Source organism: Mesorhizobium sp. M0040 (assembly GCF_040323505.1).
Lineage (GTDB): Bacteria > Pseudomonadota > Alphaproteobacteria > Rhizobiales > Rhizobiaceae > Mesorhizobium.
Map to the genome: position 1 here is coordinate 1 of NZ_JAMYVA010000047.1, position 44,232 is coordinate 44,232.

The 44,232-nt window shown below is 59.6% G+C and carries 28 protein-coding genes and 6 pseudogenes; 21 read left to right on the forward strand and 13 right to left on the reverse strand.

From position 1 onward, the window contains the following. The coding region (gene tnpC / locus NKJ91_RS27175; RefSeq protein ID WP_352457972.1) for an IS66 family transposase at window positions 1-731 on the forward strand (731 nt) is incomplete at its 5' end. A 201-nt stretch (window positions 732-932) separates the two neighbouring features. Here the strand turns inward: tnpC and NKJ91_RS27180 are convergent. The 4 genes from NKJ91_RS27180 to NKJ91_RS27195 form a co-directional block, all read right to left on the reverse strand. Continuing rightward, complete coding sequence (locus NKJ91_RS27180) at window positions 933-2,702, reverse strand: phospholipase D-like domain-containing protein (RefSeq protein WP_352457973.1); 1,770 nt, start codon at window positions 2,700-2,702, stop codon at window positions 933-935. A 2-nt stretch (window positions 2,703-2,704) separates the two neighbouring features. Beyond that, complete coding sequence (locus NKJ91_RS27185) at window positions 2,705-6,301, reverse strand: DEAD/DEAH box helicase (protein ID WP_352457974.1); 3,597 nt, start codon at window positions 6,299-6,301, stop codon at window positions 2,705-2,707. A 1,885-nt stretch (window positions 6,302-8,186) separates the two neighbouring features. Next, window positions 8,187-8,885: a thermonuclease family protein gene (locus tag NKJ91_RS27190; protein ID WP_352457975.1), complete on the reverse strand. Its 699-nt coding sequence runs from the start codon at window positions 8,883-8,885 to the stop codon at window positions 8,187-8,189. 123 nt (window positions 8,886-9,008) lie between these two features. Further along, window positions 9,009-9,281: a hypothetical protein gene (locus NKJ91_RS27195; RefSeq protein ID WP_023680062.1), complete on the reverse strand. Its 273-nt coding sequence runs from the start codon at window positions 9,279-9,281 to the stop codon at window positions 9,009-9,011. A gap of 922 nt (window positions 9,282-10,203) precedes the next feature. Here NKJ91_RS27195 and NKJ91_RS27200 point away from each other — a divergent pair. Beyond that, window positions 10,204-10,482 (forward strand): annotated as a pseudogene (locus NKJ91_RS27200) (integrase core domain-containing protein); the annotation flags it as partial. Window positions 10,483-10,605: 123 nt separating this feature from the next. On the opposite strand, the gene gmd reads toward NKJ91_RS27200, so the two are convergent. From gmd to NKJ91_RS27215, 3 genes and pseudogenes are all read right to left on the reverse strand, one after another. After that, window positions 10,606-11,676, reverse strand: a complete 1,071-nt coding sequence (gene gmd, locus NKJ91_RS27205; RefSeq protein ID WP_352457976.1) for a GDP-mannose 4,6-dehydratase — start codon at window positions 11,674-11,676, stop codon at window positions 10,606-10,608. A gap of 192 nt (window positions 11,677-11,868) precedes the next feature. Continuing rightward, a pseudogene (locus NKJ91_RS27210) lies at window positions 11,869-12,134 on the reverse strand (nodulation factor ABC transporter ATP-binding protein NodI); the annotation flags it as partial. Window positions 12,135-12,620: 486 nt separating this feature from the next. After that, a complete protein-coding gene (locus NKJ91_RS27215; protein WP_352457977.1) occupies window positions 12,621-12,983 on the reverse strand; it encodes a hypothetical protein in 363 nt (120 codons plus the stop codon). A gap of 244 nt (window positions 12,984-13,227) precedes the next feature. On the opposite strand from NKJ91_RS27215, the gene NKJ91_RS27220 reads away from it, so the two are divergent. From NKJ91_RS27220 to NKJ91_RS27260, 9 genes and pseudogenes are all read left to right on the forward strand, one after another. Beyond that, window positions 13,228-13,383 (forward strand): hypothetical protein, encoded by a 156-nt coding sequence (locus tag NKJ91_RS27220; protein ID WP_352457978.1) that lies wholly within the window; start codon window positions 13,228-13,230, stop codon window positions 13,381-13,383. 395 nt (window positions 13,384-13,778) lie between these two features. After that, window positions 13,779-14,768 (forward strand): nodulation protein NodZ, encoded by a 990-nt coding sequence (locus NKJ91_RS27225; protein ID WP_352457979.1) that lies wholly within the window; start codon window positions 13,779-13,781, stop codon window positions 14,766-14,768. A 242-nt stretch (window positions 14,769-15,010) separates the two neighbouring features. Further along, entirely contained in the window at window positions 15,011-16,426 is a 1,416-nt protein-coding gene (locus tag NKJ91_RS27230; RefSeq protein ID WP_352457980.1) for a mannose-1-phosphate guanylyltransferase/mannose-6-phosphate isomerase, read from the forward strand. A gap of 651 nt (window positions 16,427-17,077) precedes the next feature. Further along, window positions 17,078-17,404: pseudogene (locus NKJ91_RS27235) on the forward strand (DUF4917 family protein); the annotation flags it as partial. Between the two features lie 236 nt (window positions 17,405-17,640). Next, the gene (locus tag NKJ91_RS27240; RefSeq protein WP_352457981.1) at window positions 17,641-18,099 is read left to right on the forward strand and encodes a (2Fe-2S)-binding protein; all 459 of its coding nucleotides are present in this window, start codon (window positions 17,641-17,643) and stop codon (window positions 18,097-18,099) included. Continuing rightward, window positions 18,096-20,303, forward strand: coding sequence for a xanthine dehydrogenase family protein molybdopterin-binding subunit (locus NKJ91_RS27245; RefSeq protein WP_352457982.1), 2,208 nt, complete (start codon window positions 18,096-18,098; stop codon window positions 20,301-20,303). The genes NKJ91_RS27240 and NKJ91_RS27245 overlap by 4 nt, the downstream gene beginning before the upstream one ends. Before the next feature lie 1,074 nt (window positions 20,304-21,377). Continuing rightward, window positions 21,378-21,922: pseudogene (locus NKJ91_RS27250) on the forward strand (IS91 family transposase); the annotation flags it as partial. A 489-nt stretch (window positions 21,923-22,411) separates the two neighbouring features. Further along, window positions 22,412-23,428 carry an AMP-binding protein gene (locus tag NKJ91_RS27255; RefSeq protein ID WP_352457983.1) on the forward strand — a complete coding sequence of 339 codons (1,017 nt, stop codon included), beginning with the start codon at window positions 22,412-22,414 and terminating at the stop codon, window positions 23,426-23,428. Next, window positions 23,353-25,017, forward strand: a complete 1,665-nt coding sequence (locus NKJ91_RS27260) for a phosphopantetheine-binding protein (RefSeq protein WP_352457984.1) — start codon at window positions 23,353-23,355, stop codon at window positions 25,015-25,017. The genes NKJ91_RS27255 and NKJ91_RS27260 overlap by 76 nt, the downstream gene beginning before the upstream one ends. 204 nt (window positions 25,018-25,221) lie before the next feature. Here the strand turns inward: NKJ91_RS27260 and NKJ91_RS27265 are convergent, their stop codons facing one another. The 3 genes from NKJ91_RS27265 to NKJ91_RS27275 all read right to left on the reverse strand — a co-directional run bounded on the left by NKJ91_RS27265 (window position 25,222) and on the right by NKJ91_RS27275 (window position 27,586). Then, on the reverse strand, window positions 25,222-25,770 hold the full coding sequence (locus tag NKJ91_RS27265) for a hypothetical protein (RefSeq protein WP_352457985.1): 549 nt from the start codon (window positions 25,768-25,770) through the stop codon (window positions 25,222-25,224). A 235-nt stretch (window positions 25,771-26,005) separates the two neighbouring features. Next, a complete protein-coding gene (locus NKJ91_RS27270) occupies window positions 26,006-27,289 on the reverse strand; it encodes a hypothetical protein (protein WP_352457986.1) in 1,284 nt (427 codons plus the stop codon). A gap of 150 nt (window positions 27,290-27,439) precedes the next feature. Continuing rightward, window positions 27,440-27,586, reverse strand: a complete 147-nt coding sequence (locus NKJ91_RS27275; protein WP_352457987.1) for a hypothetical protein — start codon at window positions 27,584-27,586, stop codon at window positions 27,440-27,442. A 340-nt stretch (window positions 27,587-27,926) separates the two neighbouring features. Between NKJ91_RS27275 and NKJ91_RS27280 the strand changes: the two genes are divergently transcribed. The 7 genes and pseudogenes from NKJ91_RS27280 to NKJ91_RS27310 all read left to right on the forward strand — a co-directional run bounded on the left by NKJ91_RS27280 (window position 27,927) and on the right by NKJ91_RS27310 (window position 38,745). After that, on the forward strand, window positions 27,927-29,486 hold the full coding sequence (locus NKJ91_RS27280) for a Wadjet anti-phage system protein JetA family protein (protein WP_352457988.1): 1,560 nt from the start codon (window positions 27,927-27,929) through the stop codon (window positions 29,484-29,486). Further along, window positions 29,476-30,126 (forward strand): DUF4194 domain-containing protein, encoded by a 651-nt coding sequence (locus NKJ91_RS27285; RefSeq protein ID WP_352457989.1) that lies wholly within the window; start codon window positions 29,476-29,478, stop codon window positions 30,124-30,126. Before NKJ91_RS27280 ends, NKJ91_RS27285 begins: the two co-directional genes overlap by 11 nt. Continuing rightward, a complete protein-coding gene (locus NKJ91_RS27290; RefSeq protein WP_352457990.1) occupies window positions 30,123-33,557 on the forward strand; it encodes an SbcC/MukB-like Walker B domain-containing protein in 3,435 nt (1,144 codons plus the stop codon). The genes NKJ91_RS27285 and NKJ91_RS27290 overlap by 4 nt, the downstream gene beginning before the upstream one ends. Further along, window positions 33,554-34,810 carry a Wadjet anti-phage system protein JetD domain-containing protein gene (locus NKJ91_RS27295; protein ID WP_352457991.1) on the forward strand — a complete coding sequence of 419 codons (1,257 nt, stop codon included), beginning with the start codon at window positions 33,554-33,556 and terminating at the stop codon, window positions 34,808-34,810. Before NKJ91_RS27290 ends, NKJ91_RS27295 begins: the two co-directional genes overlap by 4 nt. A gap of 269 nt (window positions 34,811-35,079) precedes the next feature. Beyond that, a complete protein-coding gene (locus NKJ91_RS27300; RefSeq protein WP_352457992.1) occupies window positions 35,080-36,090 on the forward strand; it encodes a nucleoid-associated protein in 1,011 nt (336 codons plus the stop codon). Further along, window positions 36,059-37,447, forward strand: coding sequence for a hypothetical protein (locus NKJ91_RS27305; RefSeq protein ID WP_352457993.1), 1,389 nt, complete (start codon window positions 36,059-36,061; stop codon window positions 37,445-37,447). The genes NKJ91_RS27300 and NKJ91_RS27305 overlap by 32 nt, the downstream gene beginning before the upstream one ends. Window positions 37,448-37,720: 273 nt before the next feature. Beyond that, window positions 37,721-38,745, forward strand: a pseudogene (locus NKJ91_RS27310) (IS110 family RNA-guided transposase). Between the two features lie 660 nt (window positions 38,746-39,405). Here NKJ91_RS27310 and NKJ91_RS27315 read toward each other — a convergent pair. The 3 genes from NKJ91_RS27315 to NKJ91_RS27325 all read right to left on the reverse strand — a co-directional run bounded on the left by NKJ91_RS27315 (window position 39,406) and on the right by NKJ91_RS27325 (window position 41,159). Then, window positions 39,406-40,590, reverse strand: a complete 1,185-nt coding sequence (locus NKJ91_RS27315; RefSeq protein WP_352457994.1) for a tyrosine-type recombinase/integrase — start codon at window positions 40,588-40,590, stop codon at window positions 39,406-39,408. Then, window positions 40,590-40,841 (reverse strand): helix-turn-helix domain-containing protein, encoded by a 252-nt coding sequence (locus NKJ91_RS27320; RefSeq protein WP_352457995.1) that lies wholly within the window; start codon window positions 40,839-40,841, stop codon window positions 40,590-40,592. Before NKJ91_RS27320 ends, NKJ91_RS27315 begins: the two co-directional genes overlap by 1 nt. Window positions 40,842-40,907: 66 nt before the next feature. Continuing rightward, entirely contained in the window at window positions 40,908-41,159 is a 252-nt protein-coding gene (locus tag NKJ91_RS27325; protein WP_031212899.1) for a hypothetical protein, read from the reverse strand. A gap of 293 nt (window positions 41,160-41,452) precedes the next feature. Between NKJ91_RS27325 and NKJ91_RS27330 the strand changes: the two are divergent. From NKJ91_RS27330 to NKJ91_RS27340, 3 genes and pseudogenes are all read left to right on the forward strand, one after another. Continuing rightward, window positions 41,453-41,908, forward strand: a pseudogene (locus NKJ91_RS27330) (IS1 family transposase); the annotation flags it as partial. Window positions 41,909-41,963: 55 nt separating this feature from the next. Then, window positions 41,964-42,443: a c-type cytochrome gene (locus NKJ91_RS27335; RefSeq protein WP_352457996.1), complete on the forward strand. Its 480-nt coding sequence runs from the start codon at window positions 41,964-41,966 to the stop codon at window positions 42,441-42,443. Between the two features lie 147 nt (window positions 42,444-42,590). Continuing rightward, window positions 42,591-44,192: an AAA family ATPase gene (locus NKJ91_RS27340; RefSeq protein WP_352457997.1), complete on the forward strand. Its 1,602-nt coding sequence runs from the start codon at window positions 42,591-42,593 to the stop codon at window positions 44,190-44,192. Window positions 44,193-44,232 lie beyond the last annotated feature (40 nt).

Here is a 44,232-nt window from a genome sequence, read left to right on the forward strand (position 1 = left end):
ATGATCGGCCCTTTGGCGGCAGTGGACCGCCCATTGTTGTCTATCGCTTCGAGGACAGCCGCGCCGGCGAATGTGTTGCCCGTCATCTGGACGGCTATCGCGGCATCCTGCAAGTCGACGGATACGCCGCCTATAACCGGCTGGCCCGATCCGATCGGGGCAATGACGGCGTGATGCTGGCGGCGTGCTGGTCGCACGTGCGGCGCAAGTTCTACGAACTGCATGCCGCAGGCTCCTCCGTTATCGCCTCGCAGACGGTGGCGCAGATGGCCCCACTGTGGGCCGCCGAGGAGGCCGTACGCGGCCAGGACCCGGCAGTACGGATTACTGCGCGTCAGGAGAAATCCGCCGCCATCGTTGCCGCTCTCTTTGCGCTGTGGGAAAAGGAGCTGCCCAAGCTGTCGGGAAAATCGAAGCCGGCCGAGGCGATCCGCTATGCACTCGGCCGGCGTGCCGCGCTCGAGGGCTTCCTCACCGACGGCCGCATCGAAATCGACTCCAACACCGTCGAGCGCGCCATCCGGCCGCAGACAATTACCCGAAAGAACAGCCTCTTCGCGGGCAGCGACGGCGGCGGACGGACATGGGCCACCATCGCAACCCTGCTGACCACCGCCAAGATGAACCAGGTCGATCCGCACGCCTGGCTCACCCTGACCCTCGAGCGCATTGCCAATGGCTGGCCAAACAGCGATATCGACGCCCTCATGCCATGGAATTACCAGCGCTGAACGGCCTCAGCTGCCCGCTTACTTTCGACCGTGGGGGGTGGTTTGTCAAACGGCAGCTATCCGCACCGCGGAACCCGAAAGCGGACCGCCGCAAACGACCACGAGGCTGTCTTTCCGCTTTGCGCCGCATATCGGTCGTTTATACCTACGCGGATATTCGGACATCACGATGTGAGCTCGCGCACCATCGTTTTCTTTAGTTTAAAGGGAGCTTCCACTCGCGGCGTTTGGGAAGATACTCTCGATGCGGCGCATCAGATCGGTGGCAATGCCGGAACCATTTATGTGCACTCCGATCTCCGACTGTGGAAAATCGTCGGCGGTCCGAGCGGAACCCCAGTTTAGACTGGTTACTGCGATGTCATCGTCGTCCCACGCGAGAAACTTGCCGTGCAAAGGCGGCTTATCTAACCGAACCAGCCGAAACCCGTTTTCAGCGGCCTCTTCCGCGAGAGTGCGGGCGTGCCGCTTCTTCAGTGGGCCAGAAGCGATGCTGTAAAGAAGAGTGATGTCAAGCTCAGACGCTCGTGCCATTGCAGCTTCTGCCTGAATGATGAAGCCAGGTCTTGCGGTCGATCCTAAGCGATTGCTGCCAGCGAGTACCTTCCGAACTGCCATCCCGCTTCCCGTCCGCATAATGACATCATGATGGTCGCCCAGGATCAAGGTCGCTATCGCGTTCCCCTCGACGCTTGGGAGGCGTCTCAGGTTGCGCGCCAGGAATGACATTTCCGTCGCAATGTCGTCCGAAAGGCCGCGTCTACCGGCCATACGCTGCAGCGCGACTGCCACGTCCGCAACCACCGATTGTGTCCGGAGTACGACGGTCAGTTCGACTGCCCCGAAGGGTGAGGAGAACCAGTTGCATGAGCCGATCGCGGCCAGCCAGTCGCCGTCCTCGTTATCAGCCAAAAGCAGTTTGGAATGCGAGCCGGTGCTTCTCATATGAACGCGGAAGCGGCGTCCGATGTCGGGATCTTCGCGCACCATGCGCGCAATCTCAACGGCAGATAGGGCATTCTTGCTTTCCTCGTCTTCACCGAGCTTCTCGGCACCCCACAGCAGATCGAAATCGACTCCGCGGACACAAGCCATACGGATCTCGGGCATCAGGTCCCGGAACTTCCTGTGGTCCAGAAACGTGGAGTGAATGATCATTCGGGAATTAGCAGAAGCCATCAGCTGAACTAGCAGCTCCCTATGAGCGCTTCCGCCGACGATGAGATCCTGCGGCCTGAAATCAATGCGGTGGCTGGTTGGTGCCTCTTCGATCTCGGCAATGGGTCCCTCGTAGGCTACCGGGATCGTGGCATTTGCACCGGGCAGCGAAGCCACTCGCTCGACGATCCTTCGCAGCTTGCTCGAGGCGCTATCGGGAAGATTCCGGATGACTCCGTCTATCACCCTGATGAGCATGTATTCGGATCGCATTGAGGCGGTTCGACCGTCGACGCCCGCGAGCTGTTCATCGAACCCCTTTACGGCAATTTGCGATAAACGTGCGAGATTAGCCTCGTGCGAGACCACGGGTCCTCCTCCTTCCACAACGATTACCCGTTTGTCGGGGTCGCTATCGGATTCGAGCCCGGTTCGTGACGCGACTCGAACTTGGCCTTGAGGAAAGTAATCTCCAGTGACCCTTTCGATGACGAAGCCGACGCGCTTGGTCTCCCTCTTGGGAAAGAAAGGTAATGGTTTTCCATCAAGAATCGCATCGCGGCCATATTGGCTTGAGACGAACTTGGCGGCTCCGCCAACGATAGAGAGCTCAACGAGGCGGAAACGCATAAGGCGAGATAGGGCCGCCACGATCACCTGTTTCTTGAGCCCCGATTCAGCAACCAAATCGGCAACGCTCGCAGCGTTTTGGTTCACGGCCCAAAGAACGGCCTCTTCCACTACGCTCCAGGCGCGTCCTTTGTCGATCGTAACTCCACAGGATAGGCGGAATACCGGAATGGCTATCAGCATCGCTAAGAAATCCCAACGTCTTTGGGAAGCATGCGCGCAGCTGGAATCGGACGATCGGGTTCACTGACCGATCGTTCGAGCAACTCCTTGATGACTTCGTCGATTGTTGTGAGAAAGGAAAGGTCGTGGTCCAGTGCGTCGGGATTGACACCCCTCACTGCTTCCCGCAAAAACGCCAAACTGCCGACAACCACAAGTTTCGATTTTGCGCGGCTCAGAGCAACGTTCCATCGACGACGGTCACGTAAAAAGCCTAATGCACTTGCTCCGCTTCCGGAGTTGTTTCTGACCAGCGAGAGGATGACGATATCCGCCTCGTTTCCTTGGAAGCCGTCGACAGTGTTCGCCCAGGATCCGTCTGCGGCCGCTGGCACAAAGCCAGCGAGATGCGCCAAAGCCCCCGCCTTGATCGCCCCGTCGATCTTCTCGTTCAGTTTTTCCACCTGCACTTTGTAAAAGGACAGAACCGCTAGTGACGGGCTATTTTCGTGCCTATCCGGACGGTCTGGGTGGAGACGCCGCAGGACTTCTATGACCGCCCTGACTTCCGCCGGATTGTGGAAGCGCGGGCGATAATGTTCGTAGCGGGATCCGGAGCCGGTCGTACTGACATGGGGGAAATCTATCAAGGTCACCGGTGAACCAGGCAGGTTTTTGCAGCTGAACCCCACAGGCGCTCCCTTGGCTTCCTCTTCCCGACTTGCCTCCGTCAATAGGTCGCCATCGTAGAAGGCTCGTGAGACAATTTCAGCGATTGCTGGATCCATGCGCCGTTGTTGTGTCAACGTGGAGGAGATCGATCGGTGCCCCGCATTCACAATTGCGCGCCGTTTGTCTTCTACGACTACAGCACGGAACGGCTCGAGGAGCCGTAATCCAATGTCTGCGATTTCCCGCAAGTGTCCTTCGTCAGCCGCAATCTCGTTTAGTTCGGCCAGTTCTCCGTCGCGCATGAGAGGGCCGACAAACTGTTCTGCGATTTTAACGACTTCGGCCACTCGACCATGATCGATCAAAATTTTAGTGAGACGATCCGCTTCAAAAGGCGGCAACTGATGATGGTCGCCTATAAGTAACCGTCTCCCGGAAAGGGACAATGCACCGACAAGTTCGGGTCCGATAGCTTTGGCGGCCTCTTCCACCACTACCCAATCGAACTGGTCCCGCGCCTCCACGAGGCGTTCGACGTCCGCTGAGTTCAATGTGGAAACGACGATGTTGGCAGCATCGAGAACCAAGCTCGATACGGCGTTGAGTCCAGCTCGTTCATCTCTGTCTGAGGCATCGGCCGACTGGACAATCCGGCCAGCGGCCTCCGCAAGCGTGATGATCCTGTCCCGCGTCGACACTGGCAAGTGCTGGGCGAGCCGACTTTCGGACAGGAGACGCAAGATCGTCTGTCCCGTGTTCTGAACGTCGGCGGCGCCGGCCTTTCGGTCTGGAGTGGACGAGCGTGCAACGATGAGGTCGAGCCTAGCTTCGGTGAGAGTCTCCTGAATCTTCTCCTGCAGGTGATCCAGAGCATCGTGTCCTTGAGCGGTGACCAGCATTCGGGTCGATGCGTCTTCTGCAAAACGGCGTCGCACCACCTCCGTCGCCAACTTAGTTTTACCGACACCCGGGGGGCCGACCACGAAATAGGACGGCAACGTCTCCCATAACGCAGCAAGACTCGAACGTTTTGGCTCGTCTAAATCCATCAGGTGAATGTCATCAGCGTCTTCGATGTCTATGGTGTCGCGACTGGATCGGCGAACGCGCCATGCGTCGTCAAGCATCTCGGCTAGGTCCACACGGGTGGAAAGGCTCTTGATAATTTTTAGCCTTCGGATGATCTGGTTTTCGGTGCCCGCGTCACGCTCGGTCCTCAAAAAGAAGGCCTGCCCGTTAGTCAGATCTTCATCGGTTTCGAAACGGTATGCGTGTTTGCCGTTTACCTCTTCGACCTGCGTGAATGTTGCGGCGACGTCTTCCCTTCGGCTAGCTCCAAGGCTGACGGCCTGCGAGAGACGCCACTTTCCTTCCCCTTCACGTTGATCATCCTCAAACAGGCGCTTGAGGGAGGTGTGCGTGTCGATAAGGCCGATACGTTTCGCGACTTGGTCACGATCATTCTCGCGCGCCCCACGCAACAGGACAGAATGTCGGCCTGCATGAGACTTTTCTTCTAGAATCTCAACTGGGTAGACTTCCAGCGCCTTAACCACCGATTCAATGACTTGGACAAGCAGTAGCGCGCGTCGGATCAAGTCCACTCGAGTTCCTGTGCCGCTCACAGCCCGACTTGACGCAAAGGCACTCCAATCGAGGGCGTCTGGTCCGAGCCTAGCACGGGTTTCCTGGGCGTGACGTGCAGCGCCTACGACTTCGATGGGCTGCAGCAGTTCATGCTCCTCTTGTTCGTGAAACGACAGCCCTTCAGGGCGTCGTTCGGCTGTGACGCATGCGCCGATGTCCCAGGTAGCCGATCCGTCTTGCCGAAAAGGGACTACGACATACCGCATGGTCGCGGTGATCAACTGAATTTTGCCTGTGCCCGGTTCGAATTCTCGCGGGGCCAGCAAAGTCACGCCTCCATCAAGGTCAGCTCGAACCCATTCGAGCTGCCGGCGATACTCATCGACTGCGATCTGCCCTTCTGATAGATCGTAAACTGCCTCGCCCAATTTCGACGCAGGGGTGAACATTAGCACTAGAGTGCCCGCACGCGCAGTTCCCGATCGCCCCACTTCCGCGATGACATCGTCGATGGCGCGCGAGATCGATTGGGAGTCGAGGTGGTCGGTTCGCGACGGCGCCGCTAGCCGCTTCAGCAAAACGCGTTCGCTGCTACTTAACGATATTGGCGCGGGTAGTTTGCCAAGACTATAGAGCTCGCCGGATGGGCGTATACCAGTGTCGAGCATCTGACCAATTAGCCGCCCTAGCGCTTTCCAATCCTCCTCAAATGAGTATTTCATCGGTCGTGTAGATGCCGGCTTCCCAGACACTTTGGCGTGTTTAATACCTGGAGTGTCCTCAGCTACGCGCAAGCTCCATTCAAACCCGGTTAGCTGAAAGTCGGGTTCTTCGGCACCTTCGGTCATAATGGCGTTCGGGTCGATGTTGCCGTGGACCAGACCTTGCGCGTGGACGATACCAAGCGCCCAGACCACCCGCCTAAAGTTCTGCCAAAACAGTGATCTTGCTCGTACCGCGCCAAGGTTTTTCAGCCAGTGCTGGTTCGAAACACGATCCCTCTTGAACAAAAGGGGCTGACCGGCATGCTCCAACAGGACGGCAAAATGCTCTTCGTCTTCGACGAACTCAATAACATCGACGATAACGTCCCTTGCGCCGGAGTAGGACATAACTCGCTGCACCTGACGCATTTCATGGACCCATAGGTCTCTCAGATCAGTGTCGGCCTCTGTACCCGTTTTTCGCCATAGCTTCAGATTGCGTTCGTAGCCCGTCGCTTCGTCGAATACGGCGAACTGAGCCGGTCGCAATGCCTTACTATCGCCGGCAGCCATAGCTTGGTCTTCGAATGTGAACCGCGACTCAAGAGGCGGTAGGCGCTTTTTCTTCGTTATCTTTTTCTTGGCAGGTTTTGCCATGCGTCCCCCCAAACCTCCTTAGGCTACGATAAAAGCCACCGCGACCGTGGTGGCCGAAGTAGAAACATCATGGGACTTTCACAATACCATCCTGCGGCGCGAGAGTGACGTGCTTGCAATACTGGTACGAAGGTCGGTGCAAATCGTGCGCAAAAACGGCGACAGATTTGGGCGATCCGCTTCTTCCTGGATCGCGAAGGCCGTTTGCGGGACCCGCGTTGTTCGATCTTGCAATCGATAGCAAGGTGCGTGGCTGCGATCTTGCGAAGATCAAAATCCGCACTTTGGTTGTCGGTCCTGAAGTCCGAACTCGTGCGATGGTAGCGCAGTAGAAGGCTGGGCGGGCCGTCCAGTTCCAGTTGATGACCGATGCGCGAGTAAGTCTACTAGCCTGGCTAGAGCGGCCGCAACGGATCGGTGGACGACTACGCCTTAGGTTCGGCAGATTTGGATTCTCAAGTGCTAGTTGGCTCCAAATCCGCAGCGTCTTCCAAAGGTCGGGGGAGATATCACCTAGATCTGCATGTTTGGTTTGAGCGAGCGCTCGGGCCTCCCCGTCAGTCTCGAGCGAGACGTCATCCAGGCGCTCAACTGCAACTTCAATGCCCGCTTTACCATAGGCGTGGCGGAGACATAAGGCGAGCGCAAGACGCGACTGGGATAAATACCCAGCAGCAGATGAGGCCGCGGAAAACACTGATTCAGAAGTGGTCAACTAAATTTTCCCCGAATCAAAAAATAACCATTCCTTCCGCTGAAGCAATAGCTGGCATTGGTTCCCCTCAATTGTTTTCGGCGTTCAGGGTGGGCGAAAGATGTCGGGCGCGGCAGGGCTTGTGTCCTCTCACTGCCAGCGTCACTCGGATCTCTCACTAAGGATAACGGTGCAACTTTGTTTCGACGGCGTTCGCAAGAATTCTACGAAATTGTCGAGCCTGTCTTCACATGTGCGATCACAAGAGGGCGACCATGAGGAACGCTCGCGGTATCTTTTCGCGGCCGCGATCACAAGTGCCCATTGGTCGAGAGGCGGCAGGTTAGGAGGCGTACAGACGCTGGTCGAGGAGAGCCGGTTACACCGCTTGCGCATCCAATGCAGGACGCCGAGTGCCACACGAAAGGTGCGTTCGTCCCGGCAGTAGATCAGCGGAGGGCGCCCGTCGAGTTTGCCATCTACTGATTGCCTCACGACACGCGCGGCGCGATCTCCGAAGAGCTCCCTGGCTTCACTATCCAATTTCGACCGCCATTCTGTCGCGACGCGTTCCGCATGCCGCGACTCTGCGAATTGCCTCAGGGCCTCTTGAGCCAGCCCAAGGCCAGTGGAGTTCCCCTCGGCGAGGTCGAGCGGAAGGATTCCACCCAGATCGGCAAGCGGCGTGCGGAGGAAATCGGCAAGATCCGGCCCGTCCAGGGCCTGTTCCGCACGCCTGATCATCGATTGCCGGCGTCCGCCAATTCAGCCGCCCGTTTGGCATTGGCCTTCGCCTCGGTCTCGGTTTTCCGGGAGATCGCTTCCTCGATGGCGCGTGCCGCCTGCTACACCTGTCGTAGACCAATCGCTGCGGCCGCAATCTCTAGGGCCCAGGCACCACGGTAGGTCCACTGGCCATAGCTTGCCAGCTTTTGACTCATCACAGTCTGCATTTTACTCGCCCCCCCGACAGGGCAACATCACGCCTTGATCGCCTGTCAGCATACACTGAAAAATAACTATGTTAACGATTTTGAAAGTCTTGGTTAAGGCTTTTTCTGCCCTTCAGATATAGAATACCTCGTCAAAACATGGGGTTAGCAGACCGCGCCGCCCATGCATGGTCTTCGTTGGATCGGTGTAAGCGGAAAGCCGAACAGGCCGTAGCGCGCTTACTCCGTTACATTTCAGCTAGCAGAGTGTTTCGCAGGGGATCCCATCCTTGTCGCGATCGAGTTTTCCGCCCCATGAGCAGTTTTGCAGGTACCAGTTGGCGTCGTCGCAGGAACCGATCTGCTTGCACGTTCTCCGCGGCTCGCAAGAATAGCCGCTCTGCGCGACCAGCTTACGGCTGATGATGCCCAGCGGGCGACTCGACGGCGCCGCGCCGTCGGCGTGCGCAGCGCGCCATTCCCAGGGTGCCTGAAACGTCCCGGCCCACAGGCCGATCTTTGAGGCTTGGGCTTGCGCCTGCTGCCCCGCATAGGCGCCCTGGCTGTAGTGAGGCCAATCCAGCGCCTGGCCGTGCTCGACCATCCAGGCGGCCACGCCCGCGCCGTCGGCGCGCCGACAATCGCCGACAAAGCGGTGGTAGCGGTCCCACGTTACGAATGTGCATTCGAGTGGCCTCGACGCGGCCAGGAAAGTGTCCAGCGCTTCGGCCGATCGCCGGCCGCAAGGATACTCGGCGCCATTCGCATCGCGGCACAGCTGCCGGCTCTCTGGCGCGTCGATGCCGTTGAAACGGACGCGCTGGCCGTGGATTTCGATCGTATCGCCGTCAATGACGGAAGCGACACCGGTAAGCGAGACGGGCGCCGCCCTTCGTGGGCTGGCCTTTGATGCATCGTCGCTACGTTGCGCGCCCGACGGCGCCAGGAAGGCGGCCACTGCCGCCGCTGCCGTAAGACCGAGCATTGCCGGCACGCTCGCAAGTTGGCGCCGCCACAGCTTGGCACCGGTGGGTCTCTGCCACCGATTGGATCGATATTTGCGGTATGGCCTGCTCATCCGCTACGCCGACCAGCCCGGCCATGCGCTGTCGACCATGGGCAGGCCGGCGCAATAGTAATCGTCAAGGAACCGCCCGGTGGACCGGTCGCGGCAGCGCCAGATAACGCTGTAGTTCTGGCCATAGAATTGGTCCCACGCGACGCCATAGGTTTGTGGTGGCGGTGGCCGGTAATATGTTCCGCCTCCATAGCCGTTGTTGGCAGCGACACCCACAGCTGCGCCGCCGACAGCCGCGATCGCTATGCCTGTCGCGACAGCATTGTCGGTTTGCACAAGCCTGGTGCACTTCTCTGCTGTTGCGCCCCTGCGCACTAGAAGGGCCGCTACCCGACCACGATACTGTTCGTCCGTGCTGCTGGCGAGAACGTGACATAGCGCAACGGTATTCATTGCCGTGAGATCGCTGTCCGACACGACAGTGCTCGTAGAGCAGCCGCTGACGCACAGGGCTGCACTTGCGATGAGTGCTCCAATTTTCATGTGAATTCCCCCAAACAAATATTGGGGCGAGTCCGACCTAGAAGTCCAGAGTTTTGTTTTTCACATTGCTACGATTCACAGCATGCTGCGGCCAGCTGGCATCCACTGCAGCCAACCCTTCCGCCGGTCGTTGACTGATGCTGGGTTGATCTCAGCCACTCCAGAACTTGCCCGCTGGCTCAAAACCGGCGGGCTTTTTTCCGCGACGCCGGAATGCTCTATCTCGACGCATGTTGTGGTACATCGGCACGCCGTCATCGGGCCGTGCCGTTGACCAAGGTGGTCCCTCCGCCATGGTCGGCCGGCGCAGCCTTGACCGTCCGCGCGGGCCATCCTAATCAAGCCCGCTGGCTTCGGTCGGCGGCTTTTTATTTGATCCCCGGCGCCGTCGGCTTGGATCTAGATCCTCGCCAGTGCCGGATTTGAAGGTAAGCTGCGGCGGTATGATCGCACTTCGCGCGGGACGGACCATTGGCGTGCAGCAAGAGCGCCGAGTTCATTCGGCCGAGATTCTGCACTAGGCCGAGGTAGGTGAAGGCAGATAGCTATCCGGTAATCGCTGAGATATTGGAGATAATGTTCCGCCATGGAGGTGTGTACCAGTATTATAAGTTTCCAAACTTCATGTACGAACGCCGTGGACGAGCTGCTGTGTGCGCTTGCCGTAAATCGCTTCCGCGAATTCACAGTCAGAGGTTGGCTAGGACCCTAACGCAAGAGCTTCAACGGCCCCCTTCGCGATGAACTCCTCAACGAGACGCGGTTCACGTCCCTGGCCCAGGCCCGCGCGAGGCTCAATGTATGGCGCGCCGATTACAACGGCGCGCGTCCGCACTCGCACATCGGATGGCAGACACCCAACGAATTTGCATCGACCTTCAACCCGCGACGGTCGCTCGGGCTGCGCAACGTGAAACGCTCCGCGCCAGCACCCGTCGCTTCCACCGCCCATCAGGGCAAATCCACTCCCGGAACCGAACTCACGACTGGATAAAATTTGGGGAACCGTCAGGGCGGCCATAACTTTGCAGTCTTCAGACGCGAGGCGGCCTACAACAGCGCTGCCCACCATGCTTGTGGCCCGCGACCCACACGGCTTTTCCCTTCAGATCGTACATTATGCTTCCTTCATTATTACCGATGTCTGCATGACCTTGAGGTCTTCCCGCACCATTTCCGCGGCGAGCTCGCGCACGGATGTCTCATGCACCCAGCCGAGCTTCTCCTTCGCCTTGGTGGCATCGCCCAGGAGAAGATCGACTTCCGTGGGGCGGAAGTAGCGTGGGTCTACCTGGACTAGGCATCTGCCGGTCTCGACATCATAGCCCTTTTCGTCGACTCCCTCACCACGCCATTCGAGCTCGACCCCGACATCTTCGAAAACCCATTCGACGAATTGGCGGACAGGGGTCGTCTTGCCCGTCGCCAGCACGTAATCATCCGATTGATCCTGCTGCATCATCATCCACATACCACGCACGTACTCACGCGCATGGCCCCAATCGCGTTGAGCATCGAGATTGCCGAGATAAAGCTTGTCCTGCTTGCCGAGGTAGATAGCAGCGGCGGCGCGGGTGATCTTGCGCGTCACAAAAGTTTCGCCGCGCAGTGGGCTTTCATGATTAAAGAGAATGCCGTTGGAAGCGTGGATACCATAGCCCTCTCGATAGTTGACCACGATCCAGTAGGCGTAGAGCTTGGCGGCGGCGTAAGGGCTGCGCGGATAAAAGGGCGTTGTTTCGTTCTGCGGTACGGATTGCACGAGGCCGTAGAGCTCTGAAGTCGAGGCCTGATAGAAGCGGGTCTTGTCCTTCAGACCGAGGAGGCGGATCGCCTCAAGAAGTCGCAATGTTCCGATACCGTCGGCGTTTGCTGTGTATTCCGGCGTTTCGAACGACACCTGGACATGGCTCTGAGCGGCCAGGTTGTAAATCTCGTCTGGCTGGGATTCCTGAACTACTCGGATGAGATTGGTCGCATCAGTGAGGTCACCGTAATGCAAAATTAGGCGCGGATCGGGATCGTGCGGGTCTTGGTAGATGTCTTCGATGCGACCCGTGTTGAAGGAAGAGGAACGTCGCTTAATCCCATGAACGATGTAGCCTTTTTCCAGCAGAAGACGGGTAAGATAGGCACCATCCTGTCCCGTTATGCCCGTAACCAGAGCAACTTTCCTGTTCTCGCCCATTTTCTTCCTGCTCTATGGTAGTTGAAGTTTCGAATCTGGCTCGCCACACCGCCAGCAAACTGCGGCCCGCCTCATACCCTATGGTAGGATTTCGACAGATGCGGCGCGGAGCTCGTCATTGACAGTGTCAGCCAGCAAGCACACCTGCTCCTGCTTCGAGGCATAGCAAAACAGAGTCTCGCCGCTAACCTACCTAAGTCGCACATGCGGCCTGAGTGCCGAACTCGGCTCACGGGGTGAGCGACATAGATTTCAATCACGTCCCACCCGATTTGCTCATCAATCAGCGAGTGAGGACGCCCTTCTGGGATTCTACGTCCGTTCTCAAGCACGCACAGTCGGTTGCATAGCCGCTCCGCTTCTTCCACGAAGTGGGTGGCCAGTAGAATCGTCTTGCCCTGCGCCAACAGCGCACGTAGCTGTTCCCAGATAAAATGGCGAGCATGTGGGTCCAAGCCACACTAGAACTCCACCTTCCCTCTTTTGCGCTGACCAAGTAATCTTTGCCTGCTTCAACGTCTTCTAATGGAAATTGTTTTGATCAGTGAAATCGATTGTTTGGATGAGGTGCATCCATAAAATGGATTGTTTGACAGGGCAGCGCGGCACCATCGGCGGCACAAAGTCGTGGGCGCGAGGTTTCGCTCCGCGCGAAGACAAAGTTCGTGTCAGTCGGGGGCTTCGGGCGAACCGCACATCTGAGACGGCGGCGAAAAGCGCGGGTAGGGCATTGCGTATTGACCTGCATGAATTTCGGGAGGCGAGCCCGAAAACGGTGGCTGGGCTTCAACGATGGGCGGGACGAAGCGACCATCAAACTGTGTTTCGTACTGTAGGCGATCGCAGTGCGGCGAATTTGAACGACTGCCTTTGCCAGCCCTCGCCATCGCATCGGGCGAAGGTCGTAGCCTCGTTTCCCGGTACCGAAGATCTTCTCGATCCGACTACAAATTCTGTGGATCGGTTGGTTCCAGGCGTCGAGCTTTCGGCCTCGTCGCGCCCCCACATAGCGGTTGCGACGATGCGCGGCCTTCCACCCTTGGCGCGCACCGCGTTGCCTCGGCAGGCGCTGTCGGCAAACACTTCGCCGGGATTGTCGGGCAGAGCATCAGGAACGGCGTTGCCGTCCTCGGTGTGGGCGCCGTGACGGCGATCTCCTCGACAAGGGCCGTATCGGCGTAGGCACCGAATTGGGCTTTGAAGGAATGAAACGCTGGTCGGCCCTTGTGCTTGACCCAATGGCCCTCTTCATCATCTTCGCTGGCCGAGGCGATGATCGCCGCATCGATAGGCGTGCCGATCTTCACCTGGATCGCTGAACTGCCGGGCGATCTCGGCGAACAACAGGGTCATGAACCTCAAGGGCCTGTCGAAAACGGACGAGAGCGGGTTCGCACAGGTGTCGGCTCTGACACCGACCCGCAGAACCGTCGCAACGATCCTCCACATGGCTGCAGACGCCAAAATTCCTCTCTCGGCCATCGTCGCACAGCATCGCGTGCCAGTCGCTCAGTCCAGCCGGCTCGAAAGCTATCCGGCAGGAGTTGCGCCATGTTGGCGCACCTGAAAGCGTCAGAGGGCGCCGTGTCGCATCTTTCGATGGGACCGGACGCTATGATGGCCATAAATGACGTGGATGGCCTGCGCCTGACATTCGACGGCTGGCGGGTCCTGCACATCCGTCCTTCAGGAAACGACCGCAAATGACATGTTGCGTTGAGGCAGTTAAGAATTGGACTTGAAACAGGGACTTTGTGGACTGCCTCGACCGGCTGTTTCGCTTAGCAAAGCGCGGCCCCACGTCAGCAGAGGCTCATGGTCAAGGAACGCCTGAGTATCCATCACATGGATGGGCCACATCCACGCAATCAATTTTACACATGTCGCCGCGCGCATTAGAGAATGTTGAATTTAAACCGGAAGCGAGTGCACCCGGCGTCAAGATTTGCGAGCGTCACAGAGATAAGGATGGGCAGTGCTGAGGGAGCTCTTCTGCCCCACGGCGCAGCCTCTACCAAATCGTCCGGCGTCACGGTCGACTAGTGTCGATTAAGGGATCCCAAGCCAGATGCAACCTCGTCTCTGAAACGAGATTTCCGAAAATGCAGGTCAGTGGATTGGTAAAGCGCAGGTTCGTCGTCTCTCAGAGGCGTACGGGGTTCGGTGATTGTCTGTGGTCGCTGGCGGCCGCTTGGCGCTACGCTCAGCGGTCGGGACGAACGCTAGCCGTCGACTGGCGCGGGTCCTGCTATCTCGACCAACCCTTCACAAATGCCTTTCCGGTGTTCTTCCAACCGATCAATGACATCGCTGGCGTACCGGCTATTTGCGACGACCGGATCAACGACTTTTCCTTCCCGGGTCCATTCTTCCCGGAGTGGTGGAATAGGCCAGCGATCGACTGCCTTTACCGCCCAGATGAGCAGATTTTCCAAGAGCGCGACGAGTTGGGCGAGCTCTTTCAGGCCGAACACGATGTCGAAGCGAACACAGTAGTGTGTGACGCTTGTTTGATGTGGCGCTGCGATGAGGATGCCGAGCGGCAGGTCTTCCAGAGTGTCAAGCCTCGGTCTGAAATTCAAACACGCATAGATGCCATTTACCAAGAATGTTTTGAGGGGCACAGCATCATCGGGGTTCATGTTCGACATGGTAACGGTGAAGACATCATGGACCATGCGCCCTACTGGGCCGATCCGGAGTTCGCCGTTCGACAAGTGTGCACTGCGGTTGATAAGGCTAAAGCGTTACCGCACCCCAAGCCTGTGCGGCTGTTCTTGTGCACGGACAGCGCGCAAATCCTGGATCACCTGTCGGCCAGGTTTCCCGATCTTCTCACCGTCCCCAAGCATTTCCGATCCGATCAAGACGGCCCCTTACACACTGCAGCACTTGGGATTGACGGCGCAATTTCCGCCCTCGTTGAGATGTATCTTCTCGGGCGCTGCGATACCGTAATTCGGTTTCCTCCGACGAGCGCCTTTACACGATATGCACGCCTTTTCGTACCACGCGTAATTGAGTTCGATCTGAAGGAGCCAAGTCGTTTGATTTTGATAGAAGACAGCCAAAGAATCTCTGGTCTCAGTTAAGACCCGCCACCTGCACAATTCGGCGGATGCAACCAACAGGCATAGTTGAATGTCCATTTCTCATCGAGGCCATGGAAGCGTCGTACGATACCGATAGCGTCGTCATCTGAGGCCGTTCGGCAACGCGCCAGAACTTCGCTGTTACTCGGAGCCCGCAGACCAAGCCAGAGCGACGGCGATCGTGACGCTAACGCTCGAAAGGGCGCGGGCAATCACTCCAGAGACGAAATCGAGGTTGTTATATGAAAGTGGTTCCCGTCATCATCAGCGGCGGAGCCGGATCGCGGCTATGGCCCGCCTCAAGGCAATCGCACCCTAAACCTTTCCTCAAAGTGGCAGACGGGCATTCACTGATGCAGCACACTGTGTTGCGCGTCGGTTCGATAAAGGGCGTAGTGGAACTCGTCGCCGTGACATCTGGGGAACACCTCTTCCTTACTAAGGACGAGTTCGACGAACTAGATTCCGTGGTCCTGCCACGCACCTTTCTGCTCGAGCCTGAAGGCCGGGATACGGCCGCAGCCGTTGCGGCAGCCGCCATCCATGCCAAGGCAACGCAAGGCCCTGACGCGATTCTATGCGTCTTCCCAGCCGATCACATGGTTGGCAACCTGCCTGCATTTTTAGACGTCATGTGCCGGGCCATCGAACATGCGAAGCTCGGGCGGATCGCCACATTGGGCATCACCCCAACCAGACCGGACACGGCATTCGGCTATATCGAAGCGGATGGTGAGAAAGTCGTCCGTTTCGTTGAAAAACCGGATCTGGACACAGCCAAAGCCTATGTCGCGTCCAAGCGCTTCTTCTGGAACGCCGGCATTTTCTGCTTTAGCGCACAAACCATGCTCGACGAGATGGCATCGCATTGCCCCGCGGTGATCCAGGCCGTCTCCGACAGCTACGAGAACGGCCGCTTCAGTCAAGGCGAAGGCTTTGCCAAAATCGAACTCGCGCCTGAGCATTTCGGCTCCGCCCCGCGAATCTCCCTCGACCACGCTGTCATGGAGAAGACGAACAAACTTGCCGTGGTTGCCTGCGACATGGATTGGAACGACATCGGATCCTGGAACGCAATGGCCGATTTGATCGCCCCCGACGAAAGCGGGAACAGGATACGCGGCGATGTGCATATGGTCGACACGACCGGCAGCTATGTGAGCTCCGACAAGCGCGTCATCGGCACGGTCGGTGTCAGCGATCTGGTGATCGTCGATTCCCCGGACGCTTTGCTTGTCGCATCCCGCGACCGCGTTCAGGACGTCAAGAAGCTGTTCGAGGGCCTCAAGGCTTCAGGACATGAAGCTCACCTGGTCCATAGCACGGTACACCGGCCGTGGGGTACCTACACGGTTCTTGAGGAAGGCGAGCGCTTCAAGATCAAACGCATCGAGGTGAAGCCCGGTCGCAGGCTGAGCCTGCAGATGCACTATCATCGTTCGGAGCACTGGGTCGTGGTCAGCGGCTCCGCGAAAATCGTCAATGGCGAGCAGGAGTTGTTCCTGGCGACAAACGAATCAGCCTACATCCCCTGCGGCCATAAGCATCGGCTGGAGAACCCAGGCAGAATTGACCTGGTGATCATTGAAGTGCAGAGCGGCGATTATCTCGCCGAGGATGATATCGTTCGCTTCGACGACGTATATGGTCGAACGTAGATTTCACCCGCGCATGACGAGAACGGTCAACGTGTCGCTGGCTAATTACAGCTAGGAAGGCCGTCTGCCCACTCAGGACCGGATGCTTGTGGAATCGGGAATTGACCAAGGCAGCGGCGAATGACCGCAATCGGCATCAGGGTGGAACAAATCAACCGGAAAAGACCGGAGAGCATAGTAACGCAACACAGTACCACTGTCGAATAAGCCTTTGATATTTCTGACTTTCCAAGCACGCTCAGGGCCCACCAAAATTATATCAATGGCTTATGGCCGACTTCGCTCTGAAGTGGGCCAAATCGACCTCGCTATCCCCGCAGCACTCAGTTTGATTGTTTTCGCATGAAAACGAGCAAGGACAGGGGGAGGGCGATCTTGTGCTGGCTTCTATGTCCAATCTTGCTCCTGTTCGTCGTCAGGTTGTGTGCAGCCACACATAGCGCGGCTATCGCGAGGCTGGAAGGCCTCCGATCGATAGGTGCGGCGAACGGCGGCAACGACGTGCGAATAGGATGGCTGAGCGTATGATCGAGAATACCGCAGCTGCGGTCTAGCGCGAAATGCAGCGTCTGTGACTCATCGGTCATTGCAGCGGCGATGAACCGGAAATCATGACCCTAAGCCGCCCTTCATCAGCCCACCAGCGCCCAGAAGAAGGCGAAGATCCGTCACAATGCCTACCTGTACCAAGGCTTCAAGCAGTTCACCGCGAATGTGAAGACCGCCAGCCATTGCTTCTTCATTTTCGGCCATTCGCTCGCTGCGAATGACGACCACATCCTTAACCGCATAGCGCGTGGCAAGTTTCGCAAGCTCTGTGTTGGCATCTATGGTGAACCAGCATCCGCGGATAACCAGCGGATCATCAACCGCGCGAACGAGCTAGCGGTGCAGCGCAACGAAAAATCGCCGCTTGATGTCGTCTTTTATGATGCTGCTACAGTTCATGGCTGGGCTTTAGGCTTAGAAGCGGAATGACTGCAACCAGGTCATCGAGCCGGAAACTGACCGGCCGGTCGGCCCAAAAATGACATTCAGTTGCCTCCAGCCTTTCGACACGAGCCACTTCACGATCTCGCGATTGCCAGCTAGCGGCTTGTGGCTCGAGCTGCGCGATCCTAGTGTGTGGTCGCTATGCCTCAGCAAGAAGAGCCCGGTTCCCAGCCGGGCGGAGGCGCAACGAGATAGCCAGCTCAGGACAAGGAGAGCAAGCCATGGTCGCTTTTACCCTCAATGGCGAGGCGCGAACACTCGACGTCGATCCAGAGATGCCGCTGCTCTGGGCGATCCGTGACGGCATCGGACTCACAGGAACGAAATTCGGTTGCGGCCTTGCCCAGTGCGGCGCTTGCACGGTTCACGTTAACGGCATGCCGACGCGCTCGTGCCAGACCGCAGTCGGCGACATCGAAGGAGCCTCGATCACCACCATTGAGGGCCTGTCGGGCAAGATCGGCGAAACGGTCCAGGCCGTGTGGACCGAGTTCGACGTACCTCAATGCGGCTATTGCCAGTCTGGCCAGATCATGTCGGCCGTGGCCCTCCTGACAGAGACGCCGAAGCCGACGGACGATGATATTGATTCGGCGATGAGCGGCAATCTCTGCCGCTGCGCCACCTATCATCGCATCCGCGCGGCCATCCACGAGACCGCCAACCGGCTGGAGACTTGAGGCAGTTGCAGTTTCTCCCGAAGCACAATGCCGTGCGGCCCACGCGCCGCCAGTTCCTCCTCGGCACGGCCGTCACCACCGCGGGCCTCGCCGTGGGCTACCGGCTAATGATGGCCGCGCCCGCCAACGCACAAACGACGCCTGCAACGGTCCAGGCGAACCCCTTCCATACCTATGTCGAGATCACACCGGAGAACCGAATCGTCATCCACTCCTCGCAGTTCGAGATGGGACAAGGCTCCTATTTCGGCATCGCCACCCTGGTTATGGAAGAGCTCGACGGGGCCTGGGCGCATGTGGACGTGGTCGGCGGATATGGCAATACCGCGCTCTACGGCAATCTCGCCTGGGGCGGGGCCGCGCAGGGAACCGGTGGCTCCACTTCGATGAGCTCGTCGTGGGAGCGCTACCGCAAGGCGGGTGCTGCCGCACGGGCCATGCTGGTGGCGGCCGCGGCGCAGCGGTGGGACGTGCCAGCCGGCGAGATCACAGTCGCTTCCGGGATCGTGTCGCACGCCTCAGGGATGCAGGCGCGCTTCGGTGACCTGGCTGAAGCCGCAGCGGGAATGCCGGTTCCCGACGACGTGCCGCTAAAGCCGCGCGACAAGTGGGCCCAGATCGGATCGGACAGCCTCAAGCGCTACGATTCCGCCGGCAAGACCAATGGCGCGCAGACCTACACGATCGACCTCAAGATGGATGGATTCAATACGGCCGTTATGATCCATCCGCCGAAGTTCGGCGCTGAGATCGAGAGCTTCGACGCCTCCAAGGCCAAGGCACTCGACGGCATTGTCGATGTCGTCCAGACGCCGCGCGGCATTGCCGTGGTCGGCAGGGACATGTGGACGGCGCTCAAGGGCCGCGATCTCGTGGAGGTGACCTGGAACGAAGAGAAGGCCGAAAGGCGCGGCACGGCCGAGATCATGGCCGAATACACTAAGGCAGCAGACGATCCGGGCGCGGCCACCGCGCGCGACGACGGTAACACTCCCGCAGCGTTGGCCAGTGCTGAGAAAGTCATCCAAGGGCACTACGAATTCCCCTATCTTGTCCATGCTTCGATCGAGCCACTCAACGCGGCCGCCCGAATCAACGAAGACGGCACCATCGACGTCTGGGGCGGACACCAGATGCCCGACCTTTATCAGGCGGCTGCCGCTCAAGTAGGCGGCACCACGCCGGACAAGGTGAGGCTGCACGTGATGAAGACCGGCGGCAGCTTCGGCCGCCGAGCGGTCTCGGACGCAGATCTCATTATCGAAGCTGTTTCCACAGCGCGTGCACTGGGACCCGGCAAGCCTGTGAAGGTGCAGTGGACCCGCGAGAACGACATGCGGGGTGGGCGGTACCGGCCGGCCTATGTGCACGCAGTCAAGGCGGGGCTCGACAAGGAAGGCAACGTCGTCGCTCTCCATGACCACATCGTGGGCCAATCGATCGCGGGCGGTTCCCCCTTTGCGGCGATGATCGAGAACGGCATCGATCCGACCTCCGTGGAGGGCGCCACCAACCTGCCCTATGCGATCCCGAACCTGAAGGTCGAGCTGACCACCACGGACGTGAACATCCCAGTGCTGTGGTGGCGTTCGGTAGGCTCCACCCACACCGCTTACGCAATGGAAACCCTGATCGATGAGCTCGCCGCCGCTGCGAACCGTGATCCGGTCGACTTCCGCTTGTCGATGCTCGGTCACCATCCACGGCATGCCGGCGTGCTGAAATTGGCTGCTGAGAAGGCAGGCTGGGACAAGCCTCTGCCGGAAGGCCGTTTCCGCGGCGTGGCCCTGCATGAAAGCCTCTCGACCTATGTCGCCGAGGTGGTGGAGATCACCTTCAACGATGGAAATGATTTCAAAGTCGACCGCGTCGTCTGCGCGGTAGATTGCGGCACCGCGATAAATCCTGACCAGATCCGCGCTCAGATGGAGGGCGGTATCGGCTTCGGCCTAGGCGCGATCCTCCAGGAGGAGCTGACCCTGACGGGCGGTGTCGTAGACCAAGAGAACTACGACACCTATACACCGCTCAGGATCGAGCAGATGCCGCGCGTCGAGGTGCACATTGTGCCGTCCGACGAGCCGCCCACGGGCGTTGGCGAGCCGGGTGTGCCGCCGATCGGCCCGGCCGTCGCCAACGCGCTACGGGCGGCGACGGGCAAGACGATCCGCAAGCTGCCGATCATAAAGAACTTGTCAGCATAGCCGGGAATGACACCATGAAAACGGCCGCGATGAAGATCGCGGTCGTAGGTCGTTTTTGAACGCCTCCTGACAGGCGATCACCTCCATTCGATCAATTTCCGGCGGCTGCCCGGTCCAATATCCGGTTTAGAGACGGTAACCCGTGTTCTGAACGACCGCAGACGGTCGTTGGTGCTGGTACCACTGAAGAACCGCTTTCGAGACGCAAATGCCGCACGCAAATGTCTCGAAAGGGTCACGCTAGAGACTTTGTACCGCCTGGTTGCATGTCTGCTATCGCTTTCTGGGCGCGAGAAGCGGCCGGTCCTCTGACGTCCCCATAACAGGAATGTCTTCGCGCTGAGCGTCAGCAGTTGGCGCTACCGCGACCTTTCTCAGGAAGGCTGCACACCGACGCGATCTTCCTTTCGCCTTGCGCAAACCTCCCTTCCGAGTGAGGCGTTCAGTGCGTCGGTTGAAGTCCCACTGATCTCTCACCAATTGATTTTTATGGCTTTCTGAATACCCTCCGGGCCCACCAAAATCTCAAATCAATGGGTTATGGCCGACTTCGCTCTGAAGTGGGCCAAATCGGCCTCGCTATCCCGCAGCACTCAGTTTGATTGTTTTCGCATGAAAACGACCCAAGGACAGGGGGAGGGCGATCTTGTGCTGGCTTCTATGTCTAATCTTGCTCCTGTTCGTCGTCAGGTTGTGTGCAGTCACACATAGCGCGGCTATCGCGAGGCTGGAAGGCCTCCGATCGATAGGTGCGGCGACCGGCGGCAACGTCCTGCGAATAGGATGGCTGAGCGTATGATCGAGAATACCGCAGCTGCGGTCTAGCGCGAAATGCAGCGTCTCTGACCCATCGGTCATTGCAGCGGCGATAAACCGGAAATCATGACCCGAAGCCGCTCTTCATCAGCCCATTTCGCCGCCGGATAGCCGACGTTCACCGCAACCAGCGTTCCTGACCCACCCTAGGCAAACATTCCCAGCCTGATTTTGCTCCCGAATAGCGGACGTTCGCCGGAACCGGTATTCATGACCCGCAGCGGACCTATGTTCCGCGTGTCGCCAATTGTCGCGCTGCACGACGCCGGTCGGCTCGCCTTCTTCGGATCGGCGGCACACCTGGCCGACCGTCGGCCTTCCTGCGTCATCTGAAGCCTGTTCGCAGCAAGCGCTGGGTGGTGTATGCCAAGCCGCCCTTCGCCGGACCCCAAGCGGTGCTCGCCTACCTGTCGCGCTACACGCACCGGGTCGCCATCTCGAACCGCCGCCTGATCGCCTTCGATTAGGCTGGAGTCACCTTCCGCTACAAGGACTATCGCCGCGACGGTGCCGAGCGCCAGCGCGCCATGACGCTTGCCGCCGACGAGTTCATCCGCCGTTTCCTGCTCCATGTCCTGCCGCGTGGGTTCCACCGCATCCGTCACTATGGGCTGCTCGCCGGCTCCGCCCGCAAGGCCAGCCTCGCACTCGCGCGCAAACTGCTGAGCGTTGCTCCGCCGCTCGAAGCCGACATTCCAGAAGAACCGGCTGACGTCCGCCCGCCTTGCCCTTACTGCGGCGGACGCATGGTCGTCATCGAGAGGTTCGAACGGTGGTGCCAGCCTCGTGCACCGCCTGCCTCAAGAGCGCCGAACCGGGAGAACGCCCATGAGCCGGCATGGCCAAGTTGCTCGTACGACCGCGCCACGCCGGCGCCGGTCAACGGGATGTCATGTGCACGGCGCCGTGGCGCCGGTCGTCACGCACACCAATCCCGTCGGAATCAACGCTACAGCCTCTGCGACCTGGCCCGGAAGCCGCTTCCCGACATGCCCATCCCATCCTATGCGGAAGTTCGCGACAGGCGCTGGCACACCCCGAGGCACAAATCCCCAAGGCAATCGTCTGCGGCCCGCGGGTTCCTGCATGAGAGACTTTCGTACGCCTGACGTCACCCTAAACCCTTCAGCAAGTCGGTCATTGAGGTGATCTTTGCTGTTGCCCGATAGCAGACGTTGCCGGCGACCACGCTGGACATCGTAGTTTCGCCCTCCGCTCGCGCGCGAACACATCCGGTAAAAGTTGATGCAATCACTCAACAAACGTGATTGCCGCCGTCCCCGACTGCACTGATGGCTGCAATAAGCCTCTTCAAATTGACGGAGATCAGGGGAATGGGGTTAACCCGGCGCTTGGAAGAATACGGCGATCGTCCGGCGCTGATCTTTCCCGGCCGCACTCCGATCACCTACCGCGATCTTGCGCTGCGTGTCACAGCGTTGGCAGCCGAGTTCGGACCGGAGAAAAAGCTGGTCGCGGTAGCAGCCGAGCCGACGGAACACGCGGTCATCTCCTATCTGGCAGCCGTGCACGGCAAGCAGGCCGTCGGATTGATCCCGCCCTGCAACGCATCGGCTCTGGACGACTTCGTCGCCGACTATTCGCCCGAAATCATCTGCAGACGAGTAGACGCCCGCTGGCGCTGCCGCGCGGAAGCCGGGAAGTCCAATGGCGCACTGCATCCCGATCTCGCCGTGCTGCTCGGTACTTCCGGCAGCACCGGCAAGAGCCGGTATGTTCGCCTGTCAGCCGCCGCAATCGAGGCCAATGCGGGAGCCATAGTCAGCTATCTGGAACTCGGCCATCGGGACCGGGCGGCGCTTATCCTGCCATTCCACTATTCTTACGGCCTCTCGGTCCTGAACTCTCATCTAGAGGCAGGTGCCAGCATTTATTTCCCGAAACACGGTGCCTCCCACGCCGCCTTTGCTCAAGAGATGCGCGAAGCGCGCTGCACCAATATCAGTGGCGTTCCCTACTCATTCGAAATGATGGACCACGCCGGCTTCCGGAGGCACAACTTGCCTGAGTTGCGTTTCATGACGGTAGCCGGCGGACGCATGCAACAAGCTCTGGCCGAGACCTTTCGGCGTCATCTCGCGGACAACTCTGGCTGCTTCTTCATGATGTATGGGCAGACCGAGGCAACCGCTCGCATCGCCTATGTTCCCCCGGCGAGCTCAAGGGCAATCTGGGCAGCATCGGCATTGCCATCCCGGGCGGCAAAATCCGGTTGGCTGATGAAGACGGCCGGCCAATCGAACAAAATGGCGAGCCGGGCGAACTCATCTACAGCGGTCCCAATGTGATGATGGGCTATGCCCATCGACGGGCGGATCTGGCAATGGCGCACGAAGTCGCCGATTTGCGTACAGGCGACATCGCAAAGCGTGATGATCGCGGGTTCTATTCGATAGTCGGTCGCCGCAAACGGATGTCGAAGATCGCGGGCCTACGCCTGAGCCACGACGCGATCGAAACGGCGCTTGAGAAAGCTGGGATCGCCGCAGCAGTCGTCGGAGACGATGAGCGCATTCTGGCGATGGTGACGACACCCAACGTCGACGACAACGAGGTGCTCCAGGTCATGATGGCTGCAAGCGGACTGCCAAGGCCGCACCTTGAAGTCGGCAGGGCGACGTCGTTGCGGAAACTCGCCTCGGGGAAGATCGACTATGCTTCACTCCAGGCTCGCCTGCGAGCCCCGCGTCAGGAGATGGCCATGAATGTCCTGGACGCCTTCAGGAATGCCTTCTATCCGCGTCAAGTTGGTCCCAGCGACACTTTCGAAAAGCTCGGCGGCGACTCGCTGCTCTATGTGCAGCTCTCGCTGACCTTGGAACGTGAACTCGGGAGCCTGCCGGAGGGATGGGAAACCATGCCCCTTGGCGACCTTACCCGAACCGCCGAACCCAGCAACCATAATCGGTCCATCGATAGTCAACTGGTCCTGCGTGCTGCCGCGATCCTGCTGGTTGTTATCCATCACGCAACGCTCTGGCCCATTCCGGGCGGAGCCGCCACACTCGTGATACTGGTCGGGTTCAGCCTGGCTCGCTTTCAGCGCCATCGGCTGTTCGCCGGCGATGGTCTGGCGGTGTTGCGGCCGCTGGCAGCCAACCTCGCGCTCTATGCGCCCATCGTCGCGGGTTTCTCCCTGGCGCGTGGCGAGGTGCTATGGCCATCGGTCTTCCTGAGTGGCAATCTCGGCTTTGCCGCACCGCCGCACATGATGCCGTATCTATACTGGTTCGTTGAGGCGTATGCGCAGACCATTCTTCTATGGGTGATCCTGTTTTCCATTCCGCAGGCGCGGCGCATCGCACATGCAATGCCGCTCGCTTCTGGCATTTTCGTGCTGGCAATTGCTGTAGCAGCCAAGTTCCTCACGCCACTCGTCTGGTACATCGGCGGGCCGCAAATATTCACACTGCCTGACATCCTTTATTTGGCCATCCTAGGCTGGTGCCTGTACTTCCTCGACACGCCGCCGAAACGGAAGGCGTTCTTTGCCGTCGCCACTGTTCTTTGCCTGGTGCTGGCCTGGTGGGGCGGCAATTGGACAGGTTCCTGGGTCAAGTTCATGCTGGTGCTCGGCGCGGTCTTCGTCCTGCTTTTCATTCCGCGCATTACATTGCCCGGTTGGGCGGCGCCCCTCATCCTGCCGGTCTCTGCCGCCAGCTATCACATCTATCTTTTTCACCGCGTAATCCCCGACTGGCTGCTTCCCCAACTCGACCTGGGCACGCAGCAGCCTTCCGGGCCGGCAGCGGCCATTTCGATTGGTCTCGCGTCAGGCTTGGCAGTATTCTGGTTGCAAAAACAATTTATTGGCTGGCTTGCGTATCGGCGAGCCTCCCGCCTCGGTTGGCGGAGCCATGTCGTCGGTGGCGATTGAAAGCAGCCGAATAAGACAGATTGGCCGGAGAACGGGGACGCCACTTCGACAAAGTCGGCATCTCGACCGGCGCAGCGGCGAGCGGTGCCCTCAGATAGTTGAGCGCATGCGGCAGGTCCTCGTACCGGAAATCGCCGGTCTCGCGCTCACGCAAGAAGCGCTGGCCAATTAGATCGATCACGGCCTGGACGTGCTCGTGCGCAATCACAGCCAGTAGCGCTTCGCCATTGGTGCGCCGAGGCGGGGCATGTCGATTATGAGCGCGAGCAGCGGCTCGACCTGTTCAGCCGACAACCCCTTGAGCAGCCCCAGCTGATCCCAGTTGAACATGCCGCCGACCCAGCCGAACAATCCGCGGGACGACAGCGACTGAACCGCCGGCAGGAAGATCGCGTCGAACAGTCCGTCCGGATGCTTGGTGGACTGCCGCGCAGCGGCCACCGCTACATTTTGGAGGACCTGATCGTCTTTCGCCGCCAGGCCTTTGGCGGTGATGGTCGCGAGCAGGTCGAACCGGAACGCCTCGGCGAACTGAAGATCCAGGTGATCGACGAGAGATGCCTGTCTTCGCCCCCAAGTTTCGATCCGCGGATTGACCGCAGCACCATGACCCGCGTCCGACAGGCCTTGCAGCATGCCGGGCAGCCAGTTGGCGAGTCGGTCGTTCAGTCGCGGCATCCAGTCAAGCAATATGTCCGGCTGAGCTGCGGCGAGCTTTTTGATGAACTCCTGCAACCCGAGGAACGTCGCCATATCCTCGCTACGGTTTCGACGAACCGCTCGAGCCGCGCGAGCCACTCGTCGGCGCTCGCCGCATCGACGCTCGCCACCAAGGTGTCGATCCCGGCGGAGCGCTCCTTCGCCGCACCTCATAATCGACCCGGGCTTCGCCCACATGAATGGGGTCACGCTGTCGTGCCCGACGAGCAACCGGTAGCGGTCGAAATCGGGATCGCCTTCCAGCGCTGCGCGGCACGCCGTGATCGCGTCAACCAACCCCCTGTGCGGCGACCAGTCCGGGCTTGTCCGCCATCCCCGGCGGCAGTGCGTGATACGCGTAGAATTTATGGTGTAGATCGACCTCGAGCTGTCTCTTTGCTTCTAGGCCGAGATCGGGCACCACCGCAGTGAAAAACCGGACGACATGCGCCAGATCCTCCATGATGACCTCGCCAAGCAGGTCGGTATAGCCGGCGTTGTTCGGCGTATTGCCTGCAGCGAGCATGGCGTGGCGGACGTCCTCGCGCGCGGCGTCCTTGCCCAGCAGGCCGTGCAGGCGCTCGAGCTGGTGCAGTGCGTCGCGCCGCATCGCCTTGAGGTCCTCGGTCACCGCGACCGACCTGGTATGCAACGTCACGGATTCAGCCTGCCAGCTAGTGCCGGTCACCGTACTCGACAGCGCCTCGCGCAGCATGATGGCAGCGCTGGGCGCCGCTGCGACGAACGCCGCATCGTCAAAGCATGCGATGCGGTCGACCAGCAGTCGCTGGAGCCCCGGTCCGACCTGCTGCCAAGTCCCCGCCGGTCCGTGCTTCGCGAAATGCCGGGTGAAATCGTCGATCGGCTTGCGCTCGTCCTCGGTGGCCGTCGTCCAGCGCATCGCTATCAGCGCATCGAGCATTCGCTCGGGGCTCGCATAAAGGAGACAGCCAGTCTCGAGAATGCGGCAAATCTTGGTGATCACCGCGCGCTCTTGATCCCGGGATATTCGCCGAAATACCTTTTGTGCGGCACGTCGGGCATCGCCGGTGCGCGGATTACTGCATCCGACAGCGTGTTCGATAATCTCGGGAGCGGCCGCGATATAGTCGTCATAGTTGGGCAGCACATAGTTAGAAAATTTCTCGACGGCATCGTCGAGAGAATTGCGATCAGTGCAGGCGCGGATCACGCCAAGCGCGTCGCTGTCGAACATCGCCTTGCCGTCGCGCAATTGCGCATAATCACTCGCAATCTTATCGAACGCATAACCCGCCGGCAGGAGAAACTCCTGCATCACCTTGCGCAGCCGCTTGCGCATCGCCTCGACCTTGGCGGCGCCGAACCCGACATCGGCCATCGGCTTGTAGATTGTGTCGTGCGCCATCTCCGCCCAGGCCTGGTCCAGGACCGTCTGGACCTGGATCTCGCAGCGCAGCCCGGCGAACCGGCGATATTCGGGAAGCGCACAGCGAGCATCGCTGAGTGTCACCACCCAGTTTTCGGAGATGAAGAACTCGGCGCCGTCTTCCTTGCTGTCGGGGTAGTGGATTTTCGAGCGATCATAATCCACTGTGAAATTCTCCCGCAGGATGCCGCTCTGCCCAAAGCGGTGTACATCGCCATTGGTGTAGAAGATGAGACGGCAGCCCGAGACGTCCTTGGCGATATCACCGATTGCCGCATCCGCTGCCGCGTCGGCCTTGACGAGCTTGGCGCGCAGCTAGTCCACCTCCTTGGTGCGATGCTGGATGTTCTGCAGCCGCAGGTCCTTGTGCTCGGCGGCCGCCGCCTGGAGGATCGCCGCCACCGCCTCCGCGAAGTCGGCGTAGAGCGCGCGGCCGCCATTCTCGTATTCGTCAATATTCATGCGGCGCTCCTTTCTTCTTTGCCTTGGCTGGTGGCGTGCGAGCTTGCTGCGCAAAATACGCACCGGTGCCGGTCCAAGGCTCGCGTCGACCTGAGTAGGTCGTCAGCGGAAGGTCCGCTTGCTGATGACTTCAGCCTCCGCTCGCGCGCCAAAGCTGCCGGACCGCAAAGCGCCGCATTCTGGAGCCAACGCTGATGTCCAATATCACAAAAACAGCCGTTTGTTCATCATTGCCCGAAGCCGGTTTGAACCATTTTTTGTGTCTTACCGGTAGGCATCATCCTTAAGCACTTGACCTTCAGACGGGCTCCCGTCAACTTCGTCTTCAGGGGTGGGATTCTTGGCAAAGTCTGCAGTATCTTCAGTATCGGATGCATCGCGTCCGCAACTCTTCGGCCAACTCGGCCCGGACGTCTTTACGGTGTTCTCTGGCGGGAACCGGCTGCTCTATGAGCGGGCGATCCTTGCCGTCTACGACGGCCTCTACCGGTCGGACCTGCTGTTCCCGACCGAGGCGGAGGTGGTCGGCGTGATCTACGACTGTGTCACGCGGGAGCCCGGCCTTTGGGCTGAGGACGAAGCTGCCGTCGACCTAGACCGTCTCATCACGCGAACCGGCCGACGGGTTAGACGTCGCCGCGTCGCAGGCGTTGATGATGAGGCCACCGGGAGCGCGATTAGCCGCTCCCGGCATATCTATAACCGCATGTTGCAGACGGGCTGGCTGGACGAGGCGAGCTATGGGCTTAAGACGACCGTAGAGATGCCGTCCGGCGCGATGCGTCTCGCCGAATTCCTGTGCTCCCTGAAGGAGGGCGCCGCCGAGCAACTCGGCGGCCTAGTGGTGGAGGTGAGGAACGCGATCCGCGCGGTACGCGAGAAGCCAGCCGAGAACGCTCTGGGCCTCAACAAGGCCGCCCAAGACTCGGCACGTTTCGGACGGTACCTAAGAAGCGTGCTCGCGGCCCTGCGGGAAGTTGACCGGCGGGTGCTCTCCTCGGACACGCTTGCCGAGCGGCTGCGGCACTACTTCGAGGACTTCGTCGAGCGGGTGCTACTGCGCGACTACACGTCCATCTCGACCACGGCTCATCCCTACCGGCATCGGCGGACCATTATCGCCTCCCTCGACGAGTTGGAGGATTCCGAGATTGATCTGGCAGCAATCGCAGACGCGTACCTTGAGGCCAGGCTGGTTCCTGATGGGCAAGCGGCGCGCGACCTCGTGCAGGAGGACGTGTTCCAGATCCGCCGCGTGTTCGAGCGCATCGAGGAATCCTTCGAGGCGATCCAGCAACACCGGTCCAGGCTCGAGACGCGGCTGCGCAACGTGGTCAGATATGCCGGGCGCCGAACCAACTTCGTTCAGCGCAGCGAGCATGTGATCCAGGGCCTCGATGACGCTCTTTCGCGGGGCGTTGACGATCTTACGGTCCGAGGATTGATTGAGCCTCGGTTGACTGTGGTCGCTCCCGAGCTCCTCGCGAAGCCGCGCGGGGCGCGGCCAGAGATCGCCGACGCAGACCTAGCTCTTCCGGCGCCCGATCCGATACGCGAATTCAGACGTCAACTCGAGCGGGCATACTTGGATCGCCTGACCATCACGCCGGCAAAGGTTAGCCGTTTCCTCGAAAGGCGGGTCCCGCCCTTTGGCGAAACTACGGCCGCCGCCATGTGGATCGAGACCGTAGACGACTTCCTCGCCTTCGAAGCCATCCGAATGATGGTTGCAGGTGGCCTCGGTGCCGACGCCGACTCGCGACTCGCGAAAGTGCTCGAGGGCAGGTTCGAGCTCGCGGCGTTCGACGAGGGGGTGTCAAACGAGTGGCTAGACTGCGGCGGCTTTCATGTGAAGCGCCTCGATGACAGCATCACTTTCGAGGTCGGGTATGCTGCTTGAGTTCAACGCCCTCGAAAATTCGAACCCCCGTGCCTTCCTAAGGGTCACGCAGTTCATTGCTCATCTAATGCGGAACCAGTTCGTCCACGTGGAGGACCGTGGGGCCGCAACGTTGCTCGAAACGCTTTACCGTCCAGAGCTCGCGAAGCTCGTCGAGGCTTATTTTGACGTCGCCGGCTATCGTCTCGTCCACCGGGAGACTGAAGGCTGGGCGGGGATCCTACCCGATCCGGAGCGCACGTCGCTGCCGAGGATGCGCATTGATGAGACGATTGCCCTACTCCTCATGCGACGGCTCTGGGAAGAGGCGCTCCAACTCGGCGAAATCTACACCAACGGCACCGTCCGCACGACGCTTAACGAGGCGTATGTGGCCTATCAGGGCATAGTCGCCGGAAGTCGGCGCGCGGCCCTTGCGCCAAACGAGTTCCGGGATGTGCTTCGGATGCTCGAACGGAAGGCGATTGTTTGCCTCGGTGAGTTCGACCCAGACGCGCAGGATATGAATCTCGACATTCGCGCGCTCGTTACGAGCATCGCCGGCGACGACTTCGTCGCGTCGCTCGAGCAGATCCTGTCGCGCCCGACTGCCCCGAACCCCGACGCGGACGATCAGGCCACGGTGAGGGGCGAGGCATGATAGAACTGCGGCGCATCGTCCTCGTTAACTGGCACATGATGGTAAGGGCCGACCTCGATCTGGCCGGCGATGCGGCCATCCTCGGCCAGAACCGATCCGGCAAGTCTACGATCATCGATCTGATACAGGCGATCATGGCGGGCGGTTCGTCTCGTCTGTACCGGTTCAACCGATCGGCGGGCGAGAGCAGTGGCCGTTCAGACCGCACCCTCGGGGGCTACTGCCTCGGCCAACTCAACGAGGACACGTTCCTCAGGAATCAGGCAAGGAGCTACATCGCGCTTGTCTTCGAGGATTCGGAAAGGCGGCGGATGCCTGTGAGCCTCGGGCTGTCTGTTGAGGCCGCACGCGGACAACAGACAGAGGTAGTGGGACGGTTTGTAGCCGAGGGGATCAGCGTCGACACCTCAATGCTGCTGGATATCGGCCAAGACGGATCCCGGCCAACCGTCTGGCCCGTAGTGCGCCGTCGACTCGATCAGGCCTGCGACGAAGCGGGCGGTCAGTTGCTCACGCCGGACGACGCCAAGACATTCATCCGTGAGTACATGCGCGCATTGTTCACGGGGCGCCGGGCGTCAGATCCCGAGCGGTTCGTTCGCACTTTCGTGGCCGCGCTCTCCTTCACAGACATCTCGTCTGTCGAACAGTTCGTGCACCGCTACCTGCTCGAGCCCAAGCCGATCGACATCGCCGAGCTACGCGATTCTATCCGCCGCTACCGTGAGATCCAAAAAACCATTGCCGACCTCAACCGAAGACTAGAAGCACTTCGCGCAATCCGCGCCCAAATAGTGGAGTTCGACAGACTTCTCGCCGAGGAGCTCACCTGCCGCGCGATCGAGAAGACCGCCATACTGATTGAAGGATTCGCCAGGCTGTTGACGAACATTCGTGAACAAAGGTCGAAGTCGCACGAGTTGCATGTAGTCATGGAGGAGTTCGCGCGGGTGGAGGAGGAGATTGAGCGCGAGACCGAGGCGCTCGCGTCCGTTCAGCGACAGCTTGCCGCGACCGGCGCGCAGGGACAGCGCGCCATCGTCGAGCAGGAGATTAGGGGGCTGGAGCGAGACCGTGCTGACGTCATGGAGCGTCTGTCAGCTCGACACCTCCGCGCTGCGCGCGCGATCCAGCTCCTGGGGCTGCGCGACAAGCTGAGCATCATAAACCCGGGCGAACTGCTCCGCGCGCTCGAACGCGTCGAGGAGGACAGCCGCGGGCTCGCACCGCCCGATTGGCCACGCGATCCGGCGAAGATGGATGAGCTGCTGGACGCGGTTTCTGAAGCGGCGATCGCCCGGACAGAAAAGGCGACCGACCAACGAGACGACGCCATCGTATGGGTCAAGCAGCTTGAGGCCGAGACAGCCGAGGACAGCAAACAGCTCGCCAACGCCAAACGGGGACAGATTACCCTTAGTACCGCAACCTCGAAACTTATGGAGGCTCTGCGCCGCGAAGGCATGACGCCGCGCACACTCTGCGAGGTCGCCGACGTAATCGACGAACGTTGGCGCAATGCACTTGAGGCGCTACTCACCCGCGACCGCGAGGCCATTATTGTCGATCCGGAGCACGCCTACCGTGCAACCGAAATCCTGCGGCATGGACGGGACACCTATCCGGGATGCCGCGTAGCAAATACCCGCAAGCTCCAGTCGAGGCCGACCGTGGCCGAGGGCGGCACGCTAGCTTCGATGATCGGCAGTGACGACAAGCTGGCCATGGCGTTCGTAGTCTTCAGAATAGGCAATGTACGGCTTGCGGAGAACCAAGATGAGCTTCTATCCAGCGGCCGCGCCGTTATGGCTGACGGTGCATATTACGACGGCCTGATTACTGAGATACGCCGGCCGGATGGCCTCAAGATTGGGCGGGCTGCGGCACCACTAATGGAGGCCACACTACGGGAGCGGATAGAACAGCGGGCGCAGCTTTTGAGGATTCATCTTGAGAAGAAGCGCTTCTTTGAGGACGCGATCCGACGCCTCGAAGATTGCAGTAGACCGGTGGGCGAAAAGGAAAAGTTGGAAGCGCTCGCATTCGCGCAGGGGGATTTGGCCGACAGGCTGGCCGATGCGCGGCGACGACTTGATCGGATATCGGCCCAGGTCGACCCTGAACTACTCGACGCAGAGAAGCGGTCGCAGACCTTATTGAGCAGTCTCAGGGCAGATCGCGATGAACTAATCGACAATCGCGCGTCGCTCAGATCGAAGATTGAGGAGGTCAAGACAAGACTAGGCGCGGGCGAGCAGAGTGTCGGCTCTTATCTGTGCCTCGGCCATCGCCGTCGACAATTCCGTAGTGTCGTGACCTCCGCAGCACAAATTCGATCGCTCCGCGAGCGATATAAAGGCCATCCCGCTAGAATCCCGGCTCGGATTGCTTCCGATATGGAGAAGGCAGCGGACGACGCGAAGGAGGGATATCGGGAGCTCGGTCACGAGATCAGGGCGGCTCTAGGAAGGTATGCGATCGACTTCCCCGACGCACTCGAGGGCTACGCGGACGTGCCGATCATCGGCACGGTGAAGCCATGGGTGTCGACTGGCATTGCGATGCTCGAAGAAAACGAGCTCATTCGGTACCGCGAGCACGCGGACGAGGCGGCAGATCGGATTTCGCGTCTCTTCAAGACGACCTTCATTCATGAGCTGAACAGCCGTTTCGGGCAGCTTCGTTCAGAGATGGAGAAGCTATCCGCGGCGCTCCGTACACGTCCCCTTCACGGCGAGATCTATCGTCTGGCGGAGCTCGTCAAACCGGAGTTCGACGACCTCTATCATCTCGCCAAGGACAGCGAGACCGACGAGCGCGTGCTGGATGCCCTGTTCGGCCGGGCCGCGCCTCGCGACGAGCGGCACGCGCGAGCGCTGAGACAGATAGAGCAGCTCCTCGCCGACGAATCCTTCGACTTTACAGTCTTTCAAGATTACCGCAGCTATTTCACCTATGATCTCAGGATGCGCGACGTCGCGACCGGACGGACGACCAGCTTCGACCGCCGACGCGGCGTGGCCAGCGGTGCTGAACGCCAGGTGCCATTCTACGTCGTCATAGGAGCGGCCCTCGCCAGCTCCTATCATGGCGTCCGCCAGGCGACTTCTCCAAGTGATCTCGGAATGGGCCTCGCCGTATTCGACGAGGCCTTCAGCAAGATGGATGGCCCCAACCAGCGGACACTGCTCGACTTCTACCGCGCGATCGGCCTCCAGGTAGTCATCGCCGCGCCGACCGAGAAACGTGCGGTCGTCTACGAGAATCTAGACTATATCATCGACGTATTCCGCAGCGGGGACATTTCCCTGGCCGAATCCATCCAAATCAAGGATCGTGTCCGCGAGGAGATGCGCGCTGCCAATCCGCAGCACGCGACGGATGAAGAACTCGCGGAACGCCTCGGCCTCAAGGCGAGCGCCGCCGAATGAGCCGGCACGGGTATTCCACCATCAGTTCACTCGTCGACGATCTGCTGACGCGGCACGAACGCAATCCGGCCGCGCGAAACCTGATTGCCTCGATCGATAATGACGGGTTCGCCAACATGGACCGGCGGGACACCTTCGACGAGGAACTCGCAGCGCTGGAGCGAGCAGGCGGGATCGAGCTGGTCCAAACCGGTCCAAAGACGGAACGTCGGGTAACAGGTGCAAGGCTGAAGGATGCCGGGGTACTCTACCGGAAGCTCCAACGGCGGCCGGCTGGCGAGCTAGCATACCAAGCCGCTGCAGAACTCCGGTCGCAACCGGGGCTACCGGTCGGCGCCGCCAGCTTGATCGACGACGCCGTCGCGGCCTGGACGCGGGGCGTGTCCCACATCGGAGTCCGGAATGGGGACGGGCGAACGCTTGCAAACGTGATCGGCCTCGCCATCGCAGTACGCAGTCGCATGTTGGGCGATCCGCAGGAGGAGCAGGACTTCCGGACGTTCTCGCGGCTGACGGTCGGCGACAGTAAGGCGCTGGAGAAGAATGTCCGGCAAGTCGCCGCAGCAATGGCGAAGATCTTCGCGAGCATGGACGAGCAGACTCGCCTCGATCCGGAGGAACTGCTTGCCAGCGCCGGTATCAGGCGCCTGCCGCAACCAATCCTCATGCACGGTGACGTATCGCTGGACGGGCGGTCGTTTCCGGCGATTCCCTATGTCGGAATACCGACCGACTGCGTTGGCGGGATCAGTCTCCTGACGAAGCCCGACTACGTCCTGACGATCGAGAACTTCACGTCATTCGTCCGGCACATCCGGGAGGTCGCACGGTCCGAACGGGCCCTCGTCATCTATTCCGGTGGCTTCCCCTCGCGGCCGACGCTCGCTACAATCACAAGGCTGGCGGCCCAGGCGCAAGCGCCGACGTTTCACTGGGGAGATATGGACGCCGGAGGCGTCCGCATATTCCGGCACCTCGAAAGACATCTTGCCGACGTCAACATTCCGTTGCGCCCTCATATGATGGACGCCGATCTGCTCCGCCGCTTCGGGAGACCCACGCGGGGCGTGGCCGGTCCTATCGGCGACATGCACGCGAGCGTGATCGCTGGCTTGGCGGATCTCCTCGCCGCTAGTGGTCTCGTGCACGAGCAAGAGGAACTCGATCCGAGAAGTCCGCTTACGCTCACAACTGCTACTCCGGAGCTCGGAAAAACTTCTGACGCTTTGGGTGGAGGAGGAACTCCGCGATAGGCTGGAACTACCGAACGGCGGTTCTTCGGCAAAAGTGCCGACAAACCTCAGGTGGCGGAATGGACGATCTCCCATGACAACGCCCTCGGCATTCCGCAATCGGGATAGGCTTGATCATAATGTTCTTGATTTGTTCTTACCAGCAGATTAGTAATTAGAACTATTGGCATTTCGTCCTGAGGTAGTGCACAACGCCTCCACATCGAATGTAGGGGATGACTGTGGGAATACTAGGCGATGACGAGCTGACAACGCGGTGGATAAGTAGGATGATTCTGCACGTCGTCGGCGATCCGGATGCCGAATTCAAAGAGCAGCCCGAGTTCGAAGTGGTGGAGCACTCCGAGTTCTTTTTGGCGCGGCTTCAGGATGTTGATGTCGCACCGGTCCATGAGTTCGCCGAGGCTTCCGAAACCAAACAGCTCATTGAGAGCATCGCGAAGGGCGACATCGCCTTTGAGAAGGGCGCGCAGCGCCTTTCTCGCCTCTTTGCCAAACAGCACCGAGGCAACAGCAGCGACGGCGCCTTCTTCGTATTCGAGCTGGTGGGCGGGGTCGAGGACGACCGAGTCTATGCCTTGGCCAAATACGACTACAGCCAGGCCATCGAGAGATTTGACAATCATGGTAAGAGCGGGCTGCGCCAGATCGTTCAAGCTTTCATCGCCGATCGGAAGGCGATCCAGAAGTCCTGCTTCGTTCGAGTTGTCGACGGTGTCGCGAGGCTTGGGGTATCCGCCCGCGACAGAACCAAGCAGGCGCCGGACTTGACCGAGTACTTCGCCGGATTCCTTGACGTCTCGCGCTCACGTTCCGACAACGAGTTGACCAAGGCGCTAGACGCAGCCGTGCTCAAAGTCTTGAAGGATTGCAAGGACGTACTACCGAATAAAAACGTCACAGCCGCGTACAGGATCGCTCGAGAAGCCCTCAGGCAGCGCGACAACCTTGACAATGAGGCCGTCGTCGAGGCGGTCCTCGTCGCGGCCGGCAGCCCGGAGGACGAGCATATTAGGACCCGACTCGACAAGACCGTCAGGCGCGTGCTGAAGACGAACAAACTGGACGGAGTGAATTTCAAGCCGGATCGAACGGTCTTCGCCGTCTCTAAGCGACAGAAAGTGCAGACTGCCGAGGGCGTCAATCTCGACTATCCTGGCTCGCTCGAGAACAACGGCGTCACCCGGCAGGCTATTGCTGGTGGCGGCACGCGCTTCATCATCGAAACTGCCAAGGATCTGGTCCTCGATGTCCCTATCGCTGAAAAAGTTCGGGCGTAGGCTGGATGCACTGAGCACGGAGAATCGGGTTCTCGTTAATGAGGGCGCCGACTCTGCCGTGCTGTCCGGGCTGTCAGCCGCGGACGCGACCGAGGTGGCGGCTCTTGTCGGTGATGCTGGCTTGGTCTGGAGCGCCGAGCATGCAGCCGATGGGGCCCTTGATTCCAGCGCGGACTTCGACCCAGCGCTTGAACCGTTCAGGTTGACGGTGGAGAAGCCAGCGATGGAGCCGGCGGTAGTTCTGTTCACGCTGGCCGGACTTCGGCAATGGCTGGAGAGAGATGCCTCATCACCGGCTTGGAAGCACGCTCAAACGGACAAGCCGTTCACTACACTGGCCAGACGCTTCCTCGCATGGGACGAACGATTGCAGCCGGACGCGCAGAGCGTTCGACGGCCTGCGCCGCGCGATCTAGTCCGCGAATCTGGTGATCCGAGCGTGCCTGCCAGAGTAGAGCCGTGGCTGCTGGACATGCCGTTGCCGCTCATGCCGTTTGGCGATCCGGTGTTCGACGAGTGGGCGCATTACAGCATTCGAATGGCGCGACGCTGCCTGGCTAACGAGATTTTGGCGGACGGTATGATCGTCTATTCCGGCCCGCCAAAACTGAAGGTCAACGGCAAGGTCGACATGCAGGTGTCTAAGGAACTGCTGTTTCAGTTTCAACGTGCGTTACGGTGGGTTTACGAGACCGATCATCAGTCCGAGATCCGCCACGGGCTTATGGGAGCGGAGCTGTCGCGACACTCTATCGACGGCGACATCACACCTGCGACGCTGGAGGCGGCCATCGAGGGCGCCAAAATCGCCTACCAATTGTCGCTCTCTGACATCAGCAAGGACTCTCTTAAGGCGATCGCCGATGTGCGTAAGGCGGTGACCGAGGAAATCAACAAGACTGCCGACATCGCCAGACAGCTTGCCACTGCCGTGGCCGGCGCGGTTTTCCTCGGACTTGGCGTAGTGGCAGCAAGGGTTACATCGAGCGCGCCACCAACGATATTGATAGCTCTTTCGGTCGTCCTCGGAGCCTATGTTGGAGCCATCATCTTCACCAGCGCCCACTACATGGGCCTGCAGGAAGACCTGAGGTCCGACTGGAAGCAGCGGTTTTTCAGCTTCCTTGGAACCGAAGACTACAGGAAGCTGGTAACCGATCCCCTGACCGCCGCCAAGAAAGGATTCGTGATCGTTTCATGGATTGCCGGCGGAATCTCCGTGGCGATGGTCATTGGTGTGATCATACTGATGATGATCGACTTCGGCCCGCCAACGCAGAAGAACACGCCGGGAGCCACGCTTACCGCCCCGACATCCGCGACGCCTGCACCCAACGCAGGAGCGCCTGCGCCGTAAGCGCATGGCGTAGGTAAGGCAATGAACCACTTTGGTGAGCCGTTAGTTCGAAGAGGCGGCTCGCGCATGTCTCCACTCTCTTGCTAGTCGCTCGAGACTCCCAGTAATCTCGAGAATTCCGTTGGGACTTTCAACGCCATAGCCCTACCAGTTTTCTACGTCCGCTAATCGCGAGTTGGATGCCCGGAACCGCCAGTCTGCTTCTGATGCGGTGGACGGCTCTCCTCCCTTCCTGCGGTATGATCGCGGGATTAGAGCTGGAGGAGCGCTATGATAAGCAACGTTACGACAATCGGTCTGGATATTGCGAAGTCCGTGTTTCAAGTCCACGGCGTGGATGCGGCTGGTGAGGTTGCAAGTTCGCAGGAAGTTGACGCGTGGGCGTGTGCTGCCGTTCTTTGAGAGTTTGCAGCGATGCCTTGTCGGGATCGATGCGTGCAGTTCGTCGCATTATTGGGCTCGCGAGCTAATCGCGCGTGGCCACGATGTGCGGCTGCTGCCGGCACAGTATGTGAAGCCGTATCTGAAGCGGCAGAAGAATGATGCTGCAGATGCAGAGGCGATCTGCGAGGCCGCGACACGACCGACGATGCGCTTCGTGCCGGTGAAGTCGCCTGAGCAACAGAGTGTGATGATGCTGCACCGGGTTCGATTGATGCTCAACCGCCAGCGCACACAGATATCGAACGCGTTGCGGGCGCACCTATCCGAGTTCGGGGTCGTGGCGCCGATCGGGCGTAATGGGATTGAGCAACTTCTCGTGGTCATCAACGACGAGAACGATGCCAGGATACCGGCCGACGCACGGCTTTGCCTGAGGATGCTTGAAGCACAGCTTCGTGTCGTGAAGGAACAGATCCTCGAAAACGATCGCCGGGTCCGTGCGAGTGCGCGAGAGACCGAACTGGGTCGCAGGTTGATGGGAGATTCCGGGCGTTGGCCCGCTGCTGGCGAGTGCGTTCGTTGCGACCGTCGCCGATCCGCACGCATTCAAGTCGGGGCGATGCCTCTCGGCTTGGATCGGGCTCGTGCCGAAGCAAAACTCGAGCGAGGGTAAGGAGAAGCTCGGCAGCATCTCCAAGGCAGGTAATCGCTACCTGCGCCAGCTGCTCGTCGTCGGGGCGATGGCAGTCATCCGCTATGCCGAGCGGAACGGGACCAGGCGCCCATGGCTCGTGCAGTTGATGGCACGACGAACGACCAAGGTCGCGGCGGTTGCGCTGGCTAACAAGACAGCCCGCATGGTCTGGGCATTGATGACCGGCGGCGAGCGCTACAGGGAACCGGTAATCGCATAACTCAGACAAGGCGAGCGGTCGCCGACGAGGTTGGAAAGGGCGGACAGGAGCTAATGCACAAAGCCGGTTGAAACCGCCGGATCGGAAAAACCCACTGGGGCCGTGCACTATAAGTGCGAGCTTTCGATCGGGACCTGAGACGCGCGAATGGCATTATGGCCAGCGGCACATGAAAGGCCGCACCTACAGGTCGGATACATGGCCGCACCAACCAGCAACTGCAAAAGCTCACAAATCCCTTGCCAACGGAGAGCCGTCCATACACGGCCCCAACACACGCCATTCGATGGTTGCCTCAGCGATGACCGCTCCTGGCGCAACCGCGACCTTTCTCAGGAAGGCTGCACACCGACGCGATCCTCCTTTCGCCTTGCGCAAACCTTTCCGAGTGAGGCGTTCAGTGCGTCGGCTTGGTGGACTGAGGCACTTCTGAGTGGGACAACAACATCGAAAAACATTGGAAAAGATTTGAATACTCTGAAGTCCCACTGATCTCTAAGAAATTGATTTTTATCGCTTTCTGAACACCCTCCGGGCCCACCATGACCATTGATTTTGTTTATAAAAAGTGGCCTCGGCCCAAAACGTTTTGGGCCCGTTATGGGCCCAACAAAAAGGGCGGCCGATAGGCCACCCTGCATGTGGTCGGTTTGAAACCGCTCATTTGATGACGCGCAGCGGTGTCCGTTGCTTCATGGCGTCGCGTTTGGCCTCCCGCTCGTTAATGGCGCGGGCGATATCGACAGCCATCCGTTTCTTATTGGCCTCTCGCACATACTCGTCTGTTACCGTCATTGAAGAATGCCCCATCGCCTCCATGATAGCGCGCGCTTGGATGTTGCATTCGGCGAGATACGCACCGAAGGTACGGCGCAGCCCGTGCAGGGTGTAGCCCTCCGGGATGCCGGCTTGCTTGTTCCAATGTGCCATCATGTCGGTGAGGCTCTTTTCGGAGAACGGACGCCCATAGCCGTTCTTCAATACCGTGCCACCCTTAGAGCGATCTAGTGGCACTAAAGCTTGCGCCAGCTTGTCCACAACAGGGATGAACATCTCGCGCCCGCCATGACGATTTTTCTGCTGTCGGAAGTCGAAGGCTTCGATTGTTTCCAAGGAGCCATCGAACAATTCGATCTCCTCGAAGACCAAATCGTCCCACTCCAGTGAGGCGATATCGCCGCGTCGGTTGCCGAGCCAGAAACCGAGCGCATAGCAGGTGCGCGGCGCTGAGCCGATTGGATGGTGCGCCTCGAACTTTTCACGAATGGCGATCGGCCAGGCGGGATTGGCAGTCGATTTTGGAATGCGGACGCGGATCGACAGCGAGGGATCGTCCTGCGGTTTGATCCATTTCTCAACTTCGATCGCCACCCACAGGAGCTTCTTGATTGCCACCAGCAGGTGCTTGGCAACCGTCCGGTTGGTGGCAAAGACACTTTCGATAATCGCACGCAGATGGTCGGCATCGAGATGTTCCACCGGCGTGTTGCGCCAAGTCAGCGGATAGGCAGGATCGACCTGCATCTGAAGGAAGCGCTCAATAAGCCGAGCATTCTTCTGCTGCGTCGCTTCGTCGAAGTCCAGCCATTCCATCGTCGCTTCAAGTCGGCGCGCAGCATGACCAAATGTCTTTGGCAACGCCCGACCGGGCAAGTCAATGATGACGGCCTTTTGACCTTGGCCTTGCGTTGCCTGTTCATAGGCGGCTTCGAACTCAGGATCGCCTGGTCCGCCAGGAAGCCGAATTTCGGGCATTCCTTTGCCGCGATAGCGATAGACGAGCTTTCCGTTCTTGATGCGCGACGAAACGCCGGGGTAGCGGATATCTTTGAATGGCCTGGCCATCAAATCTCCCTTTGAGTTTTCCGCTGCCGTTGCTCAACAGGCGGGGAATCCTCCAGCATTGCCTGAAGCGAAAGGGTCTTGCTTTCTATAGCAACGCGCAGGAGTACCGGGTAAGGGAAGCCCCGACCTTGCTCTATGCCTTCAAAAGTGCGTCTCGGTATTCCCAAGACCTTGGCTGCACTCTCGGCGGTGAATCCTCCCTTCGCCCGCCAGGCTTTCACTTCTCGCGCGAGCTTTTCATTGTCGTTCACGTCATCTCATCCGCTCAGGCGATGACTGTACTACGCCTGCAGCGTATACGCAATGTGCGTAGTTGCTTATCTCCTTGTCGGCTCTCGTTTGCTCCGCTCCAATAGTTGTTGGAGACCATTGTCTTTGTCTGGCAGGGCGGAGAAAGCGATATCGAGCGCCACACGATCCCAGATCGCGCGACTGTTGACGTGCTTAGGCCTCGGCATGCGGCCGTCAGCAACCATGTCGTCGAATAGTGTCGATCCGACGCCGACATAGCGCGCTGCTTCCTCACGAGAGAGGCCGCGGGGCGGGTACGAAAGCGCGTCACTCTTCATAGACGCGGCCTCGAGAACGTCGGTACTGAAACAGCACAACGATATCAAATCCAGGCGGTTGACTGTTTCGACAAGCCTCGGTCCCGGTAAACGGGGCCATATTGCACTCGGCACAACAAATCCACATCCCGCACATCCGGTAATGAAGAGACCGTGTTGCCCAAGATAAGAGATGTTGCGTGGTGCGGAAGCTGCTTGGCCGGCTCGTTCGGGAAAGGCGAGTAGCGACGTGCAAATCGGACAGGGTAAGATGCGGCAGAATGTTTCGGTGCTGACGTCGGGGGTTCAAGTCGCTAGAGGCTGTTGAAGGTGCGTTCGGCGGCGATATCGACTATGCCATGCTGATCAAGCTCTATGGCACTTCGCCTGACAGCGCCAAGGGCCGCTATAGCCCCGCCGAATGCACTGGCGCGCGGAAAGAACGGATCGAAGGAAATCCTGACATCAAGCATGTCAGCACGTCATTTGCGGAACGCCAGAACCTGACCATGCGGATGCACATGCGCCGCTTCACTCGCCTGACCAATGGCTTTTCCAAGAAGGTGGAGGCTCACGCCAATGCGGTGGCGTTGCATTTCATGTACTACAATTTTGTTCGCATCCATGCCACGTTGCGCATGACGCCTGCGATGGCCACTGGCGTCACTGACAAGCTTTGGGAGATTGGTGACATCGTTGCGCTGATCGAAGCGAGAGAAGCCGAGAAACCGGCTATTCGCGGCCCTTACAAAAAGAGCCTTTCAAGCTAGCCGTCGCCTTCGGACGTTGGCTCATACTGCTTAGCGGAACGCATGGGAGGGAAGGATGCGTGTCACAAGCCTGTTTTTCCTATTAGCCGGTCTCACGATGCCAATTGCAGCCTTCGCTCAAGGCGAAGTATCGGTCGAACGAGGGTTGCAGGTATCAATCATCGGCGGGTGTCACGATTGCCATACCGAAGGCTACCGGGAAACAGAAGGCAAGATTGATCCTGAAAAGGCTTTAATGGGCAACTCGGTCGGTTGGCGCGGTCCTTGGGGCACGACCTATGCGACCAATCTTCGGATAGATGCTTCGGTAATGACCGAGCGTGGATTTGTAGGGATGCTGAAGCGCATTAGAACGTCTCCACCGATGCCTTGGTACAATCTTCGAGCGATGGACGAGAGCGATATGCAATCGCTCTATCAATACATTAGGTCGCTCGGCAAACACGGGAAGCCGGCCCCCAGTCGCATTCGCCCTGATAAGGAACCGACGACGCCATACGTTCAACTTGTGCCACCCCAAATGCCGAAGAACTGACAAATATGCCCAGAGCTGAGCGAAGAACGGCGCCCCGGCAAAAAGCGCAGCGTCAGATTTCAAACTGACCCACTACCCGGAATTCTCTTCACTAGACATCCGGCTCCCGTTTGAGGACTATTGGTCCAATCGGGCTGCGATACGTCCATGAATTTAGGGAAATGGCTGCAGAGCCTCGGTCTTGTTCAATATGAAGCTTCGTTCCGTGAGAACGGGATAGACAGCGAAGTGCTGCCTGACCTTACGGACGCCGACCTGGAAAAGATCGGCGTGCTTCTCGGGCATCGCAAGCGGTTGTTGAAGGCAATCGAACGCCTTGGTGCGCGGCAATTGGAACCCGAGCCCATAGAGCCGACGACGCCGCATGTCGACACAGCTGAGCGACGTCAGATTACAGTTATGTTCTGCGATCTCGTCGGCTCGACGCAAATGTCGACACGGCTGGATCCGGAGGAGATGCGCAGCGTACTGCGCGCTTACCAAGAAGCCTGCTCCGTCATCATCGCCCGGTACGGGGGGTTTGTTGCGAAGTTCATGGGTGACGGCGTGTTGGCCTATTTCGGCTATCCGCTTGCCCATGAAGACGACGCGGAGCGTTCCGTGCGTGCCGCTCTGGAGATCGTAGCTGCGGTTGCCACGATTGAAACGGCGGCAGCAGGCACACTCCAGGCGCGCGTCGGAATTGCGACTGGCCTGGTGGTGGTGGGGGACGTGATCGGCCATGGTGCATCGCGCGAGCATGCGGTGGTCGGCGATACGCCGAATCTCGCGGCCCGGCTTCAGGGTCTGGCGAACGCAGGCCGCATCGTCATCGCGTCTTCGACGCGCCTACTACTTGGCGAGGTATTCGAGCTCAAGGCCCTGGGCGTCCACGTCATCAAAGGCTTTGATGCTCCGGTTTCGGCCTGGGAGGTCCTCCGCGAGACGGAGAACGTCAATCGGTTCGAGGCGTCCCGGTCGAACGCGCCCCTGGTGGGACGTGATCAGGAAATGGCGTTGCTTGCCGACCGCTGGAGCGACGCGTGCGGGGGGGAAGGCCAAGTAGTGTTGCTGACCGGCGAGGCAGGCATCGGCAAGTCACGCCTGTTGGAGGCACTGCGCGAACGGATCGTGGGTCGACCTTATGGCCTTGTGCGTTACCAGTGTTCTCCGCACCATCGCAACGTCTCGATGTATCCGGTCGTCCGACAGATATCATCTTCGCTGGGTCTTAGGTCCGGCGAGCCGCCGACAGCGCAAATCGAAAGGCTCGAAGCTTTAATCGGCCGCTCGGGCCTCGGTGGCCGGGGCGTCGCATCCTATCTCGCCTCGCTTCTGTCGATCTCGACCGAGGGACACTTTCAGGACCTCGGAGTAGTGCCGAGCGAGGCAAAGGAGCAGACGATTGCCGCGTTGATTGAGCTGTTCGCCGGGCTGACGCGAGAGGCGCCCGTGTTTGCCGTGCTGGAGGACGCGCACTGGATAGACCCCACCTCGCTGGATTTCTTCAGCGGCATCGTCGAGCGAGTACCGGGATTGCGGGCGCTGTTGATAGTGACCTCTCGCCCGGAGTTTACAAATCCCTGGGTCGGTCAAGGCCATGTGACAGGGCTGGCGCTCAACCGATTCGGACGGCGTCACGCTGCAGCCATGATCGATCGCATCACCGGCGGCAAGGAGATTCCTGCAGAAGTGCAAAGCGCGATAATCTCTAAGAGCCTGAATCAAAAAGAGTGTTTTGATATCAACTTCTTGCGAGCCTGCGGGTGAGCAGGCGAATGTGAGCGACGTATATCCAGGCTTCTGCGGA

Bases quoted from the DNA above. Each gene is read 5' to 3' on its own strand.
- NKJ91_RS27335 (WP_352457996.1), top strand. From the start codon at position 41,964: ATGCGTGTCACAAGCCTGTTTTTCCTATTAGCCGGTCTCACGATGCCA.
- NKJ91_RS27255 (WP_352457983.1), top strand. From the start codon at position 22,412: ATGGCTGCAATAAGCCTCTTCAAATTGACGGAGATCAGGGGAATGGGG.
- NKJ91_RS27315 (WP_352457994.1), bottom strand. From the start codon at position 40,590: ATGGCCAGGCCATTCAAAGATATCCGCTACCCCGGCGTTTCGTCGCGC.
- NKJ91_RS27275 (WP_352457987.1), bottom strand. From the start codon at position 27,586: ATGAATATTGACGAATACGAGAATGGCGGCCGCGCGCTCTACGCCGAC.
- NKJ91_RS27300 (WP_352457992.1), top strand. From the start codon at position 35,080: ATGATTCTGCACGTCGTCGGCGATCCGGATGCCGAATTCAAAGAGCAG.
- NKJ91_RS27305 (WP_352457993.1), top strand. From the start codon at position 36,059: ATGTCCCTATCGCTGAAAAAGTTCGGGCGTAGGCTGGATGCACTGAGC.
- NKJ91_RS27220 (WP_352457978.1), top strand. From the start codon at position 13,228: ATGTTGGCGCACCTGAAAGCGTCAGAGGGCGCCGTGTCGCATCTTTCG.
- NKJ91_RS27325 (WP_031212899.1), bottom strand. From the start codon at position 41,159: ATGAAGAGTGACGCGCTTTCGTACCCGCCCCGCGGCCTCTCTCGTGAG.
- NKJ91_RS27185 (WP_352457974.1), bottom strand. From the start codon at position 6,301: ATGGCAAAACCTGCCAAGAAAAAGATAACGAAGAAAAAGCGCCTACCG.
- NKJ91_RS27340 (WP_352457997.1), top strand. From the start codon at position 42,591: ATGAATTTAGGGAAATGGCTGCAGAGCCTCGGTCTTGTTCAATATGAA.
- NKJ91_RS27225 (WP_352457979.1), top strand. From the start codon at position 13,779: ATGCAGGTCAGTGGATTGGTAAAGCGCAGGTTCGTCGTCTCTCAGAGG.
- NKJ91_RS27265 (WP_352457985.1), bottom strand. From the start codon at position 25,770: ATGGCGACGTTCCTCGGGTTGCAGGAGTTCATCAAAAAGCTCGCCGCA.
- NKJ91_RS27285 (WP_352457989.1), top strand. From the start codon at position 29,476: ATGCTGCTTGAGTTCAACGCCCTCGAAAATTCGAACCCCCGTGCCTTC.
- NKJ91_RS27180 (WP_352457973.1), bottom strand. From the start codon at position 2,702: ATGCTGATAGCCATTCCGGTATTCCGCCTATCCTGTGGAGTTACGATC.
- NKJ91_RS27230 (WP_352457980.1), top strand. From the start codon at position 15,011: ATGAAAGTGGTTCCCGTCATCATCAGCGGCGGAGCCGGATCGCGGCTA.
- NKJ91_RS27240 (WP_352457981.1), top strand. From the start codon at position 17,641: ATGGTCGCTTTTACCCTCAATGGCGAGGCGCGAACACTCGACGTCGAT.
- NKJ91_RS27290 (WP_352457990.1), top strand. From the start codon at position 30,123: ATGATAGAACTGCGGCGCATCGTCCTCGTTAACTGGCACATGATGGTA.
- gmd (WP_352457976.1), bottom strand. From the start codon at position 11,676: ATGGGCGAGAACAGGAAAGTTGCTCTGGTTACGGGCATAACGGGACAG.
- NKJ91_RS27295 (WP_352457991.1), top strand. From the start codon at position 33,554: ATGAGCCGGCACGGGTATTCCACCATCAGTTCACTCGTCGACGATCTG.